Raw genomic sequence first — 56,857 nt, 5'->3', positions numbered from 1 at the left:
AAGACCTACCTGAAGCCGCCAAGACCTATCTCGAGGGGCGCCGCCTGGACGAGGTGGAGTGCATCATTGGAGACCTGCCCGGGATTGCCCGCGGCAAGGCGGTGCCGGCGACGAAATTCGCCCGCCAGCCCTATTTCCACCTGCCCGACAGCATCTTCTTCCAGACCATTACCGGCGACTGGGGCGAGGCCGCCGGCGAGGACGGGTTCATCGAACGCGACATGATCCTGCGCCCCGACATGTCCACCGCCACCGCCGCCCCCTGGACCGGCGACTGGACGCTGCAGGTGATCCACGACGCCTATGACCGCGACGGCGATCCGATCCCCTTCAGCCCCCGCAACGTGCTGAAGCGCGTGGTGCAGATGTACCGCGACAAGGGCTGGGAGCCGGTGGTGGCGCCCGAGATGGAATTCTACCTGGTCGCCCGCAACACCGACCCGGCCAAGGAAATCCAGCCGATGATGGGCCGCTCCGGCCGCCCGGCGGCGGCGCGGCAGGCCTATTCGATGACGGCGGTGGACGAATTCGGCCCGGTGATCGACGATATCTATGATTTCGCCGAAGCCATGGGCATGGAGATCGACGGCATCACCCAGGAAGGCGGCGCCGGCCAGCTGGAGATCAACCTGCGCCACGGCGACCCGGTGAAACTGGCCGACGAGGTGTTCTATTTCAAGCGACTGATCCGCGAGGCGGCGCTGCGCCACGACTGTTTCGCCACCTTCATGGCCAAGCCGATCGCCGACGAGCCCGGCAGCGCCATGCATGTGCATCATTCGGTGATGAACCGGACCCGGAAACAGAACCTGTTCATCGGGCCGCAGGGCGGCGAGACCGATATGTTCTATCACTTCATCGGCGGGCTGCAGCGGCATCTGCCGGCGGCGATCGCGATGCTGGCGCCCTACGTCAACTCCTATCGCCGCTATGTCCGCGAGCAGGCCGCGCCGATCAACCTGAGCTGGGGCCGCGACAACCGCACCACCGGCATCCGGGTTCCGATCTCCTCGCCCGAGGCGCGGCGGGTGGAAAACCGGCTGGCGGGGATGGACTGCAACCCCTATCTCGGCATCGCCGCCAGCCTCGCCTGCGGCTATCTCGGCATGACCCAGGAAATCCGCCCCGACAAGCAGCAGCGCGGCGACGCCTATAACGGGGAGCCGGACATCCCGCAGGTGATGGGCCAGGCGCTCGATCTGTTCGACGAATCCGACGATCTTCGCCACATGCTGGGCGGCGAGTTCTGCCGCGTCTACAGCATCGTCAAGCGGCTGGAATACGAGGAATACCTGCAGGTGATCTCTCCCTGGGAGCGCGAACACCTGCTGCTGAACGTCTGAGCCCGGACCGGCCAGCGTCGCCCCCGGCCGCGGGCCGGGGGATTTGAGTATTTTGACAGAGAAGAAGCCGCCTTCGGGCGCGGAAAGGACCGGCGATGGGCCTGAACCTGCTCTATTCCAACGACACGCCCGGCAGCTATCCCGACAGCTGGTATGCCGCGACCGCCCCCGCGCTCGATCCCTTTGCCGCGCTCGAGACCGACACCCGCGCCGATGTCTGCATCGTCGGGGCCGGCTTCACCGGCCTCTCCGCCGCCCTGCATCTGGCCGAGGCCGGCCTCGACGTGGTGCTGCTGGAGGCCAATCGCGTCGGCTTCGGCGCCTCCGGGCGCAATGGCGGCCAGCTCGGCAGCGGCCAGCGTTTGCCGCAGGATGCGCTGGAAAAGCTGACCGGCCGCACCGAGGCCGACAAGCTGTGGCAGCTGGCGGAAGAGGCCAAGGCCATCACCAAGGGGCTGATCGCCCGCCATGGCATCGACTGCGATCTCCGGCCCGGGGTGGCCTGGTCCGGCTCCTCCAAAGGCGATGTCCAGCATCTGCACGATTACGGCCGCCACCTGCAGGATCGCTATGGCTATCGGTCGCTGGAGCTTCTGGACCGCGAGGCGTTTCACGCGCTCTGCCCCTCGCCCGATTACCGCGGCGGCATTGTCGACTGGGACGCGGCGCATCTGCATCCGTTGAAATACGCGCTGGGGCTGGCCCGCGCCGCCGCCGGCGCCGGTGTACGCCTCTTCGAGCGGACCGAGGTGCAGGCGATCGAGGAAGGCGCGCAGGTCAGGCTGAAGACCGCTGGCGGCACCGTCACCGCGGATCATGTCATCTTGGCCTGCAACGGCTATCTCGGCGGGCTGGAAAAGCGCGTCGCCAGCCGGGTGATGCCGATCAACAACTTCATCATCGCCACCGAACCGCTGGGCGCCGACACCGCGAAGGTCCTGACCAAGGATATCGCCGTCGCCGACAGCCGGTTCGTGGTCAATTACTTCCGGCTCAGCCCCGACGGGCGGCTGCTGTTCGGCGGCGGTGAAAGCTATGGCTACCGATTTCCCGCCAGCATCACCGACAAGGTCAGAAAGCCGATGCTGGAGATCTATCCGCATCTGCGCGACGTGCGGATCGATTACGCCTGGGGCGGCACATTGGCGATCACCATGAAGCGGATGCCCTATCTGACCCGGCTGCGGCCGAATGTGCTGTCGGCCTCCGGCTACTCCGGCCACGGCGTCGGCACCGCCACCCATGCGGGCTACCTGATAGCCGAGGCGATCCGGGGCGAGGCCGCAGGCTTCGACACCATGGCGCAGGTGCCCAACACCCCCTTCCCCGGCGGCCCGGGCTTCCGCACACCGCTGTTGGTGCTGGCGATGACCTGGTTCGGCCTGCGCGACCGGCTGGGGATCTGATCCGCCCGCCCCGGCCGCCAGACAGGGCCGGAGGGGCGGACCAGCCTGGTATCGGGTCAGATCAGGATATCGTCCTTAAGCTCCGCGACGGTGGTGTTGCGGATCGTCAGCCTGTCGCCATCGCCGAAGGCAAAGACCACATCGTCGCCGACCTGATCGGCATGTTTCAGAACCGCGCGTTTGCTGCCCAGCCCATCAAAGGCCAGCGTGTCGACATCGTCGCGGAAGTCGCGCACCACATCCGCCCCATAGCCGGTGCCGAAGACGAAGAGATCCGCCCCCGCCTGGCCGACCAGCACATCGCGCCCCTGCCCGCCATCGAGCAGATCGGCCCCCTTGCCGCCGACCAGCTTGTCGCCGCCCTTGCCACCGTAAAGCGCATCGTCGCCGGCCTTGCCGACCAACTCATCCTTGCCACCGGCGCCGAGGATGGCATCCGCCTTGCGGCTGCCGACGATCTTCTCGTTCGCCGCGGTCCCGGCCGTCTGCGCCGCGAAGCGCAGAAAGAACACGCCCTCGTCGTCGCCGTCCGCGTTCCAGTCCTCATAGGCGACAACCAGGGTTCCATCGCGCAGAACCGTCAGATCGGCATCGTACTGATAGGCGCCATCGCCGTCGTCCCTGTTCGCCATGGCGAAGGGCCCGACCGGCTGCCCATCGGCATCGAACCGCTGGATATAGGTATCTTCCCGCCCCGCGGTCGTCTCCGTGCCATAGAAATCCACCGTGGCCGAGACCACGAAGCCGCCCTCCGGCGTCGCCGCGACCTGGGTGTCGTAGGTCGAGGCGCCGGGGACCATCACCACCCAGCTGTCCCCCAGTGCGACCCCGGATTTGTCGAAGATCTGCACCACGGCCCCGTTATAGCCCTCGGTCCTGTTCCAGCCGACGGCAACGAATGACCCATCCGCGAGCGCGGCGAGGTCGTAGACGCCGTTGAAGTCCTGATCGGCGAAGATCTCGAAGGTCTCGCCGACCGGCTTGCGGCCGTTGGAGGTCAGGATCTGCCCGAAGGACTGATTGCCGATCCGCTCTCCGTCGCCGTCAAGCAGCGGTTCCTGCCAGGAGACGACAACCTGCCCGGAACTGAGCGTGATCGCCTCCGGGTATTTCTGATCCGCCTCGGTCTGCTGGTTGACGGTGAACTCACGACGAATCTTGTCGCCGGAGGCACTGAACACCTGGGCGCGGATCCCGGTCCCGTCGCCATCCGCCCCAGCCCCGTACCAGGTGATCAGAAACCCGCCGCTGTCGAGCGCGGTTACCGCATGGCCGTATTCCGCGCCGGTCTCACGGCTGTTGACCTGGAACTGATCGCCGAGAGCGTCGCCCTCGGCGGAGAACATCCGCGCCGCGACACGGCCGAAATCGCGGCCGCTGTCCCAGTCTTCCCAGACCACCACCCAGGCTCCCTCCTCCAGCACCTCCACCATCGGGTTGGACTGCGACCGGGCACTCTCGGTGCTGATGACGACCTCCGCCGTCAGCGGATTGCCCTTGGCGTCGTAAACGCGCTGGTAAATCGCGTTTCTGCCGCTCTCCGCCGTCGGCCCTTCCCAGACGGCGACAAACCCGCCGTCCGGCAGGGCGGCAATGCTGATATCGTCCTGCTCCCCCGAAACGCGTTCATTCACCTGGGTCTGTTTTCCCAGTTTCTTCCAAAAGACCATTTCACGCTTCCCCACAAAAAAGGATAAATAAAATTTTCGAATTTTCAGTCTGCCGGCGAATTGTGACGATTTCTATCATGATCTGAGCGTTCATCTCGCCGCTCCCGGAGGTCGCACAAAGCTTGGTCGCCCTGCGCGACAGTCGTGGCAGGGTTTTTTCCCGTCGGCCGCTCTGCGCGCTTGGCTTCCCGGCGCATCTGTTTTACCTTTCCCGAAGGTTCACTTCAGGAATTCGAAATATGGCTCTTCCCCCGAACGTCCACGACGCCGAACCCATCCCTCCGGCGGCCCGCGATGCCATCGACGCCCTGCTGCAGTCGGGCGATCTGTTTCGTTACACCGCGCCGCAGGACGCGCCGGTCTCGCTCCTGGAAAGCGAATTCGCCGAGATGATCGGCGCGAAATACGCGCTCGCCGTCTCTTCCTGTTCAGCGGCCCTGTTTCTGTCGCTGAAGGCGCTGGACCTGCCGCGCGACGCCCGCGTGCTGATCCCCGGCTTCACCTTTGCTGCGGTGCCCTCTTCGGTGATCCACGCTGATTGCTACCCGGTGCTGTGCGAGGTCGGCGACAATTACCGCATCGATCTGGCCGATTTCGAAGCCAAGCTCGATCAGGATATCGCCGCCGTCATCATCAGCCACATGCGCGGCCACACCAGCGACATGGATGCGATCATGACGCTCTGCGCCGCGCGCGACATCCCGGTGATCGAGGACGCCGCGCATTCTCTGGGCACCACCTGGGCCGGGCGCAACATCGGCACCATCGGCAAGATCGGCTGTTTCTCCTTCCAGTCCTACAAGATGATCAACGCCGGCGAAGGCGGGATCCTGATCACCGACGATGCCGATCTGGTCGCCCGCGCGGTGATCATGTCAGGCGCCTACGAACACAACTGGCAGAAACACAAGGGCCCGCGCGGCGACAACACCGGCGCGCTGCAGGCCGCCTTCGAACGCTGGCAGAACCAGCTGCCGCTCTATAACCTCAGGATGAGCAACCTCTCCGCCGCCGTGATCCGACCGCAGCTGCCCGAGCTGGTCCGCCGCATCACCGATGGCCGCGCCAACCACGACTACGTCGCCGCCCGGCTGAACGCCTGCCCCTATCTCTCGGTCCCCGATCCGCTGGGCCCGGAGGTTCGCGCCCCGGATTCGATCCAGTTCAACGTGGTCGGTTTCGACGACGATCAGACCCGCGCCTTCGCCGAGGCGGCGGCCGCGGCCGGCGTCAAGGTGCAGATCTTCGGGATGAGCACGGATAACGCCCGCGCCTTCTGGAACTGGCAGTTCATCCCCGACCTGCCGGAGCTGCCGCAGACCCGCGCCATGCTGATGCGCGCCTGTGACGTGCGGCTGCCGGTCTACCTCAAGACCGATCAGCTCGACGCCGTGGCCGAGGTGCTGATCGAAGCCGCCGAAACCGCTGCCGGTCAGCTGCGCGCCTACGGCACCTGAGCCAACCTGCTGGCACAGCCCCATCTTCGGCCGGCCCGGTCCTGCGCGACCCGGCCGGCCGTTTCATACCTGCGTCTTTTTCTGGTTGAGAATATCCTCGCCGAAGGCACACGCCGCAGGCGCGTTCCGGATCTAGGCTACTCCTCCAGCGCCCGGCGCAACGCCCGGGCCGGGGCGGCAACGGCCACCGCCAGGCTGGCTGTGCCGCCATCGCCATCCACCGCGATGGTGGAAAAGAGACCGGCCACCGCCCAGCCCTCCTGCCGTGCCACCAGCATCGGCGCGCCGGAATCGCCGGGCATCGCCGCGCAATGGGACAGCCCCACCGCTCCGCCTGCCAGCCAGTGCCAGCCCCCGCAGTCTTCCGCCCGCGTCAGCACATGCGGCCGCAGCGCGGCATAGCCGGCCAGCGCCACCGCCTCCCCCTCCTGCGGGGTCTCCACCAGCGGCAGAAGCCCCAGATCGCGGCCCAACGGCGCCTCCAGCTCCAGCAACGCCCAGTCCTGCGCCACGCCGCCGCGAAAATCGCGGCTCTGCGGGTCCTGCAGCGGATCGGTGATGTAGCGGCGCACCGTCGCCTGCGCCACCGCGGTGCCACGCTGATAGCCGGCGGCAAAGCGCAGGCTGGTCGCCGGGATCCAGGATTTGCGCGGGAAATTATACAGGCAATGCGCCGCGGTCAGCACCCATCGATCCGCGATCAGTGTGCCGGTGCAGTGCTGGCGCAGACCGATGCTGGCGAAATTCACCCGCCCGATCGCCCGCCACGGCGAGGTCTCCGCCGGCAGCACCCGCCGGGCCCGGATCGCGGCACAGCCGCTCTGCAACGCCCGCCCCCGCCCGCAGATCGCATCCAGTGCCGGCACGAAGACATCTTCATGCAGCGGACCAGGGTCCGGCTTTGCCACCTCGGCCAGGGCCGAAACCGGCCCCCAGCCGCCCAGCCCGCAGCCCAGGATTACCGCCAGTGCGGCGGCAGCGGTTCGCAACGGCATGATCTTCTCCCTCTCAGAGCTGCCGCCAGACTAGGCCAGCCCTGCGCCTGACGCCATGGCAGGGATCGCCGGCACTTGCCAAAACCCGGCCGCCGCGCCACGCTTGGCGGATGACAGATCTCAGCCACGGGGCTGCCTGGATCGGCGGCCGTATCCTCCCGATTTCCGAAGCCTCCATCGGCGTCACCGACTGGGGGCTGACCCACTCCGACATCACCTATGACGTGGCGCCGGTCTGGGGCGGCGCCTTTTTCCGGCTGCACGACTACCTCGACCGGTTCTTCGCTTCGATCCAGGCGGTGCGGATGAACATCCTGATGGACCGTTTCGAGGTGCATGCCGCGCTGGAGGAAATGGTCGCCGCCAGCGGCCTGCAGGACGCCTATGTCGCCATGGTTGCCGCCCGCGGACCCAATACCGTGCCGGGCAGCCGCGATCCGCGCGATTGCAGCAACCATTTCTACGCCTGGTGCGTGCCTTACGTGCATATCGTCAAACCGGAGCAGGCGGAAAAGGGCACCAGCGTCTGGATCGCCAAATCGGTCCGCCGCATCCCGCGCGACAGCGTCGATCCGCGCGCCAAGAACTACCACTGGGGCGATTTCACCTCCGGTCTGTTCGAGGCGAAGGAGCAGGGCTTCGAAACCACCATGCTGCTGGATCATCAGGGCAATGTCACCGAAGGCCCCGGTTTCAACGTCTTTGCCCTGTTCGGCGAGGTACTGGTTACCCCGGAGCATGGGGTGCTGCAGGGGATCACCCGGCAAACGGTGATGGAGATCGCCCGCGCCAGAGGCCTGCGGGTCGAGGAACGCGCCTTGCCGCTTGAGGAATTGCAGCAGGCGGATGAGGTGTTTCTCTCCTCCTCCGGCGGCGGCGTGATCCCGGTGGCCCGGATCGATGACCAGAGCTTTTCCAACCGCGCCCCGGGACCGGTGGCCCTGGCGCTGCGGTCGACCTATTTCGAATGGCTGGAGGAGCCACGGCTGCGCAGCCCCATCCGCTACGGCTGAGCCGGGCTATTTCAGCTTCGACAGTTTCTGCTGCAGATCGGCGAGCTGGCGCTTGATCGCGTCTAGGTCTTCGTCCTCGCCGCCGGTCTTGCCGTCTTCCGCCGCATCGCGCCCCGGCCCCGACCAGCTGCTGCCGAGCCCACCGGTCATCGCCTTCAGAAACGCCTCCTGCTGCGCCTTCATCGCCTCGAACCCGGGGATCTTGGCCATCGGGTTCATCGCGTTCATGTTCTCCATCATCTTGGACTGGCTTTCGCGCAGCATTTCGAAGGAGCTTTGCAGGAACTGCGGCATCATCCCGCCGCCCGGCACCATATAGCTGCGCACCAGGTCGTTCAGCACGTTCACCGGCAGCACGTTCTCGCCACGGCTTTCATGTTCGGCGATGATCTGCAGCAGATATTGCCGCGTCAGGTCGTCCCCGGTTTTCAGATCGACGATCTGGACCTCCCGACCCTCGCGGATAAACCCCGCGATATCCTCCAGCGTGACGTAATCGCTGGTTTCGGTATTATAGAGCCGGCGGCTCGCATACCGCTTGATCAGCAGGGGTTTTTGGTCTTCTGCCACGTCTTGCCCTCCAAGAGACATGATGCTTGCGGAAAACACTATGCGACCAAAAATAAAAAAGAAAGAGCGGGCCGCATCGGCCCGCCCCTTTGATTTTCAATCCCATTTCCCGGGATTGCAGCTTACTTCGCAGCTTTGGCTGCGGCAGTGGTGGCCTTCTTGGCCGCTGCGGTGACGCCATCGGTGGCCTTTTTCATGGCCGCGCTTGCATCTTCGGTCATGTCCTTGCCGGCAGCCATCATCAGTTCGACGGTGTCCATCTGCACTTTCTTGGCGATTTCGGCGAAGGCGGCCATGTTCTCGGCTGCGACTTCGGCGGAGGCGGCGGCGAAATCGGTCATCGCCTTGGCGTAATCGGCCGGCTCAGCCTTGGCACGCGACATCTCATTCAGCTTCGACAGCGTGTCGATGGCCCATTTGTTGGAGATTTCTGCAGATTTACCAGCGGCTTCGAGAGCCACGGAGGACAGCTTCTCATTCAGCGACGCGGAGGTCTTGAAGGCATCTTCCATCGCCGACATGTCGACCGGGAAGCTACCGCCCATCATGTCCTTGATCATGTTGGAAAAGTCTTTGGTATTGGTCATGGTCTTCTTCCTTGTAGAATACGGGCCAGTGAGGTTCATCCGATCCCATCATCATGCCCTCGGTTGCTGACAGGAATATGAATGCTGCACCGCAGCATTTCAAGAGGAGAATGCTGCATTGCAGCAAAAATTCTACAGCCCCAACGGGACGGGCGGACAGGAAAAACATCCTGGCCGCCCCTCGGAAACAGAAATTCCAATCAGAAGACATGAAAAAAGGGCAGGCCTTTCGACCTGCCCTTCGCAATTGCACCGGTTGGGAGGAGAGGGGTGCAGGCTTGCGATTCTGTCGCGCTTACTTCGCGGCGGCTTTCTTCGCCGCGGCGGTCACCTCTTCGGTGGCCTTTTTCACGGCGGCGGTCGCATCTTCGGTCATGTCCTTGCCGGCGGCCATCAGCAGCTCGACGGTGTCCATCTGCACTTTCTTGGCGATCTCGGCGAAGGCGGCCATGTTTTCAGCGGCAACTTCGGCGGAAGCGGAGGCGAAATCGCTCATCGCTTTGGCGTAGTCGGCGGGCTCGGCCTTGGCTTTGGACACTTCAGCCAGTTTGGCCAGGGTGTCTTTGGTCCATTTGTTCGAGATTTCCGAGGTCTTTTCGGCGGCTTCGAGAGCAACGCTCGTCAGTTTCTCGTTCAGAGCAGCGGTGGACTTGAAGGCATCTTCCATCGCGGTGGTGTCCACCGGAAAAGCGCCCATCATGTCTTTCATCATTGCGGTGAAGTCTTGAGTTTTAGCCATTGTCACGATCCTCGCGTGCTGTCCGGGAGATGCCCCGATGTCCTCATCAGCTGGGATCAATATGCATGCTGCGGCGCAGCATTTCAAGGAAATTCGCTGCGCCGCAGAATGAATTCTGCATTTGCAATGTAAATCAGGTGGTTGGCGTGGCCACCACATAGGTGCCCGGTGCCGGCCCGAGGCTCGGATGCTCCGAATCACCTGCGTCGCGCGCCGGAACCTGTTTGCCGGCCCGCTTCGACAGCCACTCGCCCCAGAGCGGCCACCATGAACTGTCGTGGAAAGTGGCCCCTTCCATCCAGGCCGACGCATCGCCGCTGAGGTCGCTGTTGGTGTAATAGCCGTATTTCTTCTTGCTGGGCGGGTTGACGATCCCTGCCACATGGCCCGACTGCGACACCACGAACTGTTTCGACCGCGAGCCCATCTGCTGCACCCCGCGATAACAGTCGCGCCAGGCGGCGATATGGTCCTTTTCGCAGGTGATCGACATCAGCGGCACGCTGACGTCCTCGATCTTCAGCGTCTCGCCCAGAAGCTCGAACCCGTCCTCGCAGAAATCGTTGCGCTGGCAGAGGCCGCGCAGATACTGCATCGCCATCTTGCCCGGCAGGTTGGTGCCATCGCCGTTCCAGTACAGCAGATCAAAGGCCGGCGGCGCCTCTCCCATCATGTAACTGCGGATCGCCGGGCTGTAGACCAGATCGTTCGACCGCAGGAAGGAGAAGGTTCGCGCCATGATGTAGGACCGCAGAATCCCTGTTTCCGCCACCTCCTCCTCGATCGCGTCGATGAAGTCGTCCTGCAGGAAGGGGGTGAATTCCCCCTGATCGGAGAAATCCGTCAGCGCGGTGAAGAAGGTCGCGGATTTCACCGATTTGTCACCGCGCTTCTTCATCAGCGCCAGGGTCAGCGCCAGCGTGGTGCCGGCGATGCAATAGCCCACCGCGTTGACCTGATCGGTGTTGCAAATCGCCTTGACCTCGCGGATCGCGGTCAGGAAGCCCTCCTCGATGTATTCCTCCATGCCGATATCGGCATAGGAGGCATCGGGGTTGACCCAGCTGATCACAAAGAGGGTATAGCCCTGCTCCACGATCCACTTGATCAGGCTGTTCTGCGGCTTCAGATCGAGGATGTAGAACTTATTGATCCAGGGTGGGAACAGCACGATCGGGATTTCGTGCACCGTGTCGGTCGCCGGCTTGAACTGGATGATCTCCATCATCCGGTTGCGATAGACCACATCGCCCGGGGCGGTGGCGATATTGCCGCCGACCTCAAAGGCCTTCTCGTCGGCCAGCCGCACCACCAGTTCGCCGTTGTTGGCCTCCAGATCGCTGATCAGGTTTTCCAGCCCGTCGACCAGCGATTGCCCCTCGGTCTGCAGCGCCCGTTCCAGAGCGTCGGGGTTGGTGGCCAGATAGTTGGTCGGCGCCATCAGATCGACGATCTGGCGCGCGAAATAGGTCAGCCGCCGCTTGTCCTTGGCCTCCAGCCCCTCGACTGCGCCAACCGCCTGTTCGATCGCCTTGGCGTTGATCTGGTACTGCTGCTTAATGAAGTTGAAATAGGGGTGCGACTCCCACAGCGGGTTGGAAAACCGCCGGTCCTTGGGGCCGGGATCGGCCGGCGCCTCCAGCCGGCCCTTGGCCAGCGCCTGCTGCGCCTCGGCGAAATGCTTGACCGACTCGCCCCAGAATTCGATCTGATGTTCCAGGATCTTGGCAGGATTCTGCACCGCCTGGTTCCAGTAGGCGGCCGCCGCCTTTGTGAACAGCCCCTGATCCGGCGTGTCCAACCCCGGGTTGTGCGAGGTCTTGTGCGCCATCACGTCGATAAGCCGCTTGGAGAGATTTTCGACCTTGGAAAGGTTCTCGGTCAGCCGGTCCAGATGCTCTGCGGGGACGGCCGTGCCGTCATCGTCTACAGTTGTCATTTCTCCGAATCCCCCCTAATCTTCTATATGCGCAGAATACCGTCGCAGCGTTCGGGAGGCAAAGCGGCGTTTAGTCCAAGTTGCATTGGCTCACAAACGAGGAGACCCCGAATGCGCTATATGATGACCTACGACCTGATGGAATCCGCCCGCAATGCCAACCAGTGGCTGGGCGCCACAGCTCAATCCTTCGCCTCCTACCCTGCCTTCAGCCTGGCACCGGTGCCGGCACTGAACTGGCTGGCGGCCTGGGGCAAGGTGACGGAACGAACCTTCCAGCGAATGATCGTCAAGCCCGACTGGGGCATCCGGACGGTCACCTGCGAAGATGGTAAAGACCACGTTGTCGAAGTTCAGACCGTGGTGGAACGGCCGTTCGGCGACCTGATCTATTTCAAGGTCCCCGGCCGCGATATCCAGCCGCGCAAGGTGCTGCTGGTGGCGCCGATGTCGGGACATTACGCGACGCTTCTGCGTTCGACCGTGGCCAGTCTGCTGCCTGATTGCGAACTTTACGTCACCGACTGGCACAACGCCCGCGACATCCCGGTCTCCGAAGGTAAGTTCGACGTCGAGGATTACACCCTCTATCTGGTCGACTTCATGCGCCACCTCGGCCCCGACACCCATGTGATCGCGGTCTGCCAGCCGGCACCGCTGACGCTGGCCGCCACCGCCTATCTGGCCGAGCTCGACCCGGCGGCCCAGCCGCTGACGCTGACGCTGATCGGCGGCCCGATCGACCCCGACGCCACCCCGACAGAGGTGACCGATTTCGGCCGCCGCGTCACCATGGGCCAGCTCGAGGAAACCGCGATCCAGCGGGTCGGCTTCAAATACAAGGGCGTCGGCCGTCTGGTCTATCCCGGGCTGCTGCAGCTGACCTCCTTCATGTCGATGAACGCCGACCGCCATTCCGAGGCCTTCTCGAACCAAATCCGCCGCGAAATGCGTGGCGAGGCCGGCGATCACGATGCCCACAACCGCTTCTACGACGAATACCTGGCGGTGATGGACATGACCGCGGAATTCTATCTCTCCACGGTGGAGCGGATCTTCAAGGCCGGTGAAATCGCCAAGAACGACTTCGTGGTCGACGGTCACAAGGTGGACATCGGCAAGATCACCAATGTGGCGGTGAAGACGGTCGAGGGCGCCAATGACGATATCTCCGCCCCGGGCCAGTGTATTGCCGCGCTCGATCTCTGCACCGGGCTGCCCGACAGCATGAAAGCCAGCCATGTGGAACCCGGCGCCGGCCACTACGGCATCTTCGCCGGCCGGTCCTGGCGCGACAACATCCGGCCGCTGGTGCTGGAGTTCATGAACACCAACAGCACCAAGAAATCGACCCGCCGGCGCACCTCGTCCCGCGTGGCCAACACCAACGCCGCGGCGAACTGACCGGACATGGCGGACGGCTCCCCTGGCCCCGCCGCCCCCGATTTCCGCTGTCGTTGCGGAACCTTGCATGGTCACCTCAGCCCCAAGGGGCTGAGGCGAGGCACTCATGTCGCCTGTTTCTGTGCCGACTGCCGCGCCAACGAACTGGCCCATGGCCAGCCCGACCCGGCGCCTGAACCGGTCGGTCTGTTCCAGCTCTCCGCCCAGGAAATCCGCTTTGACGGCGGCTTCGATCAACTGGCGCTGATGCAGCTGTCGCCCAAGGGCCTCTACCGCTGGTACGCCCGCTGCTGCGACACACCGATGTTCAACACGCTGAGTTCCCCCGCGCTCAGCTTCGCGGCGATCCGCACCGCCTGCCTCGACGATCCCGCCCGGCTCGGCCCGCTGCGCGGCCGGGCCTTCGTGCCGCAGGCGGCGGGAAAACCGAAGATGGAGGGGCTGGTGCCGGTGATCCGGGGATTTGCCGTCCGCGCGCTGGCAGGCCGGCTCACCGGCGGCTGGCGCCGTTCGCCCTTCTTCGACGCCGCCGGCGCGCCGATCGTTTCCCCCAGGGTGCTGAGCCGGACGGAACGAGCCGCGCTCTACGACAGATAGGTCCTGATCAGCTCCGCGCGATGCGCGAACACCGCCTCATCGGTGAAGGGCGCGCCATCCAGCGCGGCCCTCTCCAACAGGGCCGCCAGCCGATCGCGATCGGCGTCGAGCTCCGCCAGCGCCGCGGCCAGCGCCCCGGCCTCTCCCATCGGTACCAGAACGCCACCGCCGTGGCTCTGGATCAGATCGCGGGCAAAGGCGCCGTCATAGCCGACCAGCGGCGCCCCGCAGGCCAATGCCTCGATCAGGCAGCGCGGCGATTCCGGGGTCAGGTGACAGAACAGGAACAGATGCGAGGCCCGGCAGGCGGCGAGAACCGCGTGATGATCGGCGACGAACCCCGGCGTCTGCACCCGGTCTTCCAGCCCCAGCGCCGCGATCCGTTCCCGCATCTGCGGCAGCAGCGCCCCCACCCCCAACCATTCGGCGGAAAAGACCACATCGCGATCCTTCAGCCGCCTCAGCGCATCGAGCCAGTCGAAGGGCCCCTTCATCGCCTCCGCCCGGCCGGTATAGATCAGCCGCAGCGGCACACCGGCGCGCAGCTCGGCCTGTTTGGCGGCCAGATCGGCGGCGCCGATATGATCGCCCGGCGCCAGATGGATATTGTGAACCACATGCGGCTGGCGGCAGTAGCGGGCATAGTGATCGTAGGTTTCGCGCCCGTGAAACAGCCCCAGCGCGGCGCGGCGGATCACCAGCCGTTCCAGCGCCGCCATCGGTCGGTGGCTCAGCCGCGCCTTGAGCCGCCGGCGCCAGGGGGCGCTGCCGGCCGTCCGGCGCTCCACCTCGGATTCCACCCGGTCGGTCCAGACCGCGAAACGCCGGCCCATGGCCGATGCTGTCAACGCCGCCACCGCGCCCCAGTCGCCGATCAGCCCGCCAATGGCGAAACTGAGATAATCGGCCCCTTCGATCAGCCTGCGGATGCGGGCGCGGGTCGCGGGCAGATGACGCAGGAACGCGCCCGTCCTATAGGCCGTGGGCAACAGCGCCAGGGCGATCCGCTCCAGCGGCCCCTGCCCCGGCACCACCGGCCGCCAGCCGGCCGGCGGCGCCCCCGGTGCAACCGGCATCATCACGGTGACTTCGGAAAAATGCGTCGCCCACAGCCGCAGCCCGTTCACCGCCTGCGCCTCGACCCAGATCTGGCCATCCCGACGATAGGCCGGCACCGGCGCATAGAGCAGCAGGCGATCTCTGGCGTGTCCGGCCATCTCAGAGCCCCGGGCGGGGCGCCTGCAGCCAATGCCGCAGCGCCGCTGTCGTCGCCTCCGGCGCTTCCAGCGGCGGCAGGTGGCCGGCCTCCTCGATCACCTCGAGCCAGGCCTGCTGCATCAGTTCGGCCATGAAACTATGGCGTTTGACCGGTGCCAGCCGGTCATGGGCGCCGCAGAGGATCAGCGTCGGCACCTTGAACTTGCGCAGGGTGCTCTGCTGGTCTCGGCGGCGCTGCAGGGCGCGGGACTGACGGACGAAAACCTCCGGCCCAAGATCCGCGGCCATGCTTGCGATCTGCCCCAGCACCGCCATGCGCCCGGGCCCTGGCGCCAGCGCCTCGGGCGGCAGCGCTTCGCGCATCACATCCTCCAGCCGGCCCGCCCGGGCCCGCACGATCAAGGGCTCACGCGCCGCGGCCTCCGCCGGGGTTTCGGCCAACGGGTTGGTGCCCATCAGGCACAGCCGCGCCACCCGGTCGGGCACCCGTCGCAGGATTTCCATCGCCACGATCCCGCCCAGCCCCAGCCCGGCGAGCGCGAAGCGCTGCGGCAACTGATCGATCAGGTTCGAGGCGATTTCCTCCACCCGCTCGCCCTGCGTCACCGGCGCGATCATGACCGCGCGTTCACGAGACAAGCTGTTGATCTGCGGCGCAAAAACCCTTGCGTCGCCCATCAAGCCCGGCAACAGGACCAATGGCTCAGCCATCACAACCCCTTTGTTCGCGCAACGCATTCTGCCTGATCGATTTGGATCCGTATCCCCCAGCGCAGCACACAACCGGGAGTGGACGACCACTGGCTCCACCATGCGGATTTCCGCCGCTGCGGGCAACCCGATATGGCGCGGCTTTTCGCGCCATCGCCGATTTCGCGGCGGTCGACCGGTCCGCCGAAGGAGAGGGTCCCGGCGGCGGCGCGGCAGGTTACCCGGCGGCGGTCAGGATATCCTCGATCGCGGCTTCGATCAGCCCCAGGCAGGGGCCGTCGGAGAACCGGTGATCGGCGTCTTTCACCAGGGTCAGCCGCATGTCGTCGCAGCTTGCATGATCCAGCAGCCGCAATGCGGTTTCGGTGGAAACCGCCGTGTCGGCGGTGCCCTGAAGGCAGCGCACCGGAAACGGCAGCGGCAGCGGATCGCGCAGCACCAGACGGCTGCGGCCATCTTCGATCATCCGGCGGGAAATGCGGTAGGGTTCCATATAGTCCGAGGGCACCTCGACATAGCCGTCGGCCTCCAGCCGGGCCTTCTGTGCCGGGGTGAAACTGGCCCAATAGCCGTCCTCGGTGAAATCCGGGGCCGCGGCGACCAGCACCAGCCCCAGCAGCCGCTCCGGCACGGTGCGGGCCAGAAGCAGCGACTGCCAGCCGCCCATGGAGGATCCGACGGCGATGATCGGCCCCTCTGTCAGCGCGGCGACCGCGGCCATCGTATCCTCGTGCCAGTCGCCGATGCAGCCGTCCTCAAATATCCCGCTGCTCTCGCCATGGCCGGAGTAATCGAACCGCAGAAAGGCCTGCCCCCGGGCCCGGGCCCAGGACTCCAGATGGGTGGCCTTGGTGCCCTCCATGTCGGATTTCAGCCCGCCGAGAAAGACCACCCAGGGCCCCTGCCCTTCGGTCCGGTGATAGGCAAGCTTGCGGCCCTGCGGTGTTTCGAGAAAAGTGGTTGCTGGCATGCGCATCTCCTTGAACTTGTAAAAGATCATGCCGACAGCGACGGCGGGCCGCAATGCGCAATACGGCCCGCGTGAGATCAAGGGCTTAGCGCCCGCTCATGATGATGCGATAGCGCAGCTGGTCGAAAATCACCGCGAGGATCAGCAGCACGCCCAGCAGCACCATCTGCATGTAGGAGCTGACCTGCGCCAGGTTCATACCGTTCTGCACCAGGACGATGAAGAAGGCCCCCAGCACCACGTTTTCCACCCGTCCGATCCCACCGCGCAGCGACACGCCGGCGATCACACAGGCGGCGATGGATTCCAGCGCGATGGAGCCGCCCATGTTCGCCTCGCCCGATTCCACCCGGGCGGTGAGCAGCAGGCCGGTCAGCGAGGCGATCAGCGCGCAGACCATATATGCCAACATCAAGGTCCGCTTGGTGTTGATCGCCGACAGATGCGCCGCCTTGATATTGCCGCCGACCGCATAGATCTGGGTGCCCAACCGGGTGCGCGACATGAAGATCCACATCACCACGATGCAAATCAGCGCGATCAGCACCGGCACCGGTATCCCCCAGAGCCGCCCGAAGCCGAAAGTGTCGGCGAATTCGAACGGCAGGCCGGAGACCGGCACACCGCCGGTGAGGAACAGCGCCAGCCCGGCGCCGACCGACGAGACGCCGAGCGTCATGATGAAGGGGGAGACGTCGAAATAGGCGACGCCGAGGCCGTTCACCATGCCCACCAGCAGCGCCGCAGCAAAGCCCGCGAAGGCGCCGAGGAGGATCGCCAGCCAGATCGCATCCGGGAAGATGCCGGCGAAGAACACCATGGCCGAAGCCGAGACCACCGAAGTCAGCGCAATGGCCGTGCCCACCGACAGATCGAAGCCGCCGGAGATCAGCACCAGCATCTGCCCCATCGACACCAGCACCAGATAGACCGATTGCCGTGCCACGTTCACCAGGTTCTGCCCGGTCAGGAATTTCGACGACAGCGCGGTGAAGATCACCAGCGCCGCCAGCAGGAAGAACGGCAGAACGCCCACCTTGACGAAGACGCGCCTGATCAGACCGCCCGCGCCGGTTTTGTTGCTTTGCTCGCTCATGCCTTGGCTCCGCTCTCATCGAAGAAATGTTTCAGGACCAGATCCTCCACCATCTCGTCCCCGCTCAGTTCGGCCGAGATCCGGCCATGCGCCAGCACCAGCATCCGGTGCGACAGGTTCAGGACTTCGGGCAGGTCGGAGGAGATCACCACCACCGCCTTGCCGGCCTCGGCCAGTTGCTGGATCAGCCGGTAGAGCGCCGAGCGTGTGCCCATATCGACGCCGACCGTCGGCTCGTCGAAGACATAGATGTCGGCCTCCTGGCCGAAGCATTTGCCGAACAGCACCTTCTGCTGGTTGCCGCCCGACAACTGCGACACCAGCTTTGGCCGGTAACCGTCATTAAGTTCGACATAATCCGCGATCCGATCGCTCTCCGCGCGGATCGTCTTCCAATTGATGAAGCCCGCCTTCGACACGCCCTTGCCGCCCATCACCAGATTGAGCGCGAGGTTATCGTTCGAGGTCTTCGCGAGGTCGAGCCCCTCCGCCTTGCGGTCGGGGGAGAGATAATACATCCCAGCCCTGAGGATCGCCCGGGTCGGGGCGCCGGTGATGTCCGCGCCCTTCAGCGTGACCCTGCCGCCGAGCCGGGGCGCCAGCCCCATCATCGCGCGAAAGAGCCGCGACTTGCCCGAGCCCACCAGACCCGCGATCCCCAGCACCTCGCCGGCGCGGATTTCCAGCGAAGCATCGGTGACGCCCGGCGTCGACAGCCCCTCCGCCGTCACCAGAACCTCGCCCGGGGTATGGGCGATCTGCGGGTAAATCTCGGTGATGGCGCGACCGGTCATCATCTCGACCAGCGCGTGTTCGTCGGTCTCGGCCATCGCCACGGTGCCGATCTTGGCACCGTCGCGCAGCACCGTCACCCGGTCGGCGATGCGCTGGAATTCCTGGATGCGGTGCGAAATATAGATGATCCCCACCCCGCGCGCCTTCAGCGACGCGATAAAGCCGAACAGGTGATCGACCTCGCGATCGGTCAGCGAGGCGGTCGGTTCATCGAGGATCAGCACCGAAAGATCGCCGTGAAACGCCTTGGTGATCTCGACCATCTGCTGCTGTGCCCGCGACAGCGACGCGGTGATCGCGGTCGGGTCGATGGGAAAGTCCAGTTCTTCGAACATCTCTCGGGCGCGACGGCGCATCGCACGATGATCGACGAAGGGGCCTTTCATCGGCTCCCAGCCCAGAAAGATATTCTCGGCCACGGTGAGGGTCGGGATCAGCGAGAATTCCTGAAACACCGTGTAGATGCCGGCCCGCTGCGCATCGGCGACCGAGGCGAAGGTCATCGTCTCCCCGTTCAGCGTCAGGCTGCCCTCGCTCGGGCTGTTGGCGCCGGCGAGCATCGAAATCAGCGTCGATTTGCCGGCCCCGTTCTCACCGAAGAGCACATGAACCTCGCCCTTCTCAAGATCGAAATCCACCCCGTTCAAGGCCAGCACACCGGGATAGCGCTTGGTCAGGCCGCGTGTTTCCACCAGCTTTGTTGATTGCATCTCCGCCTCCGGAAGGAATGCGGGCCGGACAGGATCGCCCGGCCCGCGGTATCGGCTCAGGTCGCGGGTCTTAGTCGACCGTGAAGACCGGCTTGAACCCATCCGGCGGCAGGATGTTTCCACGCGGGACATCGTTGATGTTCGACGGATCGACGACGAAGATCTTCGGACCCACATGTTTCATGTAGTCCTTGCCTTCCAGCACACGCACCGCCTGATCCATGGCGATCCGGCCCTGGATGACCATCGAGTCTGCCGGCGCGGCCAGGATGAAACCGCGTTTGATGCCGGTGTAGACGCCCGGGGTCATGTAGAAGGCCAGCAGATCGACCTTGCCCTTGAGCCCGCGCTCGCGGATCAGGCCCTGAGCGGCTTCGGCGGTCACCGCGGTGCCGGCCAGATAGCGGACATCGGGGTTGGCCTGCAGCACGTCCTCGACCAGCTTGAGCTGGGCTTCCTTGCCGGTGTCGCCATAGCGGGGTTCCAGCACCTCGACGGCCGAGCCCTTGACGGCTTCCATGAAACCCTCGTTGGCGGCCTCGACCCAGCCCGCGCCTGCCGGTCCGGGGAACCAGCCGACCTTGACCGGCTCGGAGCCGGCGGGGTGTTTTTCGGCCAGGTACTTGCCAGTCTCAAAACCCATGGTCTTGAAGGAAACCAGCGACTTGGCGGCGATGTCGGGCGAGGACATGCCATTGATGACGTCGATCACCGGGATCCCCTTGCCGGCGACCTCTTTGACGACGCTGTTCAGCCCCTCATAGGAGATCGCGCCAATCACCACGGCGTCGGCACCGCTGGACACGCAGTCCTCGATCTGGCTGATCTGCTTGTTCAGCTCGGTGTAGCCCCCGGCTTCGACCAGGTTCATCTTGACGCCAAGCCGCGCGGCTTCATCGGCGACACCATAGTCGACCCCCAGCCAATAGGCGTCTTTCATATGCGGGAAGGACACGCAGATGTTCCAGGGCTTCTCGGCCTTGGCAAGCGGCGTGTAGGTGACGTCGCTGACTTTGCCGTCGGCGGCGAAAGCCGGGGTCACCTGTTCGGCCGGATAGGGGAACCAGTCCGCCGCGAAGGCGCTGGCGGGGATGACGGTCGCCAGCGCCAGGGCTGCGGCAGTCTTCAGGGTGAGCTTCATTGTTCTGACCTCCTTGTCAGTTACACATTTCAAAGCGGCGAGCCGCGATTTGGGTTTATTGTCCGGCTCTTAGACGAGCTCTTTTCGGATTTTCTCGATCAGGGCCTTGCGGTCGGCACGCGCCTGCAGGGCCTCGTCCATCTCGACCTTGATGAATTTCACCGATGTATTGGGCTGCAGCTGCCCGATCAGATCCATGTCCGCCGAGATCACCGCGCCCAGGGTGAAGTAGCCACCGCCCGACACCGCGTCGCGATGCAGCACGATGGGTTCCGAACCGCCCGGCACCTGGATGGAGCCGTAGGAATAGCAGCCATCGACGATGTTCGAGGGATCAGCCCCGGCGCCGAAAGGCTGCTCGCGCTCGACGAATTCCATCGGCAGGCCGCCACGGAACCGATAACCCATGCGGTCTGCCTCGGGCGCGACGGTCCAGGTGTCGTTGAAGAAGGCCTCGCCCGACTTCTCGGTCAGACGATACCAGTAGAGACCGGTCAGCACCCGCAGTTCGGCCGGGTTGCCCGGACCGCGGCGCAGGTCGGCCGGGACAGTGCGCCCCTCTTCCACCAGCGCGCCCTCGCCCACCGGCACCTCGTCGCCGGCGGCGATGTTACGGCCATGGAAGCCGCCCAATGCGCCGATCGGATAGGTCGAACGGCTGCCCAGTGCCGGTTCGGTGGCGATACCACCGGAGACGGCGATATAGATCCGCGCACCCGACTTCAGGAACCCGAAGCTCAGCGTCTGACCCGCCTCGACGGTGAAGCTGGTCCAGCTCTCTTTCGGCTCTCCATCGACCAGGATCGGCATCTCGCCACCGGTGATGGCGACGCTGGCCGCCTTGTCGAAGGTGATCTCGGGGCCCATGAACACCGCTTCGAGACAGGCGGCGTCTTCGGGGTTGCCAACCAGAAGGTTCGCCGCGCGCAGGGCCAGACGATCCATCGCGCCGCCTTCGGGAATGCCGAGGTGAAAATAGCCGGGACGGCCCAGATCCTGGATCGAGGTGGCGAGCCCGGGTTTGACAATCTTAAGCGTCATTGAGCGCCTCCATCAGCTTGGCGTTGAAGCCGGTCATATCGGCGTTGAAGGCGTCGAGATCGAAGTCGACCTCGGCGATGCGGGGGGTGTAGCTGCCCTGCTCCACCTCTTTGAGGATGCGATCGTATTCGGCCTGGTCGATCGGCTTCCATTTCACGATGTCGCCCGGCTTGAAGAACACCATGAAGTCCTTGAGGTAGGAGACTTCCTGTTCCGGGTCGAAGATCGGCATGGGGGTGATGCCGAACATCTGATAGCCGCCGGCGCCTCGCACCGAATAGATGCAGGAGAAGCAGCCGCCATAGCCGACCGTCTGTTTCGGCGTGTCGGTGCGCGGGCGCAGGTATTTCGGCACCTCGAGCTGCTTGTCGCGATCCACCAGCTGATAGAGGAACGGCAGACCCGCGACGAAGCCCACCATGGACACGAACCAGGGCTGGGAGTGAAACGCCTCGATAAAGGCCTCGACACTGTCGTAGCCGTTGATCCGGGCGGCGTAATCGAGATCGGAGCCGCTGGGGTCCTGATGCCGCTCGCGGAAGCGCATTAGCGTCTCATGCGTCCAGGGGTCCTGGAAGAACACCGGGATTTCGATGATCCGGGTGGAGAGCCGCTTCTCGGCGGTTTCCGCCTTGTGCTCCAGCTCCTTGATCCGCTCCATCATATCGGCCGGCGCGATCACATCGGGGTCGAACCGCACCTCGAAGGATGCGTTGGCAGGGCAGATCTCGGTCACGCCGGGGATATTGGCCTCGCGCACCGCGTTGCTCATCGACAAAGAGATGAAGAACGCGTCCAGCGACATTTCCTCATCCACTTCGACGTAGATGTGTTCGTCGCCGCCGTAAGAATATCGTGTCTTCACGAAACACCTCCTGTTGTTGCTTTTGTCAGATTGCCGGCCGCCAGCCAGGGTTCGAGCCACTGGGTATGGAAATCGCCGGCGCGAACGCCGGGATCGGCCGCCAGCGCCTTGTGCAGCGGCGCGGTGGTCTTCAGCCCTTCGAGGCTCAGCTCCTCCAGCGCGGCGGCAAGCTTGTCGATCGCCTCGGCGCGGGTCGGCGCATGGACGATCAGCTTGCCCAGCAGCGAGTCGTAGAAGGGCGGGATCTGATAGCCCTCGTAGAGGAAGTGATCGAAGCGCACCCCCTCGCCCGCGGGCAGGGTCATGGCGCCGACCTTGCCCGGCCAGGGCATGAATTGCATCAACGGGTCTTCGGCGTTGATCCGCACCTCGATGGCGTGGCCGGTGCAGGCGATATCCGCCTGCGTCAGGCTCAGCTTCTCACCGCCGCAGACCTTGATCATCTCCTGCACCAGATCGACGCCGGTGATCATCTCGGTCACCGGATGCTCCACCTGGATGCGGGTGTTCATCTCGATGAAGTAGAACTCGTTACGGTCGCTGTCGTAGAGATATTCCAGCGTCCCCGCCCCGCGATAGTTCACCGCCTGGGCCAGCGCGACCGCCGAGGCACAGAGCGTCTCGCGCGTCTCGTCGTCGAGACAGACCGCACCGGCCTCTTCCCAGACCTTCTGCCGCCGCCGTTGCAGCGAGCATTCGCGTTCGTAGCAGTGGATCGCGGTTTCGCCGTCGCCGAGGACTTGCACCTCGATATGGCGGGGGTTCTGCACCGCGCGCTCCAGATAGAGCCCGCCGTCGCCGAAAGCGGCCTGCGCCTCTTGCTGGGCCTGCGGCGCCAGCTTGCGCAGCTCGGCCTCATCGGCGGCGATACGGATGCCGCGGCCTCCACCGCCGGCGGCCGCCTTGATCATCACCGGATAGCCGACGGTCTTGGCAACCTCTGCGGCCTCGTCGACGGTGCCGATCCGGCCCTTGGAGCCCGGCACCACCGGCACGCCTGCGGCCTCGGCGGCCTGACGCGCGGCGACCTTGTCGCCCATCCGCTCGATGGTTTCGGCAGAGGGGCCGACATAGGCGATCCCGGCCTCGGCCAGCGCCCGGGCAAAGGCCGGGCTTTCCGACAGGAACCCGTATCCCGGATGCACTGCGTCGGCATGCGTCTGCTTCGCCGCTGCCACGACCTTGGCGATATCCAGATAGGAGTCCTTCGAGGGGGCCGGCCCGATGCAGACCGCTTCGTCCGCGAGCTTGACGGCCAGCATATCGGCGTCGCCCTCGGAATAGGCCTGAATGGTGTGAATGCCCAGCTCCCGCGCGGCCCGAATGATCCGGACCGCGATCTCCCCCCGGTTAGCGATGAAAAGACGGCTGATGGTCATCGGTCAGTCGTCCAGCTCCGCCAGAACCGCACCGGCCATCACCGGCGTCTCGTTCTCGGCCACGTAGCCGGCGAAAGTGCCCGCCGCTTCGGCCTTGACCTCGATGAAGGTCTTCATCACCTCGATCAGCCCGATCACGTCGTCCACGGCCACCGCGTCGCCCTTGGCCTTATAGGCGGGCTCTTCCGGCGAGGGTTTGTGATAGAAGGTTCCGGGCAGGGGGGATTGGATTTGTGCCATTATCTTGCTCTCCTGTTGGGCCGATTTCGGGTCAGGCCATGTTTTCAAGAACCGTCGCGGCGGGCGCGATGGTGATACCGTTGTCTTGCAGCGTCTTGCGGATCGCCCGGCCGTTCTCCAGCGCGCCGGGCGTGTCGGAGTGGAAGCAGATCGATTCAAACTCGATCGCCACATCCTTGCCGGTCACCGTGCGCACGACACCCTCCTGACAGGCGCGCAGGCACTTGTCGGCAATCGCCTGCGGATCGGTGCGGGCCACCTGGCGGGCGAAGACGATCGAACCGCTGTCGTCATAATCGCGGTCGGCATAGAATTCGCGCACCACCCGCTGCCCCATACGCTTGGCGATCTCATAGGTCTTGGAGACGCCCATGCAGAACAGGATCGCATCGCCGCAGGTCTTGCTGAGGGTGTCGACCAGATGCTGCGACAGTTCCTCGTTCACCGCGGCTTCCATATAGAGCGCGCCGTGCGGCTTGATGTGCTGAAGCTGGACCCCGTAGCGGCGGCCGAACTCTCGGATCGCACCGATCTGATAGACGATGTCGTTGACCAGCTCTTCGGAGGAGGTGCGGATATAGCGGCGGCCGAAGCCCTGCAGGTCGCGGTACCCTGGATGCGCGCCGACCCCGACGCCATGCTGCTGCGCCAGCTTGATCACGCGGTCCATCGTACTGGGATCGCCTGCATGAAACCCGGCCGCAATATTGGCCGAGCTGATTAGCTCCATCAGGTCCTCGTCCGGTGCCTCCCCCAGGGTCCAGTGGCCGAAGCCCTCGCCCATATCACAGTTCAGATCGATGATGCCACGCATGGTCTCGCCTCTGTTAGTCTTCGAGAGGCATCTTCCCTTTCCTTCCGCACATAAGTAAAATTCTAAATGCCGCAGATGCAAATTCGGAAAATCCGATACCACCACGACAGGCCACCCCGCGAAACCCCTTGAGAAAGCGTCGATTTTCCCCAGGAGTTCAGCACAAATCACAAGGGTATCTGAAAATCAGATATCTTGACCGCAGGAAATCGGATATCCGACCATGATGAACATTCGACACCTCAAGTATTTCGTGGCCACGGCTGAATCGGGTCAGGTCAGCCGCGCCGCGAACCTGCTGGCGATCTCGCAATCCTCGGTCACCGGGGCGATCCGCGATCTTGAGGCAGAGCTGGGCACCGACCTGTTCCTGCGCTCCTCCCACGGGATGGAACTGACCGAGGCGGGACGAGAATTCCTCGCCTCGGCGCGGGAGATTCTGCTGAAGCTGGAAGAAGCCACCAAGCTCACCCGCCGGCATTCCACCGTCACCGGCGTGATCTCTCTCGCCGCGACCTATACGGTCATCGGCTATTTCCTGCCCTACCACCTGGACCGGCTGAAGCATCTCTATCCCGGGCTGGAAATCCGGCTGAGCGAACTGAACCGCGAAAGCATCGAAGAGGGACTGCTGTCGAACCGCTTCGACATGGCCGTGCTGCTGACCTCGAACATCAACAACCCCGAACTGGAAAGTGAGACGCTGCTGAAGTCGACCCGGCGGCTCTGGGTGCCCTACAATCACCCCTTCCAGCGCCGCGGCAAGGCCAGTTTCGAGGAGATCGCGCAGGAGGATTACATCATGCTGACGGTCGACGAGGCCGCCCATACGACGATGAAATACTGGAGCCTGACCAGCTTTCAGCCGCAGGTGAAGCTGCGCACCTCCTCGGTCGAGGCGGTGCGGTCGATGGTGGCGAACGGTCAGGGGGTGACGATGCTGTCGGACATGGTCTATCGCCCCTGGTCGCTGGAGGGCAAACGCATCGGCACGATCACCACCGACAAGGAAATCCCGTCGATGGATGTGGGTCTTGCCTGGCGACGGGGCCTCGAATTCTCGCGCCCCGTCTCGGTCCTCGTGGACTATTTCAAACAGTGCTACGCCCTGCCCCAAACACCGTTTTCGCTGGCACGGGGCTGAGCGGTCAGGGCTTCAGCAGCACCTTGCCGGACTTGCCCGGCGCCAGCGAGGCGCGCACCGCGTCGCCGATCCGGTCGAGCGGAAAGATCGCCTCGACCGGCAGCTGCACCGCGCCGGACATCACCAGCCGCAGCAGTTCGCCGAACAGCTGGTTGCGGGTATCGGGCGGCATGGCGGCACTGACCTTGGCACCCCAGAACCCCTTGACCACCGCCTGCTTGAAGATCAGATCGCCCGAGGAGATCTGCATCGGCTCGCCGGTCATGGTGCCGAAGGAGACCAGAAGCCCGTCATCGCCCAGCAACGACAGCAGATCGCCGCTGGCGGTGCCGCCGAGGGAATCGACCGCCGCCCGGATCGGCGCGTCGCCGGCCAGCGCCCGCACCTGCGTCTTCCAGCCCTCGGCCGCGGTGGAGACCGCATTGCCGATCCCCAGCGCCTCAAGCTCGCCAATGCCGGCGTCGCGACGCACCAGGTTGATCGCATTGATGCCGCGCGCCTTGCCCAGCATGGCGACCGCCTTGCCGACCATGCCATTGGCGGTGTTCTGGACGATCCAGTCGCCTTCCTTGACCTCAAGGAATTCCAGCAGCGTCAGGGCGCTGAACGGCATGGCGATCAGCTGCGCCGCCGCCTCATCGGCAATCGCCTCGGGCAGCGGCACCAGCCCCTTGGCGGAGACGGCGAAATATTCCGCCCAGGTGCCATGCGCACCGGCAACGGCAACCCGCTGCCCCAGGGCCACGCCCTCGACCCCGTCGCCCAACGCATCGATGATGCCGACGGCTTCGGAGCCGCCGATGGCCGGAAGCTCGGGTTTGTAGCCGTACTGGCCGCGCACGGTCCAAAGATCGTGGTTGTGGATCGGCGACAGGATGGTTTTGATCCGCACCTGACCGGCGGCAGGCTCCGGCAGGGGCGCATCGACGGGGGCCAGAACCTCGGCCGGATCGCCGAAAGTCGCATGAGTTGCAGTCCGCATAGTGGTATTCCTTGGCGTCAGGCAGAAGTCACGTGCAGGCGCACGTCGATATTGTCGCGGGTGGCGTTGGAATAGGGGCAAACCTGATGCGTCGCGGCGACCAGCTTCTGCGCCTCCGCCTCAGCCAGACCCGGCACGTCGATGTAGATATCCAGATCCAGCTTGTAGCCGCCCTCCGGCGTCTGGCCGATACCGACCTCGACCGAGGTTTTGCTGCCACTGGCGTCCAGCCCCAGCTGTTTCGCCACCACCGCCATGGCGCTGTCGAAACAGGCGGCATAGCCCAGCGCAAAGAGCTGTTCGGGATTGGGGCCGGACTTGCCCGAACCGGGCATCGCCAGATCGAAGCCCAGGCTGCCGTCATCCAGTTCGGTATGGCCGGAGCGGCCGCCGGTGGCGGTGGCCCGGGTCTTGTAGAAGATCTTCATGATCGTCCTCCTGAAAAATTGGGGGTCGCGGCCTGCGGTCCGGGGCAGACCAGCAGCGCCTCGGTCGCGGTAAAGGCCTGCTGCATCGCGGTTCGGTCGCGGCTGAGCTTGGTCAAGAGCGCCGCCCCCAGCCACATCTGATAGAGCATCTGCGCCAGCGCCTGCGGTGGTGCCCCGGCGGGCAGCGATCCGTCGGCGCGGGCCTCAGCGATCATCCCTGCGATCCGCGCCACCAGCGCGGCGACACCGTCGTTCAGCACCCGGCGCATGTCTTCGGACAGATCGGCAACCTCGGCGGCCAGTTTCACCACCAGGCAATCCTCGGCCCAGCCGCGCGCCGGGTCCTCCGGCCCTGCCAGCCAGGCCGACCAGTAGCGCATCAGCCGGATGCGGCCATCCGGCAAATCGGCAGCCAGCAACTGATCCATCTGCGCCAGATAACCCTCGACATAGCGCTGGAGCAGGGCACAGCCGAAGGCCTCCTTCGACGGGAAGTAGTAATAGAACGAGCCCTTCGGCACGCCGGAGGCCTTCAGGATCTCCTGCAGGCCGACGCCGACAAAGCCCTTCTGCAGCACCAGCATCTGGCCCCGGTCAAGGATGGATTGGCGAGTCGCCTCGGCTTTCTCGGATCTGCTCATGCGCCGTGACCTAATCATTAATAGACCGGTCGTCTAGTTACTTTTCCGTGACCACCCCGAACAAGCCAACGGCCCCCGCGCATTGCGGAGGCCGTCCCCTGTGACCCAGCCAAAGCCCCCGAGCCCGCTCGGGAGCCCGGTTATTTCCAATAGGTCTTGTCCATCGGTGCGGTCGCGCCCCAGATCCCCACCGGCACATCCATCAGATCGCTCTTGCGCGCAGTGCGCACCGGCACCTCGTTGAGGTAATAGATCGGCAGATCGGCGACGACGATCTGCTGGAACTCCTTGTAAAGCGCCTTGCGCTTCTCCGGATCGGTCTCCACCGCCGCCTGTTCCAACAGCTCATCCACCCGCGGGTTGGAATATTGCTGGGTATTCGACCAGATCACCCCCTTGCGGATATTCGACGACAGATAGGTGCGATTCACCCCCAACACCGGATCGCCGGTGTTGAAGACCACATCCTCAGTCAGGTCGAAATCGTAATTCGCCACCCGCTGCGCCCAGGTCGGAAAATCGGGGGCGACGCGCACTTCAATGCCGATGCCGATCTTCTTCAGCTGTGAACGCAGGTATTCCGCGATGTTGCGCCCCAGTTCCTCCTGCCCCGGAATGAAATCCATCGTCAGGGAGAACCGCAGCCCGTCGGCGCCCGGGGCGAAGCCGGCCGCGTCCAGCAGCGCGCGGGATTTGTCCAGATCGAGCCCGTAGCGCTCCACCTCATCGGTGTAGAAGGGCGAACCCGGAGCGATCGGCCCCGTCGCCTCCGGCGCCTGCCCCTGCATCAGCGCCTTGAGGATGAAATTGCGGTCGATGCCATAGGCGATGGCCTGGCGCACCCGCAGATCGTTCAGCGGCGGTTTCTGCGTGTTGAAGGCGATCCAGTTCAACGGCCCGTTCGCCTCGCCGCCACGGGTGTCGATGACGATCCCGTCATAGCCTGCCATCCGCTTGATATCGCGGGGCGCACTAAGGAAGGGCACCATGTCCAGATCGCCGTTCTTGGTCGACAGCACCATGCTGCTCGGTTCGGAAAACAGCTGGATCAGGATCTCGTCCAGATGCGGCCGGCCTTCGATGAAGAACCGGTCGAATTTCTTCAGCTTGATATACTGGCTCTGCTTGTACTCGACGAATTCGAAGGGGCCGGAGCCCACCGGCGCCATATTCGCCGGGTGGGTCTTGATATCCCCCTCGCCATAGATGTGCTTGGGCAGGATCGGCATCAGGTTCGGCGACATCGACAGCAGCAGCGCCGGATGCGGCTGCGACAAATGCAGGATCACGGTCAGCGGATCGGGGGTCTCCACCGTCTCCACCGGCGCCAGCATGGTGCGGAACGGGTGATTGGCCTTGATGATCCCGATGGAGAACTTGACGTCCTCCGATGTCACCGGCGTACCGTCGTGAAACAGCGCGTTATCCACCAGATGCAGGGTCACGCTCAGCCCGTCGTCGCTGACCTCCCAGCTCTTGGCCAGATAGGGCTGCGGTGTCCAATCGTCGTCATAGCGCAGCGGGCTGGCGAAGATCTGGGTGGCGGGCAGCGCGGTGGCGATCCCGGTCTGGATCGCCATGTTGAAATGGCGCGGCACGTTGAGCGAGCCGATCACCAGCGTGCCGCCATCATCGGGGCCGGCCATGGCCGGCAGACCCGAAAGCCCGCTGAGCGCGAGACCCGCGGCAAGGGCAAGGGCGGTGGGGAATTTCATCTTCAGTCTCTCCTGTCGGGGCTGCGGACCGGTGCGCCCGGTCCTGCGGTTCTGATCTGTCGGCGCCGGTCGCGACCAAAGGGCAGGCCCGGTTCGATGCGCCGGCAGGAAAACCATGGGCGGCAAGAGATTATCTGTAAAATCGCTATTTTGTATTCATTTAACGATTTTTCCGATGTTGGTCGCATCGCCCTCCCCTCCCTGCACGGGCCGTCCGGCGATCCGTGGGGTCAAGCGGTCAGCGATGGTGCCGCGTGGCGCGGCGCGGGCCGTCCGGCGTGATCATGGTCCAGGCGAACCGCCCCTGGGCGTGGGCCATCCGGTGATCCAGCAGCCCCCGGGTCATCTCCAAAAGCAGGGGCTGTGCCTCCGGACGGGCGGCGATATTCTCCGCCTCCCCTGCCCCGTCGCGGTCGAACAGCAACGGCGGCAGCCCGCCGTTCAGATGCACCAGCGTATACCGCCCGTGCCGCAGGATGCAGAGGTTCGCCCGGTCGGCGCCAAGCCCCAGCGCCTGCTGCCCCGGCGTCGGCCGCAGCGGATCACCGAAGTCCAGCTCGGAATAGCTGCTGTCGCGCCAGCCTTCCGGCGTTGCACCATCGAGGAAGGGCGCCAGGCTGCGCCCGTCCATCGTATCGGGGATGTCGATGCCCAGCAGATCCAGGATCGTCGGTGCCACGTCGGTGGATTCGGTGGCCAGCGTCACCGCCGTGCCGAAGCCCTGCGGATGATCCGGATCGCGCACGATCAGCGGCACGTGATAGGCCGCCTCGTGATAGGTCATCTTGCCCCAGAGCCCGTAGTCCCCCAGCAACTCACCATGATCGGCGGTGACGATCAGCAGCGTCTCGTCATACTGGCCGCTCTGTTTCAGCTGGGTCAGGATGCGGCCGATGTGATGATCCACCTCGGTTGCCAGCCCCAGATAGATCGCCCGCAGCATCGCCACGGCCTCCGCCGTCGGCTGCAGATCGGGAAAGCCCACCACGTTGCGCGCGATCGCCTGCGCCGCCCGTGCCGGGGCGTTGATCGGGTGATCCCCCGCCGCCCCCGATACCGTCGCCGCCGGCGGCAGGCTGGCGGGATCGTACATGCGGTTGTAGGGCGCCGGCGCCACCAGCGGCGGATGCGGCCGGATATAGGTGACATGGGCGCACCAGCCGGCGGGCCGTACCGCCAGTTCGGCCAGCACCCGGTCGGTCAGAAAGGCGGTATCGCTGTCCTCCGCCCGATAGAGCGCCGGGTCGTCGGGGCGGTCGCCCAAGGGCCGGAAGATCTCCGCCCCCTCCGGCACCTGATAGCCGCGCGCCGCCAGATGCGCCCGCCAGGGCCAGCTTTCCTCCAGTCGCATCTCCAGCGCCTCGTCAAAACCGGTCATCACCTCTTCGTAAGAGGCCAGCGCCGGATCGCGCGGATCGCGGCCACGCGGATCGACGGAGCTGTCGGTATAGCCATAGAGCAGCGGCCGATAACCTCCCCGGCGCAGTTCCGTCGCCAGAGTGGGGGTATCGGCCGGCAGCGGCGTACCATTGCGCACCGCCCGGTGGTTCATCGCATATTGCCCGGTCAGGATCGAGGCGCGCGACGGCCCACATGGGTTGGTCACCGAATAATGGCGCCGGAAGCTGACCGCATCGCCCATCAGGCTGCGCAGGTTCGGCAGCTCCACATGATCGGCCAGCGCCCCGTGCAGGCAATCGGCGCGGAACTGGTCGATCACCACGAAAAGCAGATTGCGACGTGCGGTCATGCTGACGCTCCTGAGACCGGGAAACGGGCCCCGCGCCGGCCGAGGCCGCCGCAGGTGCTGATATGGGGATCAGCCGCGATGACGCGCGGCGCGCGGCTCGATCGGGCGCACCAGCGGCTGGCTCCGTTCCAGCACCTCGCCGGCGGCCAGCAGCATGTTTTCGGCAAACCGCGCCGACAGAAGCTGCACCCCGGTGGGCAGCCCATCGACCTCTCCCATCGGCACCGAGAAGCCCGGCAGCCCCAGGATCGGCGGCATGAAGGCCGGCGCCAGCTCGGTCAGATAGGTCCGGCCGGTCACCTCGGGCTGCATCTCGTGCCGGGTCGGATAGGGCCGGCGCCAGGACGGTGCCGTCAGCACGATGGGATGGGTGGCGAACAGCAGCTGCCATTGGCGCAGCACCGTGCTGCGGCTGGCGAAGGCTGCCATGAAGCCGTCGCGATCCAGCGGCTCGGCGATCTCGACCATCAGGTCGACCAGCCGGTTCACCCGTGCATCGCCCAGCTTGCGGATGGTGGGCAGCGATCCGCTCATCATCTCATTGCCCAGAAGCGTCTGCCAGAGATCCGCCGCCATCAGGAGCGAGGGGGTCTCTACCTCCTCGACGGTATAGCCGGCCTCAGACAGCGCCCGCGCGGCGCGGTCGATGGCATCGATCACCTCCGGGTCGGCCTCGCAGCCCTCGGGCTCCCGGATAACCGCCACCTTGCAGGGGCGCGCCACATAGGCCGGATCAATGGCCGGCATCGCCACCTGCAGCGGGTCGCGCGGATCCCACAGGCTCAGCGCCCGCAGCCCGAGACGGACATCCCGGACGCAGCGCGCCAGCGGCCCCTGGACCGAGGCAACCTGCGACACCACCATCCGCTCGCCCGAGGACGAGGGGTTGTGACAGGGCAGAATCCCCGCCGTCGGCCGCAGCCCGAAAACCCCGTTTACATAGGCCGGCAGCCGGATCGAACCGCCGATATCGCTGCCATGGGCCAAGGCACCGATGCCGGCGGCCACCGCCGCGCCCGCCCCGCCCGAGGACCCCGCCGGGGTGGTCTCCGGATCGTAGGGGTTCATCGTCGGCCCGAAGAGGTCGTTATCGGTGAAGAAGCTCATCGAGAAGGCCGGCGTGTTGGTCCGCCCGATGATCACCGCCCCGTTCCGGCGCAGCGACCGCACGGCAGAGCCGTCCTCGGGCGCGATCAGATCGGCGAAGGCGACGACGCCGTTGGCGGTGGCGCGGCCCTTGTAGTCGGCGTTCATCTTGGTGGTGACCGGCACCCCATGCAGCAGCCCCAGCGCCTCGCCCCGGGCGCGGGCGGCATCGGCGGCGCGGGCGTCTTGCAGCGCCTGATCCGGCAGCGCGTCGACCACCGCGTTCAGCGCCGGGTTCACCGCCTCCATCCGGGCAAGCGCGGCTTCCGTCGCCTCAACGCTGGAAACATCGCCCACTGCAATGGCCGTGGCCAGCTCGGCGGCGGTCCAGCTCCAGAGCTCTTTTGTCATCGCCATATCTCCCGGGCGGTCTGTTGTCGTGAAGTGGAAAAGGGCCCCGGCAATCGCGGGGCCCCGAAACGTCAGGCGTCGAGCTGTCGCAGCAGCTCCGGCAAGTCGGCCACCGTGTCGATCACGTAGTCGGCGCCGGCGTCCTTCAGGATCTGCGTCGCATGGGCACGCAACGCCTCGACCTCCTCCGCCGGCAGCGCCGCCAGCTCCTCGGGCGTCTTGCCCACCGCATTGCCCGACATCGCGACGCCGACGGTCAGGCAGCCCGCCGCCACCCCCTCACCGATCCCCGGCGCGGTGTCGTCAACCTTGACGATGGCCGACGGCGGATAGGCCACCAGATCGACCATGCATTGATACATCCCCAAGGGGCCGGGCCGCCCCTCGGGCAGATCGTCGGCACAAATCAGATTGTCGGGCTCATAGCCCTGGGCGGCCGCCACCGGCAGAACATGCTCCATGATCGAGCGGGTATAACCGGTGGTCGACCCGATCTTGAGCCCCATCGCCCGCAGCTCGTCCACCGCCTGTTTGGCGCCCGGCACCAGATCAGCGTAATCGGCGGCGACCTTTTCATTCATCGGTACGAAGATCTCATAGACCTTGTCGACATCGGCATCGGTGGGCGCCGCGCCGTATTTCGCGGCCCATTGCGCGGCGATCTCGGGCATGTTCATCATCGCGCGGATATGGTCCCATTTGGCCGAGCCCATGGGCCCGCGCGCCTGTTCGATGGTCGCCGCGATGCCGAATTGGGCAAAGGCCTTCACGAAGACGCCCATCGGCGCGAAAGAGCCGAAATCGACGATGGTGCCGGCCCAGTCGAAGACGGCGGCCTTGAAACGGGTCATGCGGTTTTCCTCTGCTCTGCTGCGGCCAGTTTGGCGCGTTCTTCCAATGCGGCGGCCGGCGGTGCGGCGCTTGCCACCCCAAGCTCTGCCAGGCTGTCGCGGGCGGCCTCGACCACCCGGGTCATCACGGCAGCATCCATCCGACCGATACAACCGATACGGAAGCTGTCCACCACCGTCAGCTTGCCCGGATAGATGATGAACCCCTTGTCCTTCATCAGCTCGTAAAAACGGGTGAAATCGAACTTCGGATCGGCGGGGTTGAAGAAGGTGACGATGATCGGCGACAGCCAGGTCTCATCCAGCAGCGTCTCGAACCCCAGCCTGCGCATGCCCGCGACCATCACGTCACGGTTGTTGGCATAGCGCGCGCCCCGGGCGGCCACGCCGCCCTCGGCCTCGTGCATCCGCAACGCCTCGATAAAGGCGGCGACCACATGGGTCGGCGGGGTGAATCGCCACTGGCCGGTGGTCTCCATATAGTCCCATTGCGCATGCACATCGAGCGCGAGGGAATGCGACCGCCCCTTTGCCGCCTCCAGCTCAGATTGCCGCGCCAGCACGAAGCCGAAGCCCGGCACGCCCTCGATGCATTTGTTGGCGGAAGAGACCATCGCCTCGAAGCGGATCTCCCCCGGTTCCAGCGGCACGGCACCAAAGGCGGACATGCTGTCGATCAACAGCTTGCGCCCGGCGGCATAGGTGGCCTCGGAAATCTCCGCCATCGGGTTCAGGATGCCCGAGGAGGTCTCGCAGTGAATCGCCAACACATGGGTGATCGCCGGATCCGCTGCCAGGATGCGGGCGACATCGGCGCCGCGCGGCGGCATGTAGTCGCCCATATCCAGCAGATGATGCGGCCGGCCGATGGTGTTGCAGGTCTTGGCGGCGCGCAGCCCATAGGCGCCGTTGGCCAGCACCAGAACCTTGCCGTCCTTCGGCACGAAGCTGCCCAGCATCGCCTCAACCAGATAGGAACCCGATCCCTGCATCGGCACGCAGGCGAAGTCTTCGCCTCCGGCGCCCAGCATGGCGACCAGACGCGCCCGCATCTCGGCGGTCATGGCGCGGAAATCGGCGTCCCAGCTGCCCCAGTCGCGCAGCATCGCCTGTTTCACCTCATAGGCCGTGGTCAGCGGCCCCGGGGTCAGCAGATAGGGCTCGCCCAGTTTCGGCGGCGGGAAGGTGCCCTCAGCAGTCATTCGTCCTCTCCTTCGGGTCTGGAGTTGGCGCCACATTGCGCGGGGCGCATTCATCTGTAAAATCTTTTAAAATTATTTATCCATCGGAATTTTCTATGATCCCGACCGGGCAGCGCGAAGTCCCCGCTGCCGCCCCGGTCGCGCCACCGAACAGGCCGGCCGGATCATGACCCTAGACCGTATGGCTGACAGTGGTGTGACACCCCGGCGCCCGGTCAAACGGCGCGCAGACGCGATCCGCGCAGCGCCCCCTGCGCCTCCAGCACCGGATAGGCGATCGAGGTCAAAAGCGCGTTGATCTGCTTGAGATCGCGCAGTGTATCCAGCTGGATCGAGGCGCCGCCGGTCTCCGCCGCGCCGCGCTGCCTGAGCCGGGTGAACTGACGATGCCCCGCCGCCCGTTCCGCCGCGCGCAGCCGGTCCTTGCGCTGAACCAGCAGCCGCGCGGTCTCCGCATCCTCCGACACGATCAGATTGAAGACCAGCCGGGCATTGGCCAGGACGGTGGCGTGAAAGGCACAGAGCTCGCGCCAGTCCTCGGCGCTGAAGGCGATGTCCCGGTCCTGCTTCTTGCGGACCTGCGCCAGCAGATTACCAGCAACCAGATCGCCGACCTGCTCCAGCTTGAGACAGGCCTCCAGCAGGTCCTCGCAGCGGCGGGCCTCCTCCGGGCCCATCTCCCGCTCGGCGATCCGCGCGAGGTAGAGGCGAATGCTCCGGTGGCGGCGGTCGATCCGATCGTCCAGCGCCGCAAGATCGCGGATCGCCTGCGGCGACGCCCCGTCGTAGAGGTCGATCACCCGGTCCAGCATCGCCTCGACGGTCTCGCACATGCGGACCACCTCGCGGGTGGCATGGACCAGCGCCTGCCGCGGCCGGTCCAGCGCCGTCTCATCCAGCGCGCTGACCTCGGTTTCCGCGGTCGGTGCCGGCCCCGGCGCCTGCAGCGCCGCCAGCCGGGTGCTCAGCCTGACGATCAGCGGCGACAACGGCAGGCCGACGACGAAGATCAGCAGGTTGAAGGCGATATGCGCCTGCACGATCCGGTCGGCTGCCTCCTGCCCCAGCCAGGACAGATCGGCCCGCCCCAGCAGCAGCACCGCCAACACCGCCAGCGATCCGGCACCGCGCATCAAGAGATTGCCCAGCGGCACCACCTGAAAGGCCGGCGCCGCGCGCCGCGTCAGAACCGGTGCGATGAAGGACGACCCGAGGTTGACCCCCAGCACCATCACCACCCCGAGCTCCGCCCCGATCGCCCCCTGCCCGGCCAGCGCCGCCAGCAGCAGCACCGCGGCGATAGAGGACTGCAGCAGATAGGTCAGCAGCGCCATGATCAGGCATGCGGTCACCGGGTCGCCCTGAAGATAGCCGGCCAGCACCGGCAAGAGCGTGCTGTCGCGCAGCGGCACCGAGGCGCGGCCCATCAGCTCCAGCGACAGGATCAGCAGGCCGATGCCCACCAGCACCCGCCCGATCTGCCGTCCGCCGCGCCGCTCCGTGCCCAGAAAGGCCACCGTGCCGAGGATCAGGCACAGCGGCGACAGCAGCGTCAGATCGAAGCTCAGCACCCGGACCAGCACGGCGGAGCCGACCTCGGCACCGCGCACCGCCAGAACCCCGGCGAGCCCGGTCATCAGCCCGCTGCCGGCGAAGGAGCCGACCAGCAGCGTCACCGCGGTGGAGCTTTGCAGCAGCACCGCCAGGCCGAAACCGGTGCCGGCGGCCAGAACCGGGCGATCCATCGTCGCCCGCAGCCGGTGCCGCAACAGCTTGCCCCAGCCCCGCTCCACCCCGGTGCGCACCATTCGCGTCGCCCAGAGAAGCAGCGCCACCGCACCCGCCATATGCAGCAGAACCACCGTGCCGCTCATTCCCGCCGCGCCCGGTCCGGGGAAAGGATACCGCTCTGCCCGTCTGCTGCCATGTTCGTCCCTTCCCTGTCGCGCCTCTTGCCGGATCAGTCATGCGCATCCGCAATCCATCTGTAAAATCGTTATTTTCGAGATTTCAATTTACTGGCCTTATGAATAAACTCGCCCCGGTCGCCACCTTCCGGGATCCGCCACATGCGATACGTCCAGCTCCGCGCCTTTCACTACGTCGCCATCTGCGGCGGCTTTTCCCGCGCGGCGGAGGCGCTGTTCCTGACTCAGCCGGCGATTTCGGATCAGGTGCGCAAGCTGGAGGAGGAATACGACATCCTCCTGTTCAACCGGCGCAACAAGCAGGTCACCCTCACCCGCGAGGGGGAGGAGCTGCTGTCGATCACCCGGCGAATGTTCGATGTGGAGCAGCAGGCGCTGGAACTGCTGACCGAATCCCGTGCCCTGCGGTCCGGAGAACTGCGGATCGTCGCCGATGCGGCGCATCACCTGGTGCCGGTGCTGGGCAGGTTTCGCGAGAAATACCCCGGTGTGCGCATCACCCTGCGCAGCGGCAACACCCAGAGCGTTCTGGACGGGCTGCACGCCTATGAGGCCGATCTGGGGGTTCTGGGCGAAATGCCGAGGGGCCGTGATTTCGTCACGCTGAAACTGAACTCCACCCCGATCATCGCCTTCGCCCATCGCGACCACCCGGCGGCAACGGCCGGACGCCTGAGCCTGGAGGAGCTGACCCGCTTTCCCCTGGTACTGCGTGAGAAGGGATCGAAGACCCGCCACCGGCTGGAGGAACTGGCCGCCGCCGAAGGGCTGACCCTGAGCCCCACCATCGAGGCCGAAGGACGCGAGGCGGTCCGCGAAATCGTGGCCTCAGGCGCCGGAGTGGGCTTTGTCTCCATCGCCGAATTCGGCGCCGACAGCCGGTTCACCCCGATCGAGATCGCCGCGCCGCCGATGCTGATGGACGAGGCGCTGATCTGCCTGCGCGAACGCGCTGGCGCCAAGCTGGTCCGGGCGTTCTTCGAGATCGCCCGCGGGCTGGCGGACGACCCGGCACCATAGCGCGACCGCACAAGTCGCTTGACCGCCCCCATGCTAGAGCCGATCCGCCCGGACCCGGAGCGGAGAGGACGCATGCAGCTGACCCACGAACACGAAGAACTGCGCCGCAGCCTGCGCCGCTGGATCGACACCGAAGTGAACCCGAACACCGCCGAATGGGAGGCCGCCGGCATCTTTCCAGCCCATAAGGTGTTCCGTTCGCTAGGGGATCTGGGGCTTCTGGGGATCAGCAAATCGGTCGCGTTCGGCGGCATGGGGCTCGGGTTCTCCTATGCGGCGGTGGCGGCGGAAACGCTCGGCGCCGTCCAGCCCGGCGGCGTGGCCCTGGCCATCGGGGTGCAGACCGACATGTGTACCCCGGCGCTGGAGAAACATGGCAGCGATGCCCTGCGTGAGGCGTTTCTGCGCCCGGCCATCTCCGGCGAGCGGGTCGGCTGCATCGGCGTCTCGGAACCCGGCGCCGGATCGGATGTGGCGGCGATCCGCACCAGCGCGCGCAAGGACGGCAGCGACTACATCATCAATGGCGCCAAGATGTGGATCACCAACGGCACCCAGGCCGATTTCTGCTGCCTGCTGGCCAATACCGGCGACGGGCCGGTCCACAGGAACAAATCGCTGATCGTGGTGCCGATGGACAGCAAAGGGGTCGAAGTCACCCGCAAGATCGACAAGATCGGCATGCGCTGTTCCGACACCGCGCAGCTCTATTTCGACGAGGTGCGGGTGCCGCAGTCCAACTGCATCGGCGAAGAGAACATGGGGTTTCTCTATCAGATGGAGCAGTTCCAGTACGAAAGGCTCTGGGGCTCGCTGAACACCGTGGGCGTACTGCAGCGCGCCATCGACTGCACCATCGCCTATACCCGCGAGCGTCAGGCTTTCGGCAAGGCCATCCTCGACAACCAGTGGGTCGCCTTCAAGCTGGCGGAAATGCAATGCGAACTCTCGGCGCTCCAGGCGCTGAGCTGGCAGGGCGTGGCTGAGATCGAGGCCGGCCAGGACGCCACCCGCACCGCCACCATGGCCAAGCTGCTGGCCGGGCAATTGTCACGCCGGATCGCCGATGGCTGCCTGCAGTTCTGGGGCGGCATGGGCTACAGCGAAGACAGCGAGATCTCGCAAATCTTCCGCGACACGCGGCTGACCTCGATCGGCGGCGGCGCGGATGAGGTGATGCTGCAGATCCTGACCAAGTTCATGGGCACCCATCCGCAGGGCTGAGGCCGCCGGCGGCCCCGGCCTCTGACGGAACGTCACGGCGGCTCGGCACAAGTGGGGTCCCTGCCTCTTGCGCTAGGCTGCGCGTCCGGGCAGGCTGTCCACCCGCTGAAACCGCCGCGAGACCAGACCAGATGACGACCCAGACCCAGCCACTGATCCACCCTTTTCCCGACGCTCCGGCCGAGGGCGAACTGGTCGAAATCACCCCCGGCATCCTCTGGACCCGGTTCGCCCTGCCGTTCCGGCTGAACCATGTGAACGTCTATTTCCTGAAGGACGACGACGGCTGGCTGATCGTCGACACCGGCATCGATATGCCCGAGACCCGGACCGCCTGGCGCAACCTGCTTTCCGGCGCGCTGAAGGGGGAGACCATCACCGGGCTGATCGTCACCCATCACCACCCCGATCACATCGGACTGGCCGGCTGGCTCTGCGACACGCTGCAGATCCCGCTGATGACCAGCCAGGCGACCTTTCTGGCGACGATGACCTATTTCAATTCGCCGGAGCTGCTGGCCGCCAGTATCTATACCCGGTTCTTCGTCAGCCACGGGATGAGCCGCGAGATCGCCGCGCTGGTCAGCGTACAGGGCCATGAATACATGCGCATGCTGTCGAAACCGCCCTTCACCTACCGCCGTCTGGCTGCCGGCGATGTGTTGAAGGTGGGCGGACGCGATTTCCATGTGCTGTCCGGCGACGGCCATTGCCCGGAACAGCTCATGCTGCATCTGCCGGAAGAGAATATCCTGCTGGCCGCCGACCAGGTGATCGAGAAGATCAGCCCGAATATCTCGGTCATGGCGATCGAACCCGACGGCAACCCGCTGGGCGCCTTCATCCGCTCGCTGTCGGCGCTGGCCGCCGATCTGCCGGCCGAAACGCTGGTGCTGGCCGGTCACCGGCTGCCGTTTCTGGGCCTGCAGCAGCGCTGCGCCGAACTGATCGCCCATCACGATCACCGCTGCGACCTGATCCGCGAGGAAACTGCGGTGCAGCCGATGTCCGCCGCAGATCTGGTGCCGGTGCTGTTCCGCCAGGAGCTGAGCCCGCATGAGATGAGCTTCGCCTTCAGCGAGGTGCTGGCCCATATGAACTACCTGGCCGCCGATGGCGAACTGGTCTGGCAGATAGACGCCACCGGGCATCGCCGTCTGGCCCGCCCCTGAGGCGACAAAAGATGTACCCGCAATGCCGCATTGTCGGGCAGAGCCGCCGCCCCCGGTCCCGGCGCGATGGAGAAAACTGGCAGCCCCCCGCCAAAGCCACTAGAACCGCGCCACGGGGGCGTGCCCTCCAGCAGCGGGACCGACAGTCATGACCACCACCGGCAGCAGCAAGACCAGCGATACGGGCAGTTCCTCCAGCCTGATCGTCCAGGACGTCATCCGCGGCCTTTACGAGGGCCGCTTCGTCCCCGGCCAGCGGCTGGTGGAACCCGATCTGGTGCGCCAGTACGAGGTCAGCCGCAGCACCGTACGCGAGGCGCTGAAGCAGCTCTCGGCCGACGGGATCGTGGTGTCTCACCCCTATCGCGGCGCCAGCATCCGCAAGCTGACCCGCACCGAGGCGGCCAATCTCTTCGCCATCATGGAGGTGATCCTGGGGCTGGCGGCGCGGCAGGCGGCGCAGAAGATCGAGACCCCCGGCGCGCGCGAGAAACTGACCGAACATCTCGAGGCCATCGCCACGCATGAGGACACCAACGACCGGTTCGAATTCCTGCGACGACGCAACCGCTATTTCCGGGCACTGACGCAGATCGCCGAGAATCCCGAACTCGGCCGGCTGCTGCCGCGGTTCCAGGCGCATCTGGTGCGCAACCGGCTGACCCTGACACCCGAGCAGCGGGTGGAGGGCTATCGCAAGATCACCGACGCGGTGCTGAGCGGCGATCCCCGCCGCGCCGAGCGGGTGGCACGCGGCTATATCGCCATGACAGCGGCGCGGGCGCTGCCGCTGTTCCCGGAATAGCGCCGCGCGCCCCGGGCCTCAGTCCGGGGTCACTTCCACCACCACCGCATGGGCGGTCACCTGGGCGCCGGCGGCGACATGCACCGCCGCCACGGTGCCGTCGGTGGCCGCGCTGTGGGGGTGTTCCATCTTCATCGCCTCCAATACCAGCAGGGTCTGCCCGGCCCGGACCCGGTCACCGACCGACACCCCGACCGAGACCACCGACCCGTTCATCGATGCGCGCAACTTGCCATCGCCACCGGCGACGGCCCGGCGCACCGGGGCGAAGCTCAGGTCGTGAAAGCTCAGGTTGCGGCCCTCCAGATGCAGCCAGACCCGGTCCGCCACAGACCACAGCACCGCCTGCTGGCGCAGACCGTCGCATTCGAACCTCACGCAGTCGCCTTCACGTTCCAGCACCCGGAGCTGCAGCGGATCGTGCCCCGGCAGGCTGACCTCGCATGCCCCGTGCGGCAGCACCCGCACCTGGGGCGCAAAGACGACCTCCGCCGCCGCCAGCCGCAACGGCGTCGGAAACCCGTGCGTGAGCCCGATGCCCGGCCCGGCCCGCAACAGCGCCGCAGCGATCATCGCCCCGCGCGCCAGCGCCGGCTCCGGGTCCGGCAGCAGCTGCGCCTGCCGTTCCGCGATGAACCCGGTGGTGGCGGCACCGGCGGCAAACACCGGATCGGCCAGGCAGTCGGCCAGGAAATCGAGGTTGGTCGAAAGCCCCAGCGCCAGGCTGTCCCGCAGCCCGGCGATCAGCTGCCGCCGTGCCGCGTCCCGGTCGGGCCCATGGGCGATCATCTTGGCAATCATCGAATCGTAGAACGGCGGCACCCCGGCCCCGTCGCGCAGCGCGTGATCCACCCGCAGCCCCGCCGCCGGCGCCCACCGCGTCAGTTCCCCGCTTTGCGGCAGGAACCCCGCCCGCGGATCCTCGGCGCAAAGCCGCACCTCGATCGCATGGCCGGTGAAGGCGACCTCCTCCTGCCGCAGCGGCAGAGCCTCGCCGGCGGCGACGCGCAGTTGCAGCGCCACCAGATCGAGGCCGGTCACCGCCTCCGTCACCGGGTGTTCGACCTGCAGCCGGGTGTTCATCTCCATGAAATAGAACTGCCCCTCGGCATCGAGCAGGTATTCGAAAGTGCCTGCCCCCTCATAGCCGATGGCCCGGGCGGCAGCGACCGAAACCGCCCCCATCCGCGCCCGCAGATCGGCGTCGACGGCAGGCGATGGCGCCTCTTCGATCAGCTTCTGATGTCGGCGTTGCACCGAACAGTCGCGTTCGCCCAGATGGATGGCAGAGCCGTGACGATCCGCCATCACCTGGATTTCCACATGCCGGGGATCGAGGATCGCCTTCTCCAGCAGCACCACATCGCTGCCGAAGGCCGATTGCGCCTCGGACTTCGCGGCCGCCAAAGCCTCGGGGAAGTCCGCCTCCGCCGCGACCAGCCGCATGCCGCGCCCACCGCCGCCGGCGGTGGCCTTGATCATCACCGGAAAGCCGATCTGCCGCGCCTCGGCCAAGAGGGTCTCCGCCCCTTGGTCCGCCCCCTGGTAGCCGGGCACGCAGGGCACCCCCGCCCCGGTCATCAGCGCCTTGGCGCCGGCCTTGTCACCCATCGCCCGGATCGCCGCCGCAGGGGGGCCGACGAAGACGATGCCCGCTGCTTCACAAGCCTCTGGGAAGTCAGGGTTTTCCGCTAGAAACCCATAGCCCGGGTGGACCGCATCCGCGCCGCTGGCCCGGGCGGCGTCGATGATGCGGTCGATCCGCAGATAGGACTCCGCCGGCGCCGCGCCACCGATGCAAACGGCCTGATCGGCGGCGCGCACATGTTCGGCCCCGGCATCGGCCTCGGAATAGACGGCGACGGTGGCATAGCCCATCGCCTTGGCGGTGCGCATCACCCGCAGGGCGATCTCCCCCCGGTTGGCGATCAAGAGCTTGGTGAAAGGGGTGGTCTTGTCCATGGGTCCTACGCCTTCGGGATCAGGGGCGGGCGACGGCGAACTGGATCGCCTGAGGCTGGCGCGCGGCGGCGTCCCGGGCAATGGCCATCAGCTCGATCATCAGCTCACGGGTGTCGCGGGGGTCGATCACCCCATCGTCCAGCAACCGGGCAGAAGTGTAACGCGCCCCCATCTGGCCGTTGAACATGTCGACGATCTTCTGTTTCATCGCTGCGATCTGCGCCGGATCGAGCTCCTCCCCCATCCGCGCGGCGCGTGCCTCCTGCACCACCGCCATGGTGCCGGCCGCCTGTTCGCCGCCCATCACCGCGGTGCGCGCATTGGGCCAGCTGAAGCAGAAGCGCGGATGGAACCCCCGGCCACACATGCCGTAATTCCCTGCCCCGAAGGAGGCACCGCAATAGATGGTGAACTGCGGCACGGTGGCATTGGTCACCGCCTGGATCATCTTCGAGCCGTGCTTGATGATCCCCGCCTCCTCATAGCTGCGACCGACCATGAAACCGGTGGTGTTGTTGAGGTAGAGAAGCGGCGTAGCGGCCTGACAGCAGCTCTGGATGAAATGGGTGGCCTTGGCGGCGCCATTCGGGTCGATCGGGCCGTTGTTGGTCAGGATGCCGATCGGCCAGCCGCCGATCCGGGCAGTACCGCAGACCGTGGCGCTGCCGTAGCGCGCGCCGAATTCGACGAACTCCGATCCATCGACGATCCGCGCGATCACCTCGCGCATGTCGACCGGCTGGCGGTGATCCATCGGCATGAGGCCCAGAAGCTCCTCCGCCGGATAGGCGGGCGGTTCCGCCGGGCGCGCCGCGCCACCGGCTTCTTGCCAATCGATATTCGCCAGGATCGCCCGGGCCATGCCGATGGCCTCCCGGTCGTCTTCGGCCAGAAGATCGCCCAGCCCCGAGATACCGGTGTGCATCTCGGCGCCGCCCAGGTCCTCTTCGCTGGCGATCTCGCCGGTGGCCGCCTTCAACAACGGCGGGCCGGCCAGAAACGCCCGGGTGCGACCGCGCACCATGATGATGTAATCCGACAGGCCGGTCTGATAGGCCCCGCCGGCGGTGGAGCTGCCATGCGTCACTGTCACCACCGGCAGGCCGGCGGCGGAGAACCGCGCCAGATTGCGGAAGATGCTGCCGCCGCGAATGAAATCCTCCACCCGATAGGCCATCAGGTTGGCCCCGGCGCTCTCGACCAGCTGGATGAAGGGCAGCTTGTTCTCCAGCGCGATTTCCTGAACGCGCAGCTGTTTCTCTAACCCCATCGGCTGCAACGCGCCCGCCGCGATGCCGCTGTCGGAGGCGCTGATCATGCAGCGGATGCCGGAGACGAAGCCGATCCCGGCGATCACCCCGCCGCCGGCGACCGATTTCTCCGGGTCCGGGTGATCGAGGCCGAACCCCGCCAGCTTCGACAGTTCGACAAACGGCCGGCCGGGATCCAGCAGCAGCGCCACCCTGTCGCGCGGCAACAGCTGGTCGCGTTTCTCGAACCGTGCGCGGGCCCGTTCCGAGGCCGCCCGGCGCCGCATCTCGATCGCGTCGAGATCCGCGAGCAGCGCCAGCATCCCCTCCCGGTTCTGGCGAAAGGGGTCTGATGCGGTGGAAATCGCGCTCTGGATCTGGGGCATTCGTCGTCCGCCTTGGCTGTCGGTCAGAAACCGGCGCGGCGGCAGGCGCCGCGACCGTCTGCCCCAACCCTAGCCGGGACGACGACGGCGATCTTGTGCCGGCGCGCTACGGCGGCGCGCCCGGCTCAGGCGCAGCGTGCACCCACCAGCCTGAGCCCGCGCGACCCCTCGCGGATCGAACGGGGTTTCAACCCGTAGGTGCGACGGATCGAATGGCTGAAATGGCTAGAATCGGGGTATCCGAGGTCCAGCGCCACCTCGGTCAGATTGCGGTCGTGGGTGGCATGTTCCAGGAACCGCCGGGCCCGCTTCCACATCCGCATGTTGCGGTAGGAGGCGCCGGTTTCCTGTTTGAACAGGTGCAGAAAGCGTGAGGCCGAGAGCCCCACCTGCCGAGCGCATTCCTCCGCCGAAAGCGCCACCTCGCCCAGGTCCTGCTCGAACCGGTCGAGCGTCAGATCGATCCGCGGGTCGAGCCGGCGAGCCGGCAGCTCCGTCCCCAGCAGCAGCCGATCGAAGCCGGCGGTGCCCAGCCGCTGCGCCCCCCCAGCAGCCGCCAGCGGCATCAGCGCCGCGCGCACCCGCGCGATCCAATCGGCTTGCGCCGGCCCCGCGCCGCCGGCCGCCAGAAGCCAGGCCTGATCCTCCGGCCGCAGGCGTTCGGGTTCGAACATCAGGCAGAACACGCGGTCGCAATCGATCGCCACCTGATGGCTGCAGTAATGCGGCAGCACGATGCAGGGCGCCGCCGTCCAGCCCCCCGACCCGAGGCGCACCCGCACATCGCCCCGTTCCGCCAGATAGAATGTGATGCCGCCCGGCCGGCGCGGTTTCATCCGGGCGCCGAGCAACCCGTAATAGAACACGCGGTCACGGTTCACGAACATGATCTTGTCGGGTTCAGATGCCTCTGCCACCGGTTTCCCTCCCCTGATACCGCCCGAAACGGGGCGGCCTCCTCTCTCCGCCCACATTGTTGGAAACTCGCGCCGAAAGGTCAATTTGCGATCGCCGGGGTCCAGGCGGTGCCGCAGCGTCTTTGCGCAAGCCCCGGCGCCGGCCCTGCCCTAGGCTCGGTCCCGACCAGAGGCGGTGGCCAAAGGCGGCCGGCCCGAAGCGGCGGAGGGAAACCACATGTCCAAGGCGATCATCACCTGCGCGATCAACGGCGTTCTGACCGATCCGCGCCAGCACAACGTGCCCGTCACCCCCGAGGACATGGCGCAGGAGGCCCGCCGCGCCTATGAGGCCGGAGCCAGCGTCATGCATATCCACCTGCGCCAGCAGGCGCCCGGCATGGGCCATCTGCCCAGCTGGGACGTGGATCTGTCGCGCAGGGTGCAATCGGCGATCCGCGCCGCCTGCCCCGGGGTGATCATCAACCACACCTCCGGCATTCCCGGACCCGAGTATCAGGCACCGCTGGAGGTGATCCGCGCCACCGCGCCGGAGATGGCCGCCTGCAACGCCGGATCGCTCAATTACCTCAAGCTCCGGGCCAACGGCGACTGGGCCTGGCCGCCGATGCTGTTCGACAACCCGGTGGAGAAGGTGCAGGACTTCATCGACGTCATCGAGGCCGCCGGCGGCGTCCCCGAATTCGAATGTTTCGACACCGGCATCGTGCGCAGCGTCGCCATGTACCAGCGCGCCGGCATGTTCAAAGGCACCGCGCAGATGAATTTCGTGATGGGCGTCGCCTCGGGGCAGCCGGCGCGCGCCGATCTGCTGCCGATCCTCGCCGATCTCGCCCCCCCGGATGCCCGCTGGCAGGTCACCGCCATCGGCCGGGCCGAGATCTGGCCGCTGCATGCCCGCACCGCCGAGCTCGGCGGTCACCTGCGCAGCGGGCTTGAGGATACCTTCTATCTGCCCGATGGCCGCAAGGTCAGCTCCAACGGCCCACTGATCGAGGAACTCACCCGCACCGCGCGGGCCGCCGGCCGCGAGATCGCCTCCCCGGAGGAGGCGCGCGCGCTCCTCGGGCTCTGATCCCGCCCCCGGGAGTTCCTCGCCCCGGGACGCGCCCGCGGCGCAGCTGACGCGCATGGGGTTGTCATCCCTGCGGCAACCGGGCACAGTTGCCTCGCGGCGGCGGTGTTCTTCCAGGTGCGATTCTGCGCCGTCTTTCCCATATACAACCAAATAAAAGTCTGTAGGTTTCCCGATGCGTGACCCTTTGTTCCGCATGGCGTTGATCCTGGGTCTGCTCTCGGCCGTGGGCCCCTTCGCCATAGATATGTACTTGCCCGCCATGCCGATGGTGGCCGACGATCTCGGCACCACCGAGGCCGGCGCGGCGCTGACCCTGACATCCTATTTCATCGTCTTCGGCCTGGCGCAGATGATCTATGGCCCGATGGCCGATGCGATGGGACGCAAGTTGCCGCTGATCCTCGGGCTGGCGGTCTTCTTCCTTGCCACTGTGGCAGCCTCTTTCGCGCCCGATATCCGCTGGCTGATCGCGGCGCGCGGTCTGCAGGGGCTGGGCGCCGCGGCGCTGATGGCAGTGCCGCGCGCAGTGATCCGCGACAAGGCCAGCGGGCCCGAAGCGGCGCGGATGATGGCGGCGGTGATGATCGTGATCTCGGTCTCGCCAATGCTGGCGCCGATGACCGGCTCTGCGGTGATGCTTTGGGGCGGCTGGCGCGAGATCTTCGCGGTTCTGGCGGTGGCCTCGCTGCTCAGCCTGGCCCTGGTGATCTTCGCGCTGCCGGAAACCCTGGATCCCGCCGCCCGCCGCCCGGTCCGCGCCCGGGCGATGCTGTCGGGCGGCGCCCGGCTGCTGACGGACCGCCGGTTCATGGGGCTGACCATGGTCGGCGGCTTCGGCATGGCGAGCTTCTTCGTCTTCATCGCCGCGGCGAGCTTCGTCTACACCCGCGAATTCGGGTTGAGCGCCACCGGGTTCTCGCTGGCCTTCGCCGTCAACGCGGTTGGCTTCTTCAGCGCCTCGCAGCTGGCCGGGCGACTGGCCCAGCGCTTTGGCATGGATCGGGTGATCTGGCTGGCAATCAGCGGCTTTCTCGCCGCCAGCGCGACTCTGGCGCTGATCGCCCTGCTGGGCGGCGGCAGCCTGCCGGTGGTGATTGCCGGGCTGTTCGTCGCCAATGCCTGCCTCGGTCTGGTGATCCCGACCGCGGCGGTTCTGTCGCTCGACCCGCATCCCGATATCGCCGGGCTGGCGGCCTCGCTCGGCGGGACATTGCAGATGCTCACCGGCGGGCTGATGATCGCGCTGACCGGGCTGTTTCTGGAAAACACCGCCACCAGCATGGTGCTGGCGATCGCGCTCTGCGCATTTCTGGCCTGGCTGTCGGCGCTGCTGTCGCTGCGCGGCGACCAGCGCCAGATCGTCTGACAGAAAAGGCCCCCGCCACGGGCGGGGGCCGATCAAGACCGCAGAAAGGCCTCTGGATCAGAGGTTCACTTCGAAGAGACCCGCGGCCCCCATGCCGCCACCGATGCACATGGTGACCACGACGTATTTGGCGCCGCGCCGCTTGCCTTCGATCAGCGCATGGCCGACCAGACGCGCCCCGGTCATGCCATAGGGGTGACCGATGGAAATCCCGCCACCGTTGACGTTGTAGATTTCCGGATCGATGCCCAGGTGATCACGGCAATAGAGCGCCTGCACCGCGAAGGCCTCGTTCAGCTCCCACAGGCCGATATCCTCGATCTTCAGCCCGTGCTGTTTCAGCAGCTTCGGAATCGCATAGATCGGGCCGATGCCCATTTCCTCGGGCGCGCAACCGGCCACTGCCATGCCGCGATAGATGCCCAGCGGCTCCAGCCCGCGCTGTTCCGCCAGCTTGCCTTCCATCAGCACGCAGGCCGAGGCGCCGTCGGAGAGCTGGCTGGCGTTGCCGGCGGTGATCACGCCGCCCTCGATCACCGGCTTCAGACCCTGCAGGCTCTCCAGCGTGGTGCTCGGGCGGTTGCCCTCGTCACGGTCCAGCGTGATTTCCGTTTCGCTGATCTCGCCTGTGGCCTTGTCCTTGACCATCATCGTTGTGGTGAAGGGCACGATCTCGTCGTCGAACTTGCCGGCGGCCTGCGCTGCGGCGGTGCGCTGCTGCGAGCTCAGGGCATATTCGTCCTGGGCATCGCGGCTGACGTTATAGACCTTGGCGACATTCTCGGCGGTGAAGAGCATCGGCATATAGGCGTGCTTGGCATGGGCCAGCACGTTGGGATCGACCGTCTCCTGCACCCAGGCGGTGTATTTGTCCTGCACGGCAGAGATATTCTCCTGCCCGCCGGCGGCCACCACATCCATGCCATCGACCATCACCTGCTTGGCCGCCGTGGCGATCGCCATCAGACCCGAGGCGCATTGCCGGTCCATGGTCTGGCCCGATACCGTCACCGGCAGGCCGGCGGCGAAAGAGGCATTGCGCGCCAGGTTCATCCCGGCGGTGCCGGCGGCCAGCACCGTGCCCATCACCACATCCTCGATCTCGGCCGGATCGATCCGGGCGCGCTCCACCGCGGCCTTCAGCACATGGCCGGCCATGGTGGGGGATTTGGTGGCATTGAAGGCGCCGCGATAGGCCTTGCCAATCCCGGTGCGCGCGGTGCTGACGATGACAGCTTCTCTCATCTGATCTCTCTCCTCCAGAGGCTCTGACGCGCGCCTCAGTCCTCCGGGCGCGCCCTGCCGCGCCACTTTCTGCAGCTGCAGCCACGCTGTCCAGTCGCCAGCGAAATTACCGTGCGTCGGAAAGCCCGAGGATATCGTCTGACGTTCCTGTCTGCCGATCTCAGCCCACAGGGGCGCCGGTCAGGCCGCCGCCGGGCCGTCCTGCCGCCCGGCCCGCAGCGCCTCGCCAGAGCGGCGCACGCTTTCCGCGACCTCCATCAGCTGCTTGCCCAGCGGGTTGGATTTCCGCCAGATCATACCGATGGTGCGGCGCGGCTGGGTCCCCTCGAACCGCGCGACCGAGACATTGGCCGACCGGGTTTCCACCGCCACCGCCATTTCCGGGATCAGCGTCACCCCGATCCCCGCCCCCACCATCTGCACCAGCGTCGACAGCGAACTGCCGTCCAGGATCTCCCGCGGGCGGGAGGATTGCATGTCGCAGAAGGACAGCGCCTGATCGCGGAAACAATGGCCTTCCTCCAGCAGCAGCAGCCGCATCTCCTTCAGCCGTTCGCGGCTGGGCACCGGCTTGCCGGCCTCCTCGCCCGGGCGGACCAGCACGAAATCCTCGGAGAACAGCGCCACCTCCTCAAAGGCCGGCTCGGAGACCGGCAGCGCCACGATGGCGGTATCGAGCCGTCCGGCGCCCAGTTCCTCGATCAGTCGCGGCGTGATCGTCTCGCGTACCCGGATATCCAGCCCGGGGTGGGCGCGTGCCAGATCGCCGACGATGGTGGGCAGCAGATAGGGCGCAATTGTGGGAATCACCCCGATCCGCAACCGCCCGGCCAGCTGCTCGTGCGAGGCGCGGGCCAGATCGTCCAGTTCGTCGACCGCGCGCAGGATATCGCGCACCCGCTCGGCGAAGAGCTCGCCAAAGCCGGTCAGCCGCACCTGCCGCGGGCCGCGTTCGAACAGCGGCACCCCCAGTTCCTCCTCCAACTCCTTGATCTGAACCGAAAGCGCGGGTTGCGAGATGGCCGACGCCTCGGCCGCGCGGCCGAAATGGCCGTGCTGGGCGAGCGCCTCGAAATAGCGGAGCTGGCGGAGCGTGAGATTCTTCATAATCTCAGATTATCACTCCGATCAGTTTATACAACTTAATCCAATGCAAAACCTCTGTTAGGGTGAATTCACACGAGGAGGAGAGGAGAGCCCGCCCCAACGACCCCTGAGCCAGCGGGTCCGAGCGGTGGGGGACCCCGACGTGTCCGGAGCCTGAAATACCCCCGCCAGGGGACGGGAGACGTGCGCGGTTTGATTGCAGGAACACTCGATACCCTCGTTCACGTAGCGGATCGACGAACACGAGCCACGATTGGAGACTGAAATGGACGGAAATGACGCAGCCCCGACCGGCAAATGCCCGGTGATGCACGGCGCGATGACAGCAATCGGCACCTCGGTGATGGATTGGTGGCCCAATGCGCTGAACCTGGACATCCTGCACCAGCAGGACACCAAGACCAACCCGATGGGAGCGGAGTTCGACTATCGTGAAGAGGTCAAATCGCTGGACGTCGAGGCGCTGAAGAAAGACCTTCACGCGCTGATGACCGACAGTCAGGACTGGTGGCCGGCCGACTGGGGCCATTACGGCGGTCTGATGATCCGCATGGCCTGGCATGCCGCCGGCTCCTATCGCACCGCCGATGGCCGCGGCGGCGGCGGCACCGGCAACCAGCGCTTCGCCCCGCTGAACTCCTGGCCCGATAACGTCAGCCTCGACAAGGCGCGGCGCCTGCTGTGGCCGCTGAAGAAGAAATACGGCAACAAGATCTCCTGGGCCGACCTCATCCTGCTGGCCGGCACCGTCGCCTATGAATCGATGGGGCTGAAGACCTTCGGCTTCGGCTTCGGGCGGCAGGATATCTGGCATCCGGAAAAGGACGTCTACTGGGGCTCCGAAAAGGAGTGGCTGGCGCCCTCTGACGAACGCTATGGCGATGTCGAGAACCCGGAGACAATGGAAAACCCGCTCGCCGCAGTGCAGATGGGGCTGATCTATGTCAACCCCGAAGGCGTGAACGGCAAACCCGATCCGCTGAAGACGGCGGCCCAGGTGCGCGAGACCTTCGCCCGGATGGCGATGAACGACGAGGAAACCGTGGCGCTGACCGCCGGGGGCCATACTGTCGGCAAGACCCACGGCAACGGCGACGCCAGCGTGCTGGGCGCCGATCCCGAGGCCGCGGGCCCGGAGATGCAGGGGCTTGGCTGGGCCAACCCGAACCAGAACGGCAAGGCCGCGAATGCGGTGACCTCGGGCCTCGAAGGCGCCTGGACCACCCATCCGACCCAGTTCGACATGGGCTTTTTCGACATGCTCTTCGGCCATGAGTGGGAGCTGAAGAAATCCCCGGCCGGCGCCTGGCAGTGGGAACCGGTCGACATCAAGGAAGAGGACAAGCCGCTGGACGCAAGCGATCCCAGCAAGCGCCACAACCCGATGATGACCGATGCCGACATGGCGATGAAGATGGATCCGGCCTATCGCGCCATCTGCGAAAAGTTCATGGCCGATCCGGAATATTTCAAGGACACCTTCGCCCGCGCCTGGTTCAAGCTGACTCACCGCGACATGGGCCCCAAGGTCCGCTATCTCGGCCCCGACGTCCCGGCCGAGGATCTAATCTGGCAGGACCCGATCCCCGCCGGTCCCACCGGCTATGACGTGGCGGCGGTCAAGGCGGCGATTGCCGGCAGCGATCTGAGCCTGTCGGATATGGTCTCCACCGCCTGGGACAGCGCCCGCACCTATCGCGGGTCGGACATGCGCGGCGGCGCCAATGGCGCGCGCATTCGCCTGGCGCCGCAGAAGGACTGGGAAGGCAACGAGCCCGAACGTCTGGCCCGCGTGCTGTCGGTGCTGGAGCCGATCGCCGCGTCGCATGGCGCCAGCCTCGCCGATGTGATCGTGCTGGCCGGCAACCTCGGGGTGGAACAGGCGGCCAAGGCCGCCGGTATCGACCTGACCCTGCCCTTCGCGCCCGGCCGTGGCGACGCCACCGACGAGATGACCGACGCCGACAGCTTCGCGCCGCTGGAGCCGATCGCCGACGGGTTCCGCAACTGGCAGAAGAAGGACTATGTCGTCAGCCCCGAGGAGCTGCTGCTGGACCGCGCCCAGCTGATGGGGCTCACCGCCAACGAGATGACGGTGCTGATCGGCGGCATGCGGGCAATGGGCACCAATTACGGCGGCAGCAAGCACGGCGTGCTGACCGACCGCGAAGGCTCACTGACCCCCGATTTCTTCGTCAATCTCACCGATATGGCGAATGAATGGAAACCGGCGGGCGATGGCGTCTACGAGATCCGCGACCGCAAGAGCGGCGCGGTGAAATGGACCGCCAGCCGGGTGGACCTGGTGTTCGGCTCGAACTCGGTCCTGCGCGCCTATGCCGAGGTCTACGCCCAGGACGACAACGCCACGAAATTCGTTGAGGATTTCGCCGCCGCCTGGACCAAGGTGATGACCGCAGACCGGTTCGACCTGGCCTGATCGGCCCCACTCACGGCACGATAAGACGGCGTCCCCGACAGGGGGCGCCGTTTTTTCTGCCCTGCCCCCGCGGCTTTGATCCGGATCAAGTTCCGACCGTCCCGGATATGCGCTTATGCGCATAAAGGAGAGAGCCCATGATTCTTCCCATCCTGTCCGCTCTGGCCGAGCCCACCCGACTGAACGCGCTCCGCATCCTCAGCGATGGCGAAGAGCATTGCGTCTGTGAGCTGATGGCCGTGATCGGCGCCACCCAAAGCCGCATGTCGCGGCACATGCAGGTGCTGAAACAGACCGGGCTGGTGATCGACCGCCGCGATGCGCAATGGGTGCGCTACCGGCTGAACCCCGAGCTGCCGAAGGACATCGCCGCCGTGCTTGACGCGGTCGTCCGTGCCGCCCGAACCGAGGAAAGGAAAGCGGCATGAGTGCCGAAACGACCCATCCCCTGCGTCCCGCCCGCCCCGACTGGCTCTGGCATCTGGGCGTGGCCGGATTCATTCTGCTCTGGGTGCTGATCTATCGGCAGCTGAGCCCGCTGGCCGAGACGCTGACCGCGCTTCTGCCGATCGACCGCCACAGCCATACCGGCGAGGCGGTGGCCTTCTTCCTCTATGACGTGCCCAAGGTGATGATGCTGCTGATGCTGATCGTCTTCGCCATGGGGGTGGTGCGCAGCTTCTTCTCGCCGGAAAAGACCCGCGCGGTGCTTTCTGGCAAGCGCGAAGGCGTCGGCAATATCTTCGCCGCCGGTCTCGGCATCCTGACACCCTTCTGCTCCTGCTCCGCGGTGCCGCTGTTCATCGGCTTCGTGTCGGCCGGGGTGCCGCTGGGGGTGACCTTCTCCTTCCTGATCGCGGCGCCGATGGTCAATGAGGTGGCTCTGGTTCTGCTGTTCGGGCTGGTCGGCTGGCAGGTGGCGATGACCTATCTCGCCTTCGGCCTGGCCATCGCCATCGTCGCCGGCTTTGTCATCGGCAAGCTGAATCTGGAAGGCTGGCTGCAGGACTGGGTGCGCGACATCCACGCCGGCACCGCCATCCTGCCCGAGGACGAGGGGCTGAGCCTGGTCGCCCGCTACCGGCTGGGGATCGAGGCGGTGCGCGAAATCTTCTCCAAGGTCTGGATCTGGATCCTGCTGGGCATCGGCATGGGGGCGCTGATCCACGGCTATGTGCCCGAGGATCTGATGGTCCGCATCATGGGGGCCGAGGCTTGGTGGTCGGTGCCCGCGGCGGTGGTCATGGGGATCCCGATGTACACCAATGCCGCCGGCGTCATCCCGATTGTCGAGGCGCTGCTGGGCAAGGGTGCCGCGCTCGGCACGGTTCTGGCCTTCATGATGAGCGTGATCGCCCTGTCGCTGCCGGAAATGATCATCCTGCGCCAGGTTCTGACCCTGCGCCTGATCGCCGTCTTCATCGGCGTCGTGGCCAGCGGCATCCTGGCCGTAGGATTCCTGTTCAACCTACTGTTCTGAAAGGACATTCAGATGAAAACCGTCACCGTCTACGGCCCCGGCTGCAAACGCTGCGAAACCACCGAAGCCATGGTGAAAGAGGCCGCCGCCAAGCTGGGCCTGGACATCGCGGTGGAAAAGGTCTCCGACCCGAAATCCATCGCCATGGCCGGCGTGATGTCGACCCCCGGCATCTCGGTCGACGGCAAGCTGGTCCACACCGGCGGCCTGCCCGATGCGACGAAACTGGAAGCCTGGCTGCAGGGCTGAGGAGCGATCCTGCCGACGGGCGGCCCTCTCTCAGGGTCGCCCGCAAGGCGGTGGCCACACAGGCCCCGCGCGATGGATGCCCGATGGCTGCGGTGCGCTTCCGGACCGGCGCCGCTCCGGGATCGCGGGCCCCTATTCCTCGGTCAGCACCGCCACGATGCCGGCCTCGCGCCCCTCGATCTCCTCCGCGCCGACCTTCTTCTTGAACCGGTAGTCGGCGAACATGTGCTCCGCCGTATCGGCATAGGAGATCGAGATCGTCTCCCCCGCTTCGAAGTGGATATCCTCGCCCAGAAGCATGGGGATCGACACGAATTTCACCAGCGTCTTGTTGAAATCCTTCTCCCGGTACGAGGCGCAGAGCCGCATCGCGATATCGCCGATGCGCAGCTCGAAGACACCGCCGTTCTGGGTGGAGGTCATGACCAGCCCGACGATGCGGCCTTTGCCCTCGAACCGGCCAATCAAACCTTCCGGCCCCGGCCGCCATGTCGTCAGCCGGATCGCCCTGTTCTCGAAGAGCTCGTCCTCGGCTCCCTGGAAATCGGCGTAGATTTTCAGCTCTCCGGCGCCGGTCTCGACGCTCTCCCCCGGGATCCGCGCGGTCTCCAGCAGCTGCAGCGCGCCATCGACGATCAGGTTCATCAGCTCGTCCCCGGTTCGGTAATGCGCATTGTCGCGGAAATAGCGCAGCGGGATACGGGTGCTGCCGGGGTTCTGGTCCAGAAACGCCTGCGGCACGTCGAAGAAGCCGACCCCGTGCTTTTCGCAAATCCGGTGCAGCATCTTGCGATAGGCGGTCAGCCGCCCGCGCTTTTCCCGGTTCCGCGGCTGGAAGATCAGCGCCGCGAACCGGGCCTGCCGGTCGCGGCAATGCCGCATCGTCCATTCCACCGCCTTCCGCAGCTCGGGATTGGTATAGCCGCGCGCATCGATATGATTGGCGTCGTTGACGCCGTATTCCCAGATCACCGTGTCACCCGGCTTCAAGTCGATGGTGTGCAAGCAGCGGAAGGCCCCCATCTGCGACGGAGCTGCGCCGATGGAGATATTCACGATCTCCTGATCCTCCGGCAGACGATCACGAAGCCTGTGAACCCAGCCTCCCTTGAGCAGGGAGTTTGAACCGCCAGAAATATAAATTGTCATATGTGCACCATCGGCAACGAAAGCTGCGTTTTGATGACATATCCACAACCGGAAGTGTAGCCCCCGGCCCGACCATAGTCAGCGGACTGCGACGCCGGTGACGAGGTCGCCCTGCCTCCTGCCGAAGTCAGGCTTCCGCACCCCGGCAAGCGTACGCCATTGGGGCCGCAGGGGGCGAAACCACACCACACCGAACTGCATTTTTCCGCAGAGGACGAAACTTGTCGATTTGCTTTGAAGATCCGGCCCTTCGGGCCAGCTGATGGTGCGGTCGAGAAGACTCGAACTTCCACTCCGGTTAAGGAACAGCGACCTCAACGCTAGGTTCGGAGGGTTTCCCTCCTCCCTAAACCTATAAAATCAAACAGATTTTAAAGGCTGCGCGATCCACCAACAAACTGTTGCAGTCTTGCAGGAATATAGCCGAGAGACCCTAACAAGACAAGGTAAGGGTGCGTGTATACCAATAAGTGTACACAAGAGTCAGTGGTCACTTCTGCTCCTAAGAAGAAAGACAAGAACAGAATATTTAAAGCCAAAACAATAACTTATCTTATATTACGGGATGGCCTTCTCGGTCACAAGTTCAATGATAGTAGCGAGTAACGCCCCAGAGCCCCCCGGGGGGAGGGGGGACATACCCCCCCTTGGTTATTACTGAACCACACCCAAAGATTTTCTCGTCAACTTTTTTGGCTAGCGAACCTTGGGGGAACGGCCCAGAGGGCCGCCCCCGTTTGTTCCTCTCCGTTTACTCAAGAACAGGCAGGACACTTCCGGTTGGCAGCTCTTGCCTCCCTAAGCGCAGTTGAGCGGCCCTACCTTGGCCCGGATTGTCGTTCTCCAACAGCTCCAACTCGATTGCCCGGTGTACGTTCCGGCTTACAACGCTTGGATCAACACCCATGTAGTTAGCTATCTCACGTTGGCTGACAGAGAGGCACCCCAGAGGATTGCTAGATGCTTGCTCCATCTCTTGAACCGCTTCCACTACTCCTCGAACACCCGAAGACACCGAGACCTCAAGACCATGCGATAGCGTATCTTCGTAAGCGGCGGCTGCATCCCACCTCAGGTTCAGCTTGACGGCTTGAAGTTCCACGGGAGAAGTTCGTCGATGCGGCCTTGCGGATGGCCGGCGGCGATGGCCTCGAGGGTGGTCTTGAGAT

Annotated in this window: 51 protein-coding genes (1 of these 51 cut by a window edge); 17 read left to right on the top strand and 34 right to left on the bottom strand. The window is 65.6% G+C overall.

The genetic code is table 11. The annotated features are described in order from the left end of the window. A protein-coding gene (locus tag QO033_RS00245; RefSeq protein ID WP_284478905.1) for a glutamine synthetase family protein crosses the window boundary here: on the top strand, positions 1–1,343 show its 3' portion. The gene continues 19 nt to the left of window position 1, outside the view; only the last 1,343 of its 1,362 coding nucleotides appear in the window; the start codon falls outside the window, past its left edge; it ends in the stop codon at positions 1,341–1,343. A gap of 95 nt (positions 1,344–1,438) precedes the next feature. Further along, positions 1,439–2,749 (top strand): NAD(P)/FAD-dependent oxidoreductase, encoded by a 1,311-nt coding sequence (locus tag QO033_RS00240; RefSeq protein WP_284478904.1) that lies wholly within the window; start codon positions 1,439–1,441, stop codon positions 2,747–2,749. 56 nt (positions 2,750–2,805) lie between these two features. Here QO033_RS00240 and QO033_RS00235 read toward each other — a convergent pair whose 3' ends face one another. Beyond that, entirely contained in the window at positions 2,806–4,419 is a 1,614-nt protein-coding gene (locus tag QO033_RS00235; RefSeq protein WP_284478903.1) for a hypothetical protein, read from the bottom strand. A gap of 239 nt (positions 4,420–4,658) precedes the next feature. Here QO033_RS00235 and QO033_RS00230 point away from each other — a divergent pair, with 239 nt between their 5' ends. Beyond that, the gene (locus QO033_RS00230; protein WP_284478902.1) at positions 4,659–5,876 is read left to right on the top strand and encodes a DegT/DnrJ/EryC1/StrS family aminotransferase; all 1,218 of its coding nucleotides are present in this window, start codon (positions 4,659–4,661) and stop codon (positions 5,874–5,876) included. A 137-nt stretch (positions 5,877–6,013) separates the two neighbouring features. Here the strand turns inward: QO033_RS00230 and QO033_RS00225 are convergent, their stop codons facing one another. Then, positions 6,014–6,871 (bottom strand): trypsin-like serine peptidase, encoded by an 858-nt coding sequence (locus QO033_RS00225; protein ID WP_284478901.1) that lies wholly within the window; start codon positions 6,869–6,871, stop codon positions 6,014–6,016. A gap of 110 nt (positions 6,872–6,981) precedes the next feature. Here QO033_RS00225 and QO033_RS00220 point away from each other — a divergent pair, with 110 nt between their 5' ends. Continuing rightward, the gene (locus tag QO033_RS00220; RefSeq protein ID WP_284478900.1) at positions 6,982–7,884 is read left to right on the top strand and encodes an aminotransferase class IV; all 903 of its coding nucleotides are present in this window, start codon (positions 6,982–6,984) and stop codon (positions 7,882–7,884) included. 6 nt (positions 7,885–7,890) lie between these two features. Here the strand turns inward: QO033_RS00220 and phaR are convergent, their stop codons facing one another. From phaR to phaC, 4 genes are all read right to left on the bottom strand, one after another. After that, positions 7,891–8,454, bottom strand: coding sequence for a polyhydroxyalkanoate synthesis repressor PhaR (gene phaR, locus QO033_RS00215; protein ID WP_284478899.1), 564 nt, complete (start codon positions 8,452–8,454; stop codon positions 7,891–7,893). Positions 8,455–8,576: 122 nt separating this feature from the next. Beyond that, the gene (locus QO033_RS00210; protein WP_284478898.1) at positions 8,577–9,041 is read right to left on the bottom strand and encodes a phasin, PhaP; all 465 of its coding nucleotides are present in this window, start codon (positions 9,039–9,041) and stop codon (positions 8,577–8,579) included. 295 nt (positions 9,042–9,336) lie between these two features. Next, on the bottom strand, positions 9,337–9,780 hold the full coding sequence (locus QO033_RS00205) for a phasin family protein (protein WP_284479365.1): 444 nt from the start codon (positions 9,778–9,780) through the stop codon (positions 9,337–9,339). A gap of 133 nt (positions 9,781–9,913) precedes the next feature. Beyond that, positions 9,914–11,719: a class I poly(R)-hydroxyalkanoic acid synthase gene (gene phaC, locus QO033_RS00200; protein WP_284478897.1), complete on the bottom strand. Its 1,806-nt coding sequence runs from the start codon at positions 11,717–11,719 to the stop codon at positions 9,914–9,916. Positions 11,720–11,830: 111 nt separating this feature from the next. Between phaC and phaZ the strand changes: the two genes are divergently transcribed. Both phaZ and QO033_RS00190 read left to right on the top strand, forming a co-directional pair. Next, positions 11,831–13,123: a polyhydroxyalkanoate depolymerase gene (phaZ, locus tag QO033_RS00195; RefSeq protein WP_284478896.1), complete on the top strand. Its 1,293-nt coding sequence runs from the start codon at positions 11,831–11,833 to the stop codon at positions 13,121–13,123. A 6-nt stretch (positions 13,124–13,129) separates the two neighbouring features. Then, positions 13,130–13,720: a DUF6151 family protein gene (locus QO033_RS00190; protein ID WP_284478895.1), complete on the top strand. Its 591-nt coding sequence runs from the start codon at positions 13,130–13,132 to the stop codon at positions 13,718–13,720. Here the strand turns inward: QO033_RS00190 and QO033_RS00185 are convergent. From QO033_RS00185 to QO033_RS00135, 11 genes are all read right to left on the bottom strand, one after another. Continuing rightward, on the bottom strand, positions 13,708–14,937 hold the full coding sequence (locus tag QO033_RS00185; protein WP_284478894.1) for a glycosyltransferase: 1,230 nt from the start codon (positions 14,935–14,937) through the stop codon (positions 13,708–13,710). The two genes, QO033_RS00190 and QO033_RS00185, sit on opposite strands and share 13 nt — an antisense overlap. A gap of 1 nt (position 14,938) precedes the next feature. Continuing rightward, positions 14,939–15,649, bottom strand: a complete 711-nt coding sequence (locus QO033_RS00180) for an alpha/beta fold hydrolase (RefSeq protein WP_284478893.1) — start codon at positions 15,647–15,649, stop codon at positions 14,939–14,941. A 217-nt stretch (positions 15,650–15,866) separates the two neighbouring features. Next, positions 15,867–16,619, bottom strand: a complete 753-nt coding sequence (locus tag QO033_RS00175; RefSeq protein WP_284478892.1) for an alpha/beta hydrolase — start codon at positions 16,617–16,619, stop codon at positions 15,867–15,869. Positions 16,620–16,704: 85 nt separating this feature from the next. Then, positions 16,705–17,715, bottom strand: a complete 1,011-nt coding sequence (locus QO033_RS00170) for an ABC transporter permease (protein WP_284478891.1) — start codon at positions 17,713–17,715, stop codon at positions 16,705–16,707. Beyond that, entirely contained in the window at positions 17,712–19,220 is a 1,509-nt protein-coding gene (locus tag QO033_RS00165) for a sugar ABC transporter ATP-binding protein (protein WP_284478890.1), read from the bottom strand. Before QO033_RS00165 ends, QO033_RS00170 begins: the two co-directional genes overlap by 4 nt. 70 nt (positions 19,221–19,290) lie before the next feature. Continuing rightward, positions 19,291–20,361, bottom strand: a complete 1,071-nt coding sequence (torT, locus tag QO033_RS00160; protein ID WP_284478889.1) for a TMAO reductase system periplasmic protein TorT — start codon at positions 20,359–20,361, stop codon at positions 19,291–19,293. Between the two features lie 69 nt (positions 20,362–20,430). After that, positions 20,431–21,402 carry a 5-oxoprolinase subunit C family protein gene (locus QO033_RS00155; protein WP_284478888.1) on the bottom strand — a complete coding sequence of 324 codons (972 nt, stop codon included), beginning with the start codon at positions 21,400–21,402 and terminating at the stop codon, positions 20,431–20,433. Continuing rightward, on the bottom strand, positions 21,392–22,267 hold the full coding sequence (locus QO033_RS00150; RefSeq protein WP_284478887.1) for a 5-oxoprolinase subunit B family protein: 876 nt from the start codon (positions 22,265–22,267) through the stop codon (positions 21,392–21,394). The genes QO033_RS00155 and QO033_RS00150 overlap by 11 nt, the downstream gene beginning before the upstream one ends. Continuing rightward, complete coding sequence (locus tag QO033_RS00145; protein ID WP_284478886.1) at positions 22,264–23,646, bottom strand: acetyl-CoA carboxylase biotin carboxylase subunit; 1,383 nt, start codon at positions 23,644–23,646, stop codon at positions 22,264–22,266. Before QO033_RS00145 ends, QO033_RS00150 begins: the two co-directional genes overlap by 4 nt. Before the next feature lie 3 nt (positions 23,647–23,649). Then, positions 23,650–23,886 (bottom strand): acetyl-CoA carboxylase, encoded by a 237-nt coding sequence (locus QO033_RS00140; RefSeq protein ID WP_284478885.1) that lies wholly within the window; start codon positions 23,884–23,886, stop codon positions 23,650–23,652. Positions 23,887–23,917: 31 nt separating this feature from the next. Further along, on the bottom strand, positions 23,918–24,700 hold the full coding sequence (locus QO033_RS00135) for a 5-oxoprolinase subunit PxpA (protein WP_284478884.1): 783 nt from the start codon (positions 24,698–24,700) through the stop codon (positions 23,918–23,920). A 223-nt stretch (positions 24,701–24,923) separates the two neighbouring features. On the opposite strand from QO033_RS00135, the gene QO033_RS00130 reads away from it, so the two are divergent. Then, a complete protein-coding gene (locus QO033_RS00130; protein ID WP_284478883.1) occupies positions 24,924–25,844 on the top strand; it encodes a LysR family transcriptional regulator in 921 nt (306 codons plus the stop codon). Positions 25,845–25,848: 4 nt separating this feature from the next. On the opposite strand, the gene QO033_RS00125 is transcribed toward QO033_RS00130, so the two are convergent. From QO033_RS00125 to QO033_RS00085, 9 genes are all read right to left on the bottom strand, one after another. Further along, positions 25,849–26,826, bottom strand: coding sequence for a zinc-binding dehydrogenase (locus tag QO033_RS00125; protein WP_284478882.1), 978 nt, complete (start codon positions 26,824–26,826; stop codon positions 25,849–25,851). Positions 26,827–26,843: 17 nt separating this feature from the next. After that, positions 26,844–27,254 carry an organic hydroperoxide resistance protein gene (locus QO033_RS00120; RefSeq protein ID WP_284478881.1) on the bottom strand — a complete coding sequence of 137 codons (411 nt, stop codon included), beginning with the start codon at positions 27,252–27,254 and terminating at the stop codon, positions 26,844–26,846. After that, the gene (locus QO033_RS00115; RefSeq protein WP_284478880.1) at positions 27,251–27,895 is read right to left on the bottom strand and encodes a TetR/AcrR family transcriptional regulator; all 645 of its coding nucleotides are present in this window, start codon (positions 27,893–27,895) and stop codon (positions 27,251–27,253) included. The genes QO033_RS00120 and QO033_RS00115 overlap by 4 nt, the downstream gene beginning before the upstream one ends. Before the next feature lie 140 nt (positions 27,896–28,035). Further along, positions 28,036–29,610: an ABC transporter substrate-binding protein gene (locus QO033_RS00110; protein WP_284478879.1), complete on the bottom strand. Its 1,575-nt coding sequence runs from the start codon at positions 29,608–29,610 to the stop codon at positions 28,036–28,038. A 238-nt stretch (positions 29,611–29,848) separates the two neighbouring features. Continuing rightward, positions 29,849–31,360: a sulfatase-like hydrolase/transferase gene (locus tag QO033_RS00105; RefSeq protein ID WP_284478878.1), complete on the bottom strand. Its 1,512-nt coding sequence runs from the start codon at positions 31,358–31,360 to the stop codon at positions 29,849–29,851. Between the two features lie 69 nt (positions 31,361–31,429). After that, positions 31,430–32,857 carry an amidase gene (locus QO033_RS00100; RefSeq protein WP_284478877.1) on the bottom strand — a complete coding sequence of 476 codons (1,428 nt, stop codon included), beginning with the start codon at positions 32,855–32,857 and terminating at the stop codon, positions 31,430–31,432. Positions 32,858–32,928: 71 nt separating this feature from the next. Then, positions 32,929–33,708, bottom strand: a complete 780-nt coding sequence (phnX, locus tag QO033_RS00095) for a phosphonoacetaldehyde hydrolase (RefSeq protein ID WP_284478876.1) — start codon at positions 33,706–33,708, stop codon at positions 32,929–32,931. After that, positions 33,705–34,910, bottom strand: coding sequence for a 2-aminoethylphosphonate--pyruvate transaminase (locus tag QO033_RS00090; RefSeq protein WP_284478875.1), 1,206 nt, complete (start codon positions 34,908–34,910; stop codon positions 33,705–33,707). The genes phnX and QO033_RS00090 overlap by 4 nt, the downstream gene beginning before the upstream one ends. Positions 34,911–35,125: 215 nt before the next feature. Then, positions 35,126–36,784, bottom strand: a complete 1,659-nt coding sequence (locus QO033_RS00085; protein ID WP_284478874.1) for a Na/Pi cotransporter family protein — start codon at positions 36,782–36,784, stop codon at positions 35,126–35,128. Between the two features lie 195 nt (positions 36,785–36,979). On the opposite strand from QO033_RS00085, the gene QO033_RS00080 reads away from it, so the two are divergent. From QO033_RS00080 to QO033_RS00065, 4 genes are all read left to right on the top strand, one after another. Beyond that, on the top strand, positions 36,980–37,858 hold the full coding sequence (locus QO033_RS00080) for a LysR substrate-binding domain-containing protein (RefSeq protein ID WP_284478873.1): 879 nt from the start codon (positions 36,980–36,982) through the stop codon (positions 37,856–37,858). 72 nt (positions 37,859–37,930) lie between these two features. After that, positions 37,931–39,082, top strand: coding sequence for an acyl-CoA dehydrogenase family protein (locus QO033_RS00075; RefSeq protein ID WP_284478872.1), 1,152 nt, complete (start codon positions 37,931–37,933; stop codon positions 39,080–39,082). 131 nt (positions 39,083–39,213) lie between these two features. Further along, positions 39,214–40,254 (top strand): MBL fold metallo-hydrolase, encoded by a 1,041-nt coding sequence (locus QO033_RS00070; protein WP_284478871.1) that lies wholly within the window; start codon positions 39,214–39,216, stop codon positions 40,252–40,254. A gap of 148 nt (positions 40,255–40,402) precedes the next feature. Then, positions 40,403–41,059, top strand: coding sequence for a GntR family transcriptional regulator (locus QO033_RS00065; RefSeq protein WP_284478870.1), 657 nt, complete (start codon positions 40,403–40,405; stop codon positions 41,057–41,059). Between the two features lie 18 nt (positions 41,060–41,077). On the opposite strand, the gene QO033_RS00060 is transcribed toward QO033_RS00065, so the two are convergent. The 3 genes from QO033_RS00060 to QO033_RS00050 form a co-directional block, all read right to left on the bottom strand. Continuing rightward, entirely contained in the window at positions 41,078–43,021 is a 1,944-nt protein-coding gene (locus QO033_RS00060; protein WP_284478869.1) for an acetyl-CoA carboxylase biotin carboxylase subunit, read from the bottom strand. A 19-nt stretch (positions 43,022–43,040) separates the two neighbouring features. Further along, a complete protein-coding gene (locus tag QO033_RS00055) occupies positions 43,041–44,657 on the bottom strand; it encodes an acyl-CoA carboxylase subunit beta (protein ID WP_284478868.1) in 1,617 nt (538 codons plus the stop codon). 125 nt (positions 44,658–44,782) lie between these two features. Continuing rightward, complete coding sequence (locus QO033_RS00050; protein WP_284478867.1) at positions 44,783–45,574, bottom strand: helix-turn-helix transcriptional regulator; 792 nt, start codon at positions 45,572–45,574, stop codon at positions 44,783–44,785. Positions 45,575–45,791: 217 nt separating this feature from the next. On the opposite strand from QO033_RS00050, the gene QO033_RS00045 reads away from it, so the two are divergent. After that, a complete protein-coding gene (locus QO033_RS00045) occupies positions 45,792–46,649 on the top strand; it encodes a BKACE family enzyme (protein WP_284478866.1) in 858 nt (285 codons plus the stop codon). Between the two features lie 175 nt (positions 46,650–46,824). Beyond that, positions 46,825–48,018 carry a multidrug effflux MFS transporter gene (locus tag QO033_RS00040; RefSeq protein WP_284478865.1) on the top strand — a complete coding sequence of 398 codons (1,194 nt, stop codon included), beginning with the start codon at positions 46,825–46,827 and terminating at the stop codon, positions 48,016–48,018. Between the two features lie 57 nt (positions 48,019–48,075). Here the strand turns inward: QO033_RS00040 and QO033_RS00035 are convergent, their stop codons facing one another. Then, positions 48,076–49,263 carry an acetyl-CoA C-acyltransferase gene (locus QO033_RS00035; protein WP_284478864.1) on the bottom strand — a complete coding sequence of 396 codons (1,188 nt, stop codon included), beginning with the start codon at positions 49,261–49,263 and terminating at the stop codon, positions 48,076–48,078. A 180-nt stretch (positions 49,264–49,443) separates the two neighbouring features. After that, a complete protein-coding gene (locus QO033_RS00030) occupies positions 49,444–50,370 on the bottom strand; it encodes a hydrogen peroxide-inducible genes activator (RefSeq protein ID WP_284478863.1) in 927 nt (308 codons plus the stop codon). A 265-nt stretch (positions 50,371–50,635) separates the two neighbouring features. Between QO033_RS00030 and katG the strand changes: the two genes are divergently transcribed. From katG to QO033_RS00010, 4 genes are all read left to right on the top strand, one after another. Next, complete coding sequence (gene katG / locus QO033_RS00025; RefSeq protein ID WP_284478862.1) at positions 50,636–52,810, top strand: catalase/peroxidase HPI; 2,175 nt, start codon at positions 50,636–50,638, stop codon at positions 52,808–52,810. A 137-nt stretch (positions 52,811–52,947) separates the two neighbouring features. Further along, the gene (locus tag QO033_RS00020) at positions 52,948–53,238 is read left to right on the top strand and encodes an ArsR/SmtB family transcription factor (protein ID WP_284478861.1); all 291 of its coding nucleotides are present in this window, start codon (positions 52,948–52,950) and stop codon (positions 53,236–53,238) included. Next, the gene (locus tag QO033_RS00015) at positions 53,235–54,290 is read left to right on the top strand and encodes a permease (RefSeq protein WP_284478860.1); all 1,056 of its coding nucleotides are present in this window, start codon (positions 53,235–53,237) and stop codon (positions 54,288–54,290) included. The genes QO033_RS00020 and QO033_RS00015 overlap by 4 nt, the downstream gene beginning before the upstream one ends. Before the next feature lie 12 nt (positions 54,291–54,302). Continuing rightward, positions 54,303–54,539 (top strand): thioredoxin family protein, encoded by a 237-nt coding sequence (locus QO033_RS00010; RefSeq protein ID WP_284478859.1) that lies wholly within the window; start codon positions 54,303–54,305, stop codon positions 54,537–54,539. 132 nt (positions 54,540–54,671) lie between these two features. On the opposite strand, the gene QO033_RS00005 is transcribed toward QO033_RS00010, so the two are convergent. From QO033_RS00005 to QO033_RS25345, 3 genes are all read right to left on the bottom strand, one after another. Continuing rightward, positions 54,672–55,688, bottom strand: coding sequence for an SGNH/GDSL hydrolase family protein (locus QO033_RS00005; RefSeq protein WP_284478858.1), 1,017 nt, complete (start codon positions 55,686–55,688; stop codon positions 54,672–54,674). Positions 55,689–56,439: 751 nt separating this feature from the next. Beyond that, positions 56,440–56,661, bottom strand: coding sequence for a MarR family transcriptional regulator (locus QO033_RS25270; RefSeq protein ID WP_407682084.1), 222 nt, complete (start codon positions 56,659–56,661; stop codon positions 56,440–56,442). 104 nt (positions 56,662–56,765) lie between these two features. Continuing rightward, positions 56,766–56,857 (bottom strand): transposase domain-containing protein (locus tag QO033_RS25345; protein ID WP_456107298.1); only part of this gene is annotated, 92 nt, incomplete at its 5' end.

Source organism: Pseudodonghicola flavimaris (assembly GCF_030164425.1).
Lineage (GTDB): Bacteria > Pseudomonadota > Alphaproteobacteria > Rhodobacterales > Rhodobacteraceae > Pseudodonghicola > Pseudodonghicola flavimaris.
The sequence above is the reverse complement of the archived record's forward strand: the minus strand, read 5'-3'. Positions and strand labels throughout refer to the sequence as shown.

Excerpts from the sequence above, each read along its gene's own strand:
- QO033_RS00240 (WP_284478904.1), top strand. The coding sequence starts at position 1,439 with ATGGGCCTGAACCTGCTCTATTCCAACGACACGCCCGGCAGCTATCCC.
- QO033_RS00235 (WP_284478903.1), bottom strand. The coding sequence starts at position 4,419 with ATGGTCTTTTGGAAGAAACTGGGAAAACAGACCCAGGTGAATGAACGC.
- QO033_RS00230 (WP_284478902.1), top strand. The coding sequence starts at position 4,659 with ATGGCTCTTCCCCCGAACGTCCACGACGCCGAACCCATCCCTCCGGCG.
- QO033_RS00225 (WP_284478901.1), bottom strand. The coding sequence starts at position 6,871 with ATGCCGTTGCGAACCGCTGCCGCCGCACTGGCGGTAATCCTGGGCTGC.
- QO033_RS00220 (WP_284478900.1), top strand. The coding sequence starts at position 6,982 with ATGACAGATCTCAGCCACGGGGCTGCCTGGATCGGCGGCCGTATCCTC.
- QO033_RS00210 (WP_284478898.1), bottom strand. The coding sequence starts at position 9,041 with ATGACCAATACCAAAGACTTTTCCAACATGATCAAGGACATGATGGGC.
- QO033_RS00205 (WP_284479365.1), bottom strand. The coding sequence starts at position 9,780 with ATGGCTAAAACTCAAGACTTCACCGCAATGATGAAAGACATGATGGGC.
- phaC (WP_284478897.1), bottom strand. The coding sequence starts at position 11,719 with ATGACAACTGTAGACGATGACGGCACGGCCGTCCCCGCAGAGCATCTG.
- phaZ (WP_284478896.1), top strand. The coding sequence starts at position 11,831 with ATGCGCTATATGATGACCTACGACCTGATGGAATCCGCCCGCAATGCC.
- QO033_RS00190 (WP_284478895.1), top strand. The coding sequence starts at position 13,130 with ATGGCGGACGGCTCCCCTGGCCCCGCCGCCCCCGATTTCCGCTGTCGT.
- QO033_RS00185 (WP_284478894.1), bottom strand. The coding sequence starts at position 14,937 with ATGGCCGGACACGCCAGAGATCGCCTGCTGCTCTATGCGCCGGTGCCG.
- QO033_RS00180 (WP_284478893.1), bottom strand. The coding sequence starts at position 15,649 with ATGGCTGAGCCATTGGTCCTGTTGCCGGGCTTGATGGGCGACGCAAGG.
- QO033_RS00175 (WP_284478892.1), bottom strand. The coding sequence starts at position 16,619 with ATGCCAGCAACCACTTTTCTCGAAACACCGCAGGGCCGCAAGCTTGCC.
- QO033_RS00170 (WP_284478891.1), bottom strand. The coding sequence starts at position 17,715 with ATGAGCGAGCAAAGCAACAAAACCGGCGCGGGCGGTCTGATCAGGCGC.
- QO033_RS00165 (WP_284478890.1), bottom strand. The coding sequence starts at position 19,220 with ATGCAATCAACAAAGCTGGTGGAAACACGCGGCCTGACCAAGCGCTAT.
- torT (WP_284478889.1), bottom strand. The coding sequence starts at position 20,361 with ATGAAGCTCACCCTGAAGACTGCCGCAGCCCTGGCGCTGGCGACCGTC.
- QO033_RS00155 (WP_284478888.1), bottom strand. The coding sequence starts at position 21,402 with ATGACGCTTAAGATTGTCAAACCCGGGCTCGCCACCTCGATCCAGGAT.
- QO033_RS00145 (WP_284478886.1), bottom strand. The coding sequence starts at position 23,646 with ATGACCATCAGCCGTCTTTTCATCGCTAACCGGGGGGAGATCGCGGTC.
- QO033_RS00140 (WP_284478885.1), bottom strand. The coding sequence starts at position 23,886 with ATGGCACAAATCCAATCCCCCCTGCCCGGAACCTTCTATCACAAACCC.
- QO033_RS00135 (WP_284478884.1), bottom strand. The coding sequence starts at position 24,700 with ATGCGTGGCATCATCGATCTGAACTGTGATATGGGCGAGGGCTTCGGC.
- QO033_RS00130 (WP_284478883.1), top strand. The coding sequence starts at position 24,924 with ATGATGAACATTCGACACCTCAAGTATTTCGTGGCCACGGCTGAATCG.
- QO033_RS00125 (WP_284478882.1), bottom strand. The coding sequence starts at position 26,826 with ATGCGGACTGCAACTCATGCGACTTTCGGCGATCCGGCCGAGGTTCTG.
- QO033_RS00120 (WP_284478881.1), bottom strand. The coding sequence starts at position 27,254 with ATGAAGATCTTCTACAAGACCCGGGCCACCGCCACCGGCGGCCGCTCC.
- QO033_RS00115 (WP_284478880.1), bottom strand. The coding sequence starts at position 27,895 with ATGAGCAGATCCGAGAAAGCCGAGGCGACTCGCCAATCCATCCTTGAC.
- QO033_RS00110 (WP_284478879.1), bottom strand. The coding sequence starts at position 29,610 with ATGAAATTCCCCACCGCCCTTGCCCTTGCCGCGGGTCTCGCGCTCAGC.
- QO033_RS00105 (WP_284478878.1), bottom strand. The coding sequence starts at position 31,360 with ATGACCGCACGTCGCAATCTGCTTTTCGTGGTGATCGACCAGTTCCGC.
- QO033_RS00100 (WP_284478877.1), bottom strand. The coding sequence starts at position 32,857 with ATGACAAAAGAGCTCTGGAGCTGGACCGCCGCCGAGCTGGCCACGGCC.
- phnX (WP_284478876.1), bottom strand. The coding sequence starts at position 33,708 with ATGACCCGTTTCAAGGCCGCCGTCTTCGACTGGGCCGGCACCATCGTC.
- QO033_RS00090 (WP_284478875.1), bottom strand. The coding sequence starts at position 34,910 with ATGACTGCTGAGGGCACCTTCCCGCCGCCGAAACTGGGCGAGCCCTAT.
- QO033_RS00085 (WP_284478874.1), bottom strand. The coding sequence starts at position 36,784 with ATGAGCGGCACGGTGGTTCTGCTGCATATGGCGGGTGCGGTGGCGCTG.
- QO033_RS00080 (WP_284478873.1), top strand. The coding sequence starts at position 36,980 with ATGCGATACGTCCAGCTCCGCGCCTTTCACTACGTCGCCATCTGCGGC.
- QO033_RS00075 (WP_284478872.1), top strand. The coding sequence starts at position 37,931 with ATGCAGCTGACCCACGAACACGAAGAACTGCGCCGCAGCCTGCGCCGC.
- QO033_RS00070 (WP_284478871.1), top strand. The coding sequence starts at position 39,214 with ATGACGACCCAGACCCAGCCACTGATCCACCCTTTTCCCGACGCTCCG.
- QO033_RS00065 (WP_284478870.1), top strand. The coding sequence starts at position 40,403 with ATGACCACCACCGGCAGCAGCAAGACCAGCGATACGGGCAGTTCCTCC.
- QO033_RS00060 (WP_284478869.1), bottom strand. The coding sequence starts at position 43,021 with ATGGACAAGACCACCCCTTTCACCAAGCTCTTGATCGCCAACCGGGGG.
- QO033_RS00055 (WP_284478868.1), bottom strand. The coding sequence starts at position 44,657 with ATGCCCCAGATCCAGAGCGCGATTTCCACCGCATCAGACCCCTTTCGC.
- QO033_RS00045 (WP_284478866.1), top strand. The coding sequence starts at position 45,792 with ATGTCCAAGGCGATCATCACCTGCGCGATCAACGGCGTTCTGACCGAT.
- QO033_RS00040 (WP_284478865.1), top strand. The coding sequence starts at position 46,825 with ATGCGTGACCCTTTGTTCCGCATGGCGTTGATCCTGGGTCTGCTCTCG.
- QO033_RS00035 (WP_284478864.1), bottom strand. The coding sequence starts at position 49,263 with ATGAGAGAAGCTGTCATCGTCAGCACCGCGCGCACCGGGATTGGCAAG.
- QO033_RS00030 (WP_284478863.1), bottom strand. The coding sequence starts at position 50,370 with ATGAAGAATCTCACGCTCCGCCAGCTCCGCTATTTCGAGGCGCTCGCC.
- katG (WP_284478862.1), top strand. The coding sequence starts at position 50,636 with ATGGACGGAAATGACGCAGCCCCGACCGGCAAATGCCCGGTGATGCAC.
- QO033_RS00020 (WP_284478861.1), top strand. The coding sequence starts at position 52,948 with ATGATTCTTCCCATCCTGTCCGCTCTGGCCGAGCCCACCCGACTGAAC.
- QO033_RS00015 (WP_284478860.1), top strand. The coding sequence starts at position 53,235 with ATGAGTGCCGAAACGACCCATCCCCTGCGTCCCGCCCGCCCCGACTGG.
- QO033_RS00010 (WP_284478859.1), top strand. The coding sequence starts at position 54,303 with ATGAAAACCGTCACCGTCTACGGCCCCGGCTGCAAACGCTGCGAAACC.
- QO033_RS00005 (WP_284478858.1), bottom strand. The coding sequence starts at position 55,688 with ATGACAATTTATATTTCTGGCGGTTCAAACTCCCTGCTCAAGGGAGGC.
- QO033_RS25270 (WP_407682084.1), bottom strand. The coding sequence starts at position 56,661 with ATGGAGCAAGCATCTAGCAATCCTCTGGGGTGCCTCTCTGTCAGCCAA.